Origin of the sequence: Variovorax sp. RTB1 (assembly GCF_035018765.1) — a bacterium.
Taxonomy (GTDB): domain Bacteria; phylum Pseudomonadota; class Gammaproteobacteria; order Burkholderiales; family Burkholderiaceae_C; genus Variovorax.
The window spans coordinates 57,672-110,034 of sequence record NZ_JASJXG010000014.1 but is presented as its reverse complement, the minus strand read 5'-3'; the positions used below and the strand labels follow the sequence as shown (position 1 = coordinate 110,034).

The window sequence follows — 52,363 nt, the reverse complement described above, 5'->3', positions numbered from 1 at the left end:
GCCGAGCCATGGCTGCTGCTGCTGATGCACGGCGTCGGCAGCAACGAGGCCGATCTGTTCGGACTTGCGCCGCACATGCCGCCGGCGTTCCACGTCGTCAGCCTGCGTGCGCCGAACGTGTTGTCACCCGATTCATACGCGTGGTTCTCGTTTCATGTCAGCGCGACCGGCCAGCGCACGATCGACGAAGCGCAGGAGCGCGAGAGCCGTTTCCTGGTCGGCGAGATGCTGGTTTCAGCCGCGCAGCAATTGGGCATTCCGCCGGAGCGCGTCGTCGTCGGCGGCTTCAGCCAGGGCGGCATCATGTCGCTGTCGCTGTTGCTCACGCAGCCTGAAAAAGTTCGCGCTGCGATGGTCTGGCACAGCCGTTTGCTGCCCCAGGTCGAAGGCCATTTGGCGCCGCGTGAAGCCTTCGAAGGCAAGGCGTTGTGGGTTAGCCATGGCACCGCGGACAACGTGATTCCGCTGGCTGCTGCAGAGCACACGCGCGCCTTCGTCGGCAACCTGCCGATCGCGTTGTCGGGCGCCGATTTCCCGGGCGGGCACGAGATCAGGCCGGCGGAGTTGCAGCAGGCGACTGCGTGGCTGCAGTCGCTGGCCTGAGCGACCGGCTCAGGCCAGGCAGTTCAATCCAGCCCGTCGAAATCCGCGTCGTCCGGCCCGATGTGCGCGGGCGAGCGCCAGCCGGCATCGCGCATCGACCGCGCCACCTGCTTGTCCACACCCATCAGCACTGCGAAAAGGGCCATGCGCACCGGAATCCCGTTGTCGGTCTGCCTGAAGATCGCCAGCCGCGGATCGTGGTTGAGGTCGATGCTCAAGTCGTTCGCGCCGTTTCGCCCATCGCGCGGCAACGGGTGCATGAGGATGGTGTCGGGCTTGCAGACTGCGTCGACGAGTGCCTTGCGCACCTGAAACTCGGGCGTGTAGCCCTCCATCACTTCGCCCTCTGCAAAACGTTCTTTCTGGACACGCGTCGCGTAGACCACGTCGGCGCCGCGCAGCCCTTGCTCGAGCGACGCGGTCTGCTCGATGACGTGACCGTTCTGTGCGACCAGCTCCACCAGGTAGGCCGGCATCTCCAGCGACGGCGGTGCGATCAGCGTGAACTTGAGGTTGCGATACAGCGACAGCAGCCGGATCAGCGAATGCACCGTGCGGCCGTATTTGAGGTCGCCGACCATCGCGATGTGCGTGCCGTCGACCAGCTTGCCCATGCGCGAGAACTCCCGCTGAATCGTGTAGAGATCGAGTACGGCCTGGCTCGGATGTTCGCCCGGACCATCGCCGGCATTGATGACCGGGATGTTGGTCGCGCGTGCGAACTCCGCCACCGAACCCTGCTCCGGATGTCGGACAACCAGCGCATCGACGTAGCCGCTCATCACGCGGCTGGTGTCGTAGATCGACTCGCCCTTGGCCATTGAAGAGAAGGTAAATCCGGTGGTGTCGCAGACCGTGCCGCCGAGCCGGCAAAAGGCCGCGCCGAAGCTCACCCGCGTGCGCGTACTGGCCTCGAAGAACAGGCTGCCGAGGACGGCCCCTTCCAGGATGCGCGTGACCTTCTGCCGGCGCGCGATCGGCTGCATTACATCGGCGACCTGGAACAAATCCTCCAGGCTGCCGCGGTCGAATTGCGCGACCGACAGCAATTGCGGTTTGCCTTCGGCCGCGATGCGTTGCACAAGGGGGCGCTGGTCTGTGCTTGTTGATCCGGCTGCCGCTCCGAGTGCTTCGCGTTGCAGGATTTCCGCCACGAACTTGTCGACCATCTCCGGCATGGCGCGCGACTCGCTCGACTCTGACGGCAGCAGCCAGGTGTCGAGGGCGCGGCGGCGCACGCCGAGCCGTTCGGAGAATGCGTCGCGCGTGAGGTTGAGGCGGCGCATTGCGTCGCGGAGGAGATCTTGTTGCTGGCTCATAGGCGAAATATACGCTATGAGCAATGCGAATACGCGGAAAAACTACGCAATGCGTATATCAACAGCGGGGCGAAATGTTCGCGCGACTGACCTGCGAACGGATGCCCTTTGCTACATCTCGTCGATCTGCGTACTGCGCGTTTCGCCCTGCGCTGCCAGCGAGTACCGCTCGCGCGTCTTCACGTAGAAGCTAGCGCCAAAGCGCCCCACCGGGAAGTAGTGCTGCAGCCGCACGCGCCAGGTTTCGGTGTCGATGAGTTCGTCGCGCGCATGCATCCAACGCACCTGGCCGATAAAGATCTGACGGCTTTCGGTTTCGAGCGTTTCCCACAACGTGCACTCGAAAGCGACCGGCGCTTCGGCGATGCGTGGCGGCTTGACGTAGTTGCTCGGCAGCGCAGTGAAGCCGACCACGTCGAGCTCGCTCACATGCGGCGGATGCCGCTCGCCGCAGCGGTGCATCTGTTCGGCAGTGTCTTCGTCTGCCAGGTGCACCACGAACTCGCGCTCGCGCACGATGTTGGCTGCGGTGTCCTTGAGCGCGCCGTCTTGCAGCCGGTTGACGCTGATCATCACGATCGGCGGCTCTTCGCCCATCATGTTGAACATGCTGAAGGGGGCCGCGTTGACCACGCCGTCGGCGCCGAGCGTGGTCACCAGCGCGATCGGCCGCGGCACGATCAAGCTCGCCATGAGCTTGTAACGCTGGTGCTCGGTGAGCTTGGAGAAGTCGATGTCCATCCGGAGTCCCTGGTGTTCACATGAGGTTACGGGCCGTCATGCTGGCGGGTTTTTAATGGGGCGCATGCCAGAGCGCGATCCACAAGAGTATTCCAGAGACCCAGCAGAATTCAGGCCAACGCGCGAGTCGCCGACGTTGCGCATCGTCATCGTGCTGCTCGTCCTTGCCGCCGCTGCAGCAGGAGGGTGGTGGTACTGGTCGCAACAGCGGCAAACGACACCGCCCGCACCGACTGCAATGGCGCCACAGCCGGACATTCCAGCGACACCTGCGGCACCGCCTGCTGCGCCCGCTGCCACAGGCCCGCAAAACCCGATCGACGCCCTTGCGCAGCCGGACGCGGCGCTGCCTTCGCTGGCCGATTCGAATGCGGCAGTGACCAAGGCGCTGACCGATTTGCTGAGCGCCAAGTCGGTGGCATCGTTCCTGCAGATCGATGACTTCGTGCGCCGCTTCGTCGCGACCGTCGACAACCTGCCGCGTGCGCAAGCGCCTTCGCGCATGTGGCCAACGCAACCCACGCCGCAGCGCTTCGAAGTGACGGGCACAGACGAGACGCTGACCCTCGATCCGGCCAATGCCGGGCGCTACACCGCCTTCATCGCGTTCACGGATTCGGTCGACAGCGCCAAGGCCGTCGCGGTCTATGCGCGCCTGTACCCGCTGTTTCAGCAGGCCTATGAAGAGCTGGGTTATCCGGGCAAGTACTTCAATGACCGGCTGGTCGCGGTTATCGACCATTTGCTGGCGGCCCCCGAGCCGCAGGGTCCATTGCAGCTCAAACTGACCGAGGTGAAAGGCACCGTGCCGTCGTCACGGCCGTGGACCCGCTACGAGTTCGCCGACCCGCAGCTCGAGGCGTTGTCGAGCGGGCAGAAGCTGCTGGTGCGAATGGGGCCGGACAACGAGCGGCGGATGAAGTCAAAGCTGCGGGCGTTGCGTGGTCAGGTGGGTACGGGGGAAATGGCGAAGCGTTAGCAAGAGCCGGACGTGCTGTCACTCAACGCCGCTGAATATCCGCCCCGCCGAGGTACACCCGGTTAAACACTGGCGAGATCACCAACTCGTTGATGCACACGTGCGGCGGCATCTCGGCGATGAAGCGAATGGTCTTGCCCATGTCGTCTTCTTGCAGCATGCGCGCCTTGTCTTCTTCGCTCGGCTCGACCGGGCGCTGCTTGAGGATCGGCGTTGATACCTCTCCAGGACACAGCGCGGTGGCGCGCAGACCATTCACGCATTCTTCGATGTTGAACGAATGCGTGAGCGCCATCAAGCCCGCCTTGCTCGCGATGTAGGCCGGCCCGGTGAGGTAGCTGAAGTGCCAGCCCGCGAACGACGCGACGTTGATGATGGTGCCGCGGCGGCGCGCCTGCATGCCCTTCAGCACGGCCAGCGTGCAAAACGTGGCGCCGTTGAGGTTGATCGCCATGACCTGCTCGAAGGTGGTCGCGTCGGTCTCTTTCCAGAAGCGCTTCGGAAAGTTGACACCGGCGCTGTTGACCAGGATGTCGACGCCACCGTGCTGCGCCTGGATGGCGGTTGCGACGCGCTCGACGGAGGCGCGATCGGACACGTCCAGCGGCAGGGCCGTGATGCTGCCCGATGGCGCGCCGCGGTCTGCTGCCTGCTTGACTGCCCCGGCGAGTTTGGCTGCGTCGCGCCCCGAGATGACGACGCGGCAACCCGCTTGCGCGAGCGCGACGGCGCCGGCCAGCCCAATGCCGCTGCCACCACCGGTCACCCAGGCGATCTGGCCGTCGAGCAAGCCGGAAAATGTTTCGGTGTCTTTCATGTCTTGTCCTCCACAGTTGTCTCGTACATCTCCACCGGCACGCAACTGCAAAACAGATTGCGGTCCCCATAAACGTTGTCCACCCGCCCAATCGGTGGCCAGTATTTGGCCTGCCGCAATGCGGCCAGCGGAAACGCCCCCAGCTCGCGCGAATACGGGTGCGGCCACTCGGCGCCGAGCAGGCTGGCTGCGGTGTGAGGCGCGTGCTTGAGCGGGTTGTCGTCCTGCGGCCAGACGCCTTCTTCGATGCGCCGGATCTCGCCACGGATGGCGATCATCGCGTCGACGAAGCGATCGAGTTCGGCCAGCGGCTCGCTTTCGGTCGGCTCGACCATCAGCGTGCCTGGCACCGGGAAGCTCAGCGTCGGCGCATGAAAGCCGTAGTCGATGAGCCGCTTGGCGACGTCTTCGGCGGTGACGCCGCTGGTCTCTTTCAGCGGGCGCAGATCGAGAATGCACTCGTGCGCGACATGCCCGCGACCTTCGGAGTTCTGACTGGCGTAAAGCGTGGGGTAATGGTTTTTCAGCCGTGCGCTGATGTAGTTGGCCGACAGGATGGCCGTCTCGGTTGCGGCCTGCAAGCCTTCAGCGCCCATCATGCGGCAGTACATCCAGCTGATCGGCAGCACCGCGGCGTTGCCGAGTGGCGCGGCCGATACCGCACCGACGCCATGCGATGCGACACCGGCCGTCGCATGTCCCGGTAAGAAGGGCACGAGGTCTGCGACCACGCACACCGGCCCGACACCCGGCCCGCCGCCGCCGTGCGGAATGCAGAAGGTCTTGTGCAAATTGAGGTGGCTCACATCGCCGCCGAACTCGCCCGGCGCGGCCACGCCGACCAGCGCGTTCATGTTGGCGCCGTCGACATACACGCGACCGCCGTGCGCGTGCACCAGCGCGCACAGTTCCTTCACGCCAGCTTCGAACACGCCGTGCGTGCTCGGGTAGGTGATCATCACCGCGGCCAATTCAGCGCTGTGTTTTTCGCAGGCGCGCCTCAGGTCGTCGAGGTCTACATTGCCTTGCGCATCGCAGGCCGTCACGATCACCTGCATGCCGGCCATCTGTGCGCTGGCTGGGTTGGTGCCGTGGGCCGACGACGGAATGAGGCAGATGTTGCGCCGCTCTTCGCCGTGCGATGCGTGGAACGCCTTGATCGCCAGCAAGCCGGCGTATTCGCCTTGCGAGCCCGCGTTCGGCTGCAGGCTGATGCCGGCATAGCCGGTCGCTTCGCACAGCCAGTCGCGCAGTTGCTGGTCGAGCTCGGCATAGCCCCGGAGCTGATCAGCCGGTGCGAACGGATGAATGTTCGCGAACTCGGGCCAGGTGATCGGGATCATCTCGCTCGTCGCGTTGAGCTTCATGGTGCAACTCCCGAGCGGAATCATGGTGCGGTCGAGCGCCAGATCCTTGTCGGAGAGGCTGCGGATGTAGCGCAGCATCGCCGTCTCGCTCTTGTGGGTGTTGAACACCGAGTGCGTCATGAAAGCGCTGGTGCGGCGCAGCGCTTCGGGGATGCGCGGCGTCACCTTTTCAGCCAGTACGGCGAAGCGCGGCATCGGCGTGCCGGCCGGTACGAACAGCGCCCACAGCATTTCGATGTCGGTGCGCGTCGTCGTCTCGTCGAGCGAAATGCCCAGGTGCTGTTGCAGCCGATGGCGCAGGTTGACGTTGGCCGCATGTGCGCGCTCGAGGATGTGCGTGGTGTCGTCGCCGCTCTTCACCGTGAGTGAATCGAACGCCGTCGTGTTGACCAGTTCGCGCCCCATCTGCTCGAGTCCTTGCGCCAGCACCGCGGTGAGTGCGGCGACGCGTTGCGCGATGCGCGTGAGCCCGGCCGGGCCGTGATACACCGCGTACATGCTGGCGATGACGGCCGGCAGCACTTGCGCCGTGCAGATGTTCGACGTCGCCTTCTCGCGGCGGATGTGCTGCTCGCGCGTTTGCAGAGAGAGCCGGTAGGCAGTCTGACCATGCGCATCGATGCTCACGCCGACCAGACGGCCCGGCAGCGAGCGCTTGAACGAATCCCGACATGCCAGGTAAGCAGCGTGCGGGCCGCCGTTGCACATCGGCATGCCGAAGCGCTGCGTGGTGCCGCAGACGATGTCGGCGTCCCACTCGCCGGGAGGCGCCAGCAACGTGAGCGCCAGCAGGTCGGCGGCGACGCAGAAGGCTGCGCCCTTGGCATGCGCGAGGCCGGCCAGCGGACGCAGGTCATGCACTTGCCCTGTCGTTCCTGGATATTGCGCCAGCGCCCCGAAGAAATCACCACTGGCCATCATGTGTGGCAGCGTGTCGGAAGCGGTGCTGACCTTGATCTCGATGCCGAGCGGCGCGGCGCGCGTGCGCAGCACTTCGATGGTTTGCGGATGGCAGTCGCCCGCCACCAGAAACACGTCGCTCTTGCTTTTGACGCTGCGTTTGGCCAGCGTCATCGCTTCGGCCGCGGCGGTGGCTTCGTCCAGCATCGACGCATTGGCGATCGCCATGCCGGTGAGGTCGCACACCATCGTCTGGAAGTTGAGCAAGGCCTCCATACGACCCTGCGAAATCTCGGCCTGGTAGGGCGTGTACGCCGTGTACCAGGCGGGGTTTTCGAGGATGTTGCGCAGGATCACGCCGGGTGTGTAGGTGCCGTAGTAGCCCTGCCCGATGAAGTTGCGCGCGACCTTGTTCTTCGCCGCGATCGCCTTGAGTTCGGCCAATGCGCCGGCTTCGCTGATCGGCGGCGGAAGATTCATCGGCTTGCTTCGACGGATCGATGGCGGCACGATGCCGTCGATCAGTTCCTTGCGTGTGGCCGAGCCGATGACGGGCAGCATGCGCGCTTCGTCTGCAGCTTCGATGCCGATGTGGCGCGCGATGAATTCATCGGCGTTCTCGAGTTCACGAAACGAAGGCAGGGAAGGCAACGAGGGCAGGGCAGACATCGGCATGGCGAGTGATCAGGCTTCGCTGGAAAACTTGTCGTAGGTGGGTGCGTCCATCAGCGCATCGAGCTGCAGTGCATCGGCGAGCTTCACCTTGAAGAACCAGCCGGCGCCGAGCGGGTCGCTGTTGGCCAGCGATGGGTCGGCGCGCAAGGCCTCGTTCACTTCAGTGACCTCGCCCGACAGCGGCATGAAGACGTCGGCCGCGGCCTTGACCGACTCGACCACGCCGGCGACTTCGCCCTGCGCAAAGGTCTTGCCGACTTCGGGCAGGTCGACGAAGACGACATCGCCCAGTGCGTCCTGCGCGTGGACCGTGATGCCGACGGTGACCGGAGCGCCTGCCTCGGCGGCATCGACCCACTCGTGGTCTTTGGTGTATTTGACTGTCATCTGAAAACTCCTTGGGAAAAAAATTCAGCCTCTGAAATAGTGCGTCGGAACGAAAGGCAGCGTGGTCACTTCCATCGGGACCGGCTTGCCGCGCACGATCGCCTGAATGCGCGTACCGGGCTCGGCATAAGCCAACGCGACATAAGCCATCGCGATCGGCCGTTCGGCGGTCGGGCCAGGCAGGCCGCTGGTGACCTGGCCGATGGCGAGTCCGCCTTCGAACGATTCGAGCAGCGTGCCGTCGCGCACCGGGATGCGCTCCAGCGCGACCAGGCCGACGCGCTTGCGCTTGAGCGTCGCGTGGTCGGTATGACCTGCGCCGCCGGTCGATGCAGTGAGCTGTGCCAACACTTTGTCTGCGCCCGGAAAACCGCCTTCGCGCGCGCCCCCGGCGCGTCGCACTTTCTGGATCGCCCAGTTGAGTGCGGCTTCGACGGGCGTCGTCGTGCTGTCGATGTCGCTGCCGTACAGGCACAGCCCGGCTTCGAGCCGCAGCGAGTTGCGCGCGCCCAGGCCGATGGGTTGGACTTCGGGTTGTGCCAGCAGCAGTCGCGCAAGCGCATCTGCATCGCGCGCGGCCATCGAGATTTCGAAACCGTCTTCGCCGGTATAGCCACTGCGAGTGACGAAGACCGGAATCTTTGGACCGTCGCCGTTGTCGATCGACACCGCACCGCCGGTCATGAAAACGAAGTGGTCGATGCCTGGACACAGGCGCGCCATCGTGGCCGCAGCCTGCGGCCCCTGCAACGCGAGCAAAGCATGGTCGGGCAGCGGCTGGACTTCGCATCGGTTGCCGATCTTGCGCTGGATGTGCGCCAGGTCGGCCACCTTGCAGGCGCCGTTCACGATGACGAAGATCGAGTCCTGTCCTTCGTTGAAGAACATCAGGTCGTCGAGGATGCCGCCCTCGTCGTTCAGCAGCAGGCCGTAGCGCTGCTTGCCCGGCGCGAGGCCGATGACGTCGACCGGCATCAGCGTTTCAAAAGCTGCCGCCGCATCGGGCCCGACCAGCCGCAGCTGGCCCATGTGCGAGATGTCGAACAGGCCCGCGGCGTTGCGCGTGTGCTTGTGTTCGGCGATCAGGCCAGCCGGGTATTGCACCGGCATCGAGTAGCCGGCGAACGGCACCATGCGGGCGCCGAGTTCGACGTGCAGATCATGGAGCGGAGTTTTAAGCAAGGCGTCGGTAGCGTCGGATGGGGCAGCGGCCATGGCAATTTCCAGCAAAAAAAGCGCCCGATTTCGCTAGGGACGCGGTGTCGGTTTTTTTTCTGTGCGCCGGTTCCCCGTTCGAGGCCCCTGCGCCTTCGTCGGCCTCGAACGGCGAGGCATTCTCTTGTCCTCCGTCAGTGTAGTGGGTCGCGCCGATCGTGTTGGGTCGGCCGTACCTTGGTGGCGAATTCAGACCCGCCAGGATGGGGTAACCCCTGTAAATAGCGCGCTAGCACCCGCCAGGCGTTCATTGGCCGAATACTTGTCACGTACGCACCCACGCAAGGAGACAAAGTATGAAAAGACATCGCAAGGCAACCGGCATTGTTCTGGCCGTGCTGTTGACAGGCGCCCAGGCGTCGGCCTTTGCCAATTCGGCACTGGCCAGCAAGTACGGTTGCCTCGGCTGCCATGCCGCGGCCACCAAGCTGGTGGGGCCGGCCTACCAGGACGTGGCAGCGAAATACAGCGGCGACAAGGGAGCCGTCGAGATTCTCATGAAGAGCATCCGGAACGGCGGTACCGGCAAGTGGGGCGATATGGCCATGCCGCCGCAGGCCCAGGTATCCGAGGCCGATCTGAAGCGCCTGGCCACGTGGATCCTCGGTGGTGCTCGTTGAGCACGGGCGTGATGGCAAGGGCTTTCCCTTGGATGTAGCTGGCTAAAACCTGCAGGCTGGAAGCGGGTGCAACACTGGCTCGCCACTCAAAAAAACCGGAGACAAGACATGCGTGTGATTGCTATTGAACCGTTGGCGTTGGCGTTGGCGCTGCCCGACGCAGACTCGTGCACCGAAGACAACGGCAGTGTGCCGAAGATGAATCTGCCGCTGGCACGCCGCAATTTTCTGAAGGGCTCGGGCATCCTGATGGGCACCCTTGCCACTGGGTCGGTGCTGGCGGCGCTGGCGCCGTCGCGGGCCTGGGCGCTGGAACTGCAGCAGCTCAGCAAGAGTGAAGGGCAGACGCTGATGGCCATGGGCCGGGTGCTGTATCCGCACAAGAAATTGCCCGATGCGGTCTACGCGCTCCTGGTCAAAGACCTGGATGCCAAAACCGAGGCGGTGCCGATGCTGCGCACCGGCATTGCCGCGCTCGACGAGGCTGCCGGTGGCAGCTTCGTCAAAGCCCCGGCCGCGAAGAAGCTGACGGTGGTGAAAGCGATCGAAGGCACGCCATTTTTCAACGCGGTGCGTGGTCAATGCGTGACTTCGCTGTACGACAACGACATGGCCTTCGCGGTCTTCGGCTACCCCGGCTCGGCCTGGGAGAAGGGCGGCTACATCACCCGTGGTTTCCAGGATCTCAAATGGCTGCCGGCGCCGACCCTGGCCGCCAGCCCGCCGCCGTTTCTCGGTTGAGCAGCGCCTGCCATCCCGACTATTCATACAAAGCAAGCAGGAGACAGACAACATGGCAAAGTTCGATTCCAGTGACGACTCGGTGGTCGTCATCATTGGTTCAGGTGCCGGCGGCGGCACGCTGGCCAACGAGTTGGCCCAAAAGGGCATCAAGGTGGTGGTGCTGGAGGCCGGCGCACTGCAGTCCAGCGCCACCTTCATCAACGACGAGTGGAAGTCGTTCGGCCAGATCGCCTGGCTCGATAACCGGACCACCTCGGGCAACTGGCGTGTGGCCACCGACTTCCCCAATCTGCCGGCATGGATCTGCAAGACGGTGGGCGGCACCACGACTCACTGGGCCGGTGCGTCGCTGCGACTGCAGGACCATGAATTCAGGGTGCGCACGGTGTATGGCGATATCAAGGGCGCCAACCTGATGGACTGGCCGGTCACGCTGAAGGAACTGGAGCCCTACTACGCACGCGCGGAAGACAAGATGGGCGTGACGCGCACCAACGGCATCCCGGGCCTGCCGGGCAACAACAACTTCAAGGTCCTTTACGCCGGCGCCACCAAGCTGGGCTACAAGGAAGTGCATACCGGCAACATGGCCATCAACAGCCAGCCGCGCGACGGCCGCGGCCGTTGCATGCAACTGGGCTTCTGCTTTCAGGGCTGCAAGAGCGGCGCCAAGTGGAGCACGCTGTACACCGAGCTGCCCAAAGCCGAGAAGACCGGCAACATGGACCTGCGACCCGAGAGCCATGTCACGCGCATCGAGCACGACGCGGCCGGCAAAGTGAATGGGGTCGTCTACTTCGACAAGGAGGGCAAGGAACAGCGGCAGAAGGCGCGCATCGTGTGCGTCGCCGGCAACTCGATCGAAACGCCGCGCCTGCTGTTGCTGTCGGCCTCCAATCTGTACAAGGACGGGCTGGCCAACAGCTCGGGCCAGGTCGGTCGTAACTACATGCGCCATCTGACCGGATCGGTTTACGGCATGTTCAAGGATCCTGTCCACATGTACCGCGGCACCACCATGGCCGGCATTGTTCGCGACGAAGCCCGTCACGACCCGAAGCGCGGCTTCGTCGGTGGCTACGAACTGGAAACGTTGTCTCTCGGTGTGCCCTTCATGGCAGCCTTCCTGAATCCAGGCGGCTGGGGTACCGAGTTTGCCGAGTACATGGACAACTACACGCGCCTGGCCGGCATGTGGATCGTCGGCGAGGACATGCCGCGCGAAAGCAATCGCGTTACGCTCAATGCCACCCTGAAGGACAAGTGGGGCAGCGCCATCCCCAATGTGCACTTCGACGACCACGAGAACGACATCGCGATGAGAGAGCACGCTTTTCGCCAGGGCCAGCGTGTCTACGCGGCGGCCGGCGCCATCAAGTCGTTTCGAACGCCGCCTTACCCGAGCACGCACAACATGGGCACCTGCCGCATGGGGGCATCGGCTAAGGACAGTGTCTGCAACGCCCATGGCCAGACGCACGACATCGCCAACCTGTTCATAAGCGACGGCAGCCAGTTCACCAGCGGTGGCGCCGAGAACCCGACGCTGACCATCGTCACGCTCGCGATCCGGCAGGCGGAGTACATCGCCAGCCAGATGACGGCTCGTGCGGTTTGAGTTTTATGTCATCAACCAAAGGAGGCTGCCATGTGTGAGTTCTTTGTCAACGCCGACCCCATCCTCTATGAGCAGCGCTCGCGTACCGTGCGCATTCATGGTGTGCTCACCAGCTTGCGCCTGGAGAACATGATGTGGGACACGCTGGCCGAAATGGCGGCAGAAGAGGGGCGTACCACCAATGCATTGATCTCGACGTTTCACGACGAGGTGCTGGCGCACCGTGGTGAGGTGCCCAACTTCGCATCGTTCCTGCGTGTGACGTGCATGCGCTACCTGCGGCGCCGGCTGCTGGCCAGCGAGACGCCGCCGCGCCTCGTTGGCCCGGCGCCAACGTCGGCCGTATCGGCCGCATCGGCAATGGTGCGCCCTTTGGCGGTGGCGACGTCCCGATGAGCTTCACCACCGAAATCCATCCAGGCGTCTGCGCGGAGCCGAATGCAGCGTCGCAGAGCTTCGTGTTCAACCACAGCATGCTGCGCGTGAAGGATCCGGCGGTGGCGCTCGATTTCTACAGCCGCGTGTTCGGCATGCGGGTACTGCGCAAGCTGGATTTTTCGGAGATGCAGTTCTCGCTCTATTTCCTGCACAAGCCAGTGGCCGGCCACGCACCGCCCGACGATGTAGGCGAACGCACCGCGTGGACTTTCAGCCAGACCGGCATCCTCGAACTCACGCACAACTGGGGCACCGAAAACGACGTCGACTTCAAATACCACGACGGCAATGCGCAACCGCAGGGCTTCGGGCACATCTGTTTTTCGGTGCCCGACCTGGACGCCGCGGTGCAGTGGTTCGACGACAACGGGGTGACGTACGTCAAGCGCCCCGATCAGGGCAAGATGAAAGACGTCGCCTTTATCAAGGACCCGGATGGTTACTGGATCGAGATCGTCGAGCCGGCCCGGCTCAAGAAGCTGGGTCGATCCTGACTCTTCGATTTTCGGTGGCATACCCACGCAATTCGGCGCAAATGTGGCGAAGCGCGGCGCGATGGAATCAGGGCCCGCCACCCGGGTTGGGTATGCCAGCAAGCGCACCCGTGACTGCACCGCTCCATATGGCCGGACAAAACGCATTGGCCGTACCGACCTTGTCGCCCAGTGCATCCAGGCCGCTGCCCAGCAACTGGTTCGCCCATTCGGTGCTGTTGTTGCGCACGAACGCAAACACATTGGTCATTGCGTCACCCGGTGCTTCCAGCACGTTGTTGCCCAGGTTGTTGTTCCACTGCGGATCCCATTGCAGATCGATGCTGCGATCGCTTTTCGGGCCGAAGGCATAGAAGGGATGCCAGTAGATCGGCGACTCCATGCCGACGACGCCTTCTGCCGCCAGCGGAATCTTGCCTTGGGCAAGGTAGTACGCGTCTAGCTGCGTGAGCCTGAAATCGCCCGCGGGCGCGGTGGCGCCATCGGGTGACAGCACCTTGAAGTAGGCCTCGGCGACGAACTGATATCCCTGCAACGCCTTCACGATAAGGCGGTTGGCGATCGGGATGCCCAGTCGATAGCCGTAGTGCACACGCAAGTGCAGCACGCTCGCTTCGCCCAGCGTCTCGTTCGAAATGGCGCCACGCAGTTCGCCGTCGGGCGGCGTCGGGTCGTTGATGCCGGCGCCGGTCGACAGGGCCTTCGCCTTGTAGTCGTAGGGCAAGGGCTTTCGGTAGCGCATCGTGTCGTTCGGGATCTGCACCACCCAGCGGTTCTCGCCAAAGTTCTCGACGAACGACCAGTCGATAAAGGCATGTTGCGTCGGGTTCAGGTACTCGATGCAAGCTGATTCGATCAGGTCCTTGTTGGTGTCGACCCAGCCTTTGACGAGCCCGCCGGGGCTGGCTTCGCGCACGTTGAGCGGCATCATTCCCTTGACCAGTCCTTGCCAGACGCTGCCGCGCGTCAGTACGTTGGTGGTGGTCTCCAGTGCCGCGCTGTTCACCGCGCCCCAGCCCTTCGCATTGGGCATGCGCATGATGAAGGGCAGTGGCATGCCGTTGTTGAGCGAGCCGGCCCGCGCGGCCTCGTGCGCTGCGTATTCCAGCGTCAGCCGCGTTCGGTAGATGAGGCCGAACTGCACGAGGCACATCACGAACAGGATGAGCACGGGCAGTGCGATCAGCGTCTCGGTCATCGAGATGCCGTGCTGGCGGCTTCGGCCGCTGGGCCGGTGGGCGGGTCGCGCGGTCATGCGGGTTCCTTTTCGGTTTGCCATCCGTACAAGCTCGTACCGACGAAGAGTCCGAGTGCGCGCGCCTGGCCTGCCGCCAGTTCGAGCACGCTCGCAGCCTTCCGACACATCGCCATGCGCATCGGCGAAAGGCGCTCCGCGATGCGCACGATGCGGCCGGTGCGATCGACGAAGACGACGTCGATGTCATGCCGCATGCCGATCGTGTGGACCGAACTACAGCGCGTGATGAAGAGGCCCTCGCTGCCCTGCAACTCAGGCCGGCCGAGCAAGCCTCGCGTGCGGTCCCAGCCGCTTTCGGCAATGCGCACCGGGCCGATCGGCTGCGCCGTCGACGTGGCTGAAAGGTGAACGGCACGCATGGATTCAGTTCGTCCGCGTCGACGCAAGGAACTCCATCACCAGCGGAAAAAAGATGATGATGAAAGTGACCGGAAAAATGAAGATGACCAGCGGCCCGATCATCTTCACCGGCGCTTCCATGGCCAGCTTTTCGGCATGCTGAAAACGCTCGGTGCGGCGCTGGTCAGAAATGGCCGAGAGCGTGTCGGCCAGGCTGGCGCCAAGCGATTCGGCCTGCGTCAGGTTCGACACCAGGCTCTTGATGTGCCGGTTGTCGAGCCGGTCGGCCAGTGCGTTGAGGGCGTCCATGCGGCTCGCGCCGGTGCGCATTTCGCGCATCATCCGGTCGAACTCTTCGCCCAACGCACCCTTCGGCCCTTTCTGCACAGCCTGCGCAATGGCGCCGGTGAGGCTCAGCCCGGCCTGGCAGCACAGCGTGATCATGTCGAGGTAGCCCGGGAGGGTGCGCAGGATGTCCTTGTCGCGGCGCTTGCGCCGGTCGCGCATCCACATGACCGGATAGAACCAGCCCAGCACGCAGCCCAGCAGCATGATCCACACCTTGGTGCCTGCCACCGCGTTGAGCATGCCCGCGGTCCACAGGCCGACCCCGCCGACGATCAGCATCGAGACGATCTGCACCGCGATGAACTCTTCGGCGCGCAGCACGAATTCCAGGCCGGCCAGTTGCAGCTGGCGCTTGCGCTTGACCAGCATCGACGTCGGCATGATTTCCGATACGTGGAACTGCAGGATGTTGATGGCCGGCCACACCACGCGCAGCGCGATCGGCAGCGGGTCCATGTGGGTGCGCTCCGAAGGCCGGGCCTTGCGGATGAGCGCGATGACGTACAGCAGCAGCACCACGCCCGTGGTCGCGCACAGGAAGATGATGAGAAGCAGGATGAGCTGGCGCATCGGGTGTCCTGCTGTCAGATATCGATCGCGACGATCTTGCGGATCATTGCGTAGCCTAGCGACAGCATCACTGCGACGACGCCCAGCACGGCCCAGCCGATGGTGGTGGTGAAGAGCAGCTTCATGCTCGGCTGCATCAGGTAGAGCACACCCATCAGGAACAGCGGAAACAGCGTCATCACGATGCCCTGGATGCGGCCCTGCGCGGTCAGCGCCTTGATCCGGCCTTCGAGGATGGCCTTGCGGCGCAATGTCTCGGCCAGCACCTGCAGCGGCTCCGACAGATTGCCGCCGACTTCCTTGGACACGCGCAGCGCGACCACGACCAGCACGAAGTCCTGTATGTCGAGCCGCTGCGCCATTTTCTGGATCGCATCGTCGAAGCTGACACCCAGCCTTTGCTCCTTCAACACCAGCCCGAACTCCTGCCCCAGCGGTCCTTTCTGGTCGCGCACCAGCACCTGAATGGCCACCGACAAGGCGCTGCCTGCGCGCAATGCGCTGGCGATGAAGAGCAGCGCATCGGGCAGCTCCGATTCGATCAGCTGGCGCCGCTTCTTGCGTTGCCGTGCGAACCAGCGCGCCGGCAGAAGATAGATCAGCACCGCCAGCACCAGCCCGCCGACCAGTCGACCCGACAGCAGCCAGCCGACCGCAGCGCCGGCGATGACCATCGCCATGTGACCCGACGCGAAAGCCATCGCGTGCTGTGCCTGGAACTCCGACAGGTTCAGGGTGCGGCGACCGCTGCTCTGCAGCTTCTGCATGACCCTTGCCGTGAAGACCGACGAGCGCTGCAGCACGAGGTATCCCACCAGGCAGAAAAAGCCCATGCCGCACAGCACGGCGCCCGTCAATGCGATCGTATTGGGGCTCATGCCGTTGCCTCGCCGAACATGTAGTTCATGTCGAGCTTCACGCCGTGCTCCTGCAGCCGCGTGAAGAACTCCGGCACCGGCCCCGCGGCGCCAAAATTGCCGACCGTCCTGAAGTCCGCATCGACGCCGGTCTTGCGGAACACGTAGATGTCCTGCATCTGGATCACGCCTTCCGAAAAGCCGGTGATCTCGGTGATCTGCGTCACCTTGCGGCTGCCGCACGGAAAGCGGGTGAGCTGGACGATGAGGTCGACAGCAGAAGCGATCTGTTCGCGGATGGCCGAGACCGGGATGTTCATGCCGGCCATCGTCACCAGCACTTCGAGCCGCGAGACGGCATCGCGCGGCGAGTTCGAATGCAGCGTGGTGAGCGAGCCGTCATGACCGGTGTTCATGGCTTGCAGCATGTCGAGCGCCTCACCGCCACGGCACTCGCCGACCACGATGCGGTCGGGCCGCATGCGCAGCGAGTTGCGCACCAGGTCGCGAATCGCGATGGCGCCCTTGCCTTCGATATTGGCGGGACGCGATTCGAGCGACACCAGGTTGGGCTGCCCCAGCGAAAGCTCGGCGGCGTCTTCGATCGTCACGATGCGCTCGTCGGGCGGGATGAAGTTAGACACCATGTTCAAGAGCGTCGTCTTGCCGGTGCCGGTGCCGCCGGAGACGATGATGTTGAGCTTTTCCTGCACGGCGATGCGCATGAACTGCACCATCTGCGGCGTGATCGAACCCATCTGGATCATGCCCTCGTGACCCATCCGGTTCTTGGGAAATTTGCGGATCGTGATGCTCGGGCCGCGCAGGGCCAGTGGCGGAATGATGGCGTTCACCCGCGAGCCGTCTTTCAGCCGCGCGTCGACCATTGGCGAGCTCTCGTCGATGCGCCGGCCCAGCGGCGTCACGATGCGTTCGATGGCGCCCAGCACCGCGATGTTGCTGGTGAAGGCGACGTTGGTGCGCTCCAGGCGACCGGCACGCTCGATCCAGATTTCGTCGAAGCGGTTGACCATCACCTCGGTGATGGTGTCGTCCTTCAGCAGCACTTCGAGCGGGCCGAGGCCGATGGCTTCGTCGAGCAGTTGCTGGCTCAGCAGGTTGCGGTCGAGTTCGGGTGGCAGGTCGCGCGTATCGCGAATGATCTCGGCGATGAGCGCGCGGATATTCGAGCGCAGCTCTTCGTCCTTCATCTGCGCCGTGTCGATGCGGCGGTTTTCCAACTGCTGCAGCAAGGTGCGATGCAGCGATCGGCGCCAGCGCAGCAACGGATCTTCGAGCAGCGGCACGGCGGTGCGCACTGGCGCGTCCGAGTCGTTGGGCAGCTCCGCGCCGGCGGGCTGAAGAGAGGCGTCGAGCAAGACCACCAGCGTGTGGCCGCCGATGATGATTTCTTCACCGCCCGCCATCGGCCCGTAGCGCGTTACGCGGTTGCCGTCGACCCAGGTTCCGAACAGGCTTCCCAGGTCCTGCAGGAACACTTCTTCATCGTTCACGACGAACTGCGCGTGCTGGCGCGCCACGTTCCAGCCGGGCAGCACGATGGCACTTGCGCTGTCCTTGCCGATCTGCAGTTCGGGCACGTCCAGCGCGATCTCGCGCACGGGCTGTTGGGGCGAATTGACCAGGACCTTGTGCATCGCGGCGGGCCTCAGGGCGCCTCTTGCTGGCCGGGCGCCAGGGGCGGTGCGCCGTCCGGTGTTGCACGGCGCGCGGCACCGTCGCCGGTGGCTGGCTTCGACTGGTCTTCCACCAGGTTGCCGAAGCCGCGGTTGACCTGGTCCTGGATGCGGTTCGCGCGCTCGATGCGCGGCGCGCTGTAGTTGGGGTCGACCACGCGCGGCGTGATGAAAACGACCACTTCCTGCTCTGTGTCGGTGTCGGTGTCGGCACGAAAAGCCCGCCCGATGATCGGTGCGCGGCGCAGGCCCGGCAGGCCGTCGCTGGCGCGCGACGACTCGCGCTTGATCAGGCCGGACAGCACGATGGTCTCCCCGTCGCGCACGTTGAACTCGGTGTCGGTGCGGCGGATCAGCAGGCCCGGAATGCCCTGCACCGCGACGCTGCGGTCGATGCTGCTCACCTCCGTCAGGATGCTGCCCGACACGTTGCCGGCGCCGTCGGCAATGGGCTTGATGTTGAGTCGCACGCCATAGGGCTTGAACTCGACCGAGCCCGCACCCTGCGTGCTCAGGGCGGGTAGCGGAAACTCGCCACCGGCCAGGAACTTGGCCTCGCCGCCACTGCGGGTCGACAGGTTGGGCGTGGCCAGCAGGAACGCGTTGCCGCGCTGCACCAGCAGGTTGATTTGCGAGCCCAAGGTCGCGGCCACGCCGAAGTAGCTTTGCGGCGTGCGCTGGTTGCGGCTGAGCAGCGCAGCGCCGGCGGGCGTTGCATCGGTGAAGGTGGTGTCGGCCGGCAACACGCGATAGGAGCCGCTCGACGCGATGTCCGAGAACAAGCCCAGGCTGAAGCCGCCGTTGGTCATGCCCTGCCAGCGCACGCCCAGATCGTCGAGCGCCGTCTTGTTGAACTCGACGATGCGCACCTGGATGTCGACCATGCGGTCGAGGCGAATGCGGTCGGCCGTCGCGAGCGACACCACGGCCGGGCTGTAGAGCTGCGCCACGGTGCCCAGCCGCTCGACGGCGCCGGGGTCGAGGTTGCTGCCATCCATGACGATGCGCTCGCCGATGCGGCGGATGTTCACGCCCGTCATTCCCTTGGTGATCTCGCGCAGCTCGGCCTCGATGCGCTCGAGGTCGATGATGTTGACGCGCACCTTGACCTTGCGTACGCGGCCCGCCTTGTCCCACACATGCAGCGTGCTGTCGCCCGCGTCCTGCGCGGTGATGAGCATGTTGTTGCCATCGAGCACACGCGCTTCGAGCACCTTGCCGCTGCCGATGGCGACGCGTGCCACGTTCGGCATGCGCACCAGCGCCATCTGGCCGACATACAGGGTGAGATTGGCCGGCAGGTCCTGCATGACCGTCGCGCGGCTGGCGAGTTGATCGAGCTCGGCGGCGCTGATGGTCGGGCCCGTGGTCGGGCTCGTGGTCGGGCTGTTGGTCGTGCCGGTGGAGGGGGCGGCAGCGCCCGCTGCAGGTGCAACGACAGGCGCAAGAGGCCGGATACCAGGCGAGCGTTCGATCGGCGCGGACATCGACGGCGATGCTGGCGACCACGTGGACCCGGACGACATCGCAGCCGGCGCGACCGTCCCCGGTGGCAAGGTAGCGGGGCGTTGCTGGGCCAGCGCGGGACCCTGCGCCAGCAGGCACCAGGTCGCGGTTGCAGCGGCAGTCGCAGCCAGGCTGCTTCGGCGGACGATCGAACGTTTGCAGTAGGTCAAAGGCAGGGCGCTCTCGGGCGTCGTGGATAAGAAATCGGAAGCACCGGGGTCGATGTTCGACAGCACGGCGGAAAGGAGTCGGGGTCGATGCGGCTTCACCGTGGCGGCGCGGCTGCAGGCTCTGACGGCGCGGGTGCCGCGTTGGCTGCTGCAGCCGCTGCGATCGCTTGTTGCAGCCCCTGGCCCAGCCCCGATCCACCGGCGCCGCTGCGCCCGTTCGAGCCGCCGACGATGTATTCCACGCCCGGCGGCGCTGCTGCGTGAACGGCGGCGGAGGGACGCATGCGGTACGGTCTAAAGCCGTCGACGATGGCATCGAGGTCCATCGCATCGACGCCGGTTCGCATGGTCTGGCGGTCTTCGGGATTGCGCAGCGCGGCCACGATCTTGCCCATGCGCTGCGCCAGGATGAGCTTCTGCGCATCGGCGGGCGCGATGGCCACGGTGACCGTGGAATAGCGCTGCTGCGCATACGGATCGGCCTCGGCCGACACCTCGGAGCGTTTGCGCATCGAAGCGAATTGTTCCGACGTGATCTGGCCGGTGGCGCGCACCTCGACGTCCTGCAGCAGCGGCACCACCACGGCCTGCGTGCCTTCCTTCTGCTTTTCGACCACGTACATGAAATCGATGCGGTCGCCGGCGCGCAGCATGCCGGAGATCGAGCTGATCTCGTCCACCGGAATGGTGATCGCGCGCACGCCGCGCTCGATCTCTTCGGCGAACACCTTGCGCGGCGCCGCGAAGAACGAGGCGAGCAATGGTTTGCCGGCAGCCACCGGCACTGTCAACTGGCGTCCGGCGAACTGCACGAAGGTCTCGGGCGTGAGCGCGTCGTTGTGCACGTACTCGGTCGGCACCGATCGCTTGGCGACCATGGTCGGCAGCACCACCATGCCGTCGCCGAGCGCCTGGCGCGCCACCACCACGTCGCGTCGCTGGCTGTTGGCGTCCTGTTCGAGGCTGGCGGCAATCTCGCGCTCGCTGGCGCGCAGGTAGTACCAGCCGAGGCCGGCTGCCAGGAGCCCGAGGATCAGTGCGCCGATGAGCGGAGACAACCGCCGCAGGTTCTGCTTGACTTTGAGGAGGCCGGGAGAAGGTTTCATCGATGGCTGTGTAGAGGCGGTAGGGGAGGTCTGCAGGCGGCTAGAGCGGATAGGAAAGGGTGTACGAATACGTCGACCAGGCATCCTGGAAAGCCTTGATCAGCAGACCGACGACCGAGCGGTCGTAGCCCGGTACGGTGGCGAAGAGCGCCACGGCCAGGATGCCGGCGACGATGACGTACTCGGTCATCACCTGGCCGCGTTGGTGTCGCCTCATTCGGATCGCTTCATTCGGGCGTGGTCTGGCTGGCGACGACGAAGCAGCTGCCTTCTTGTCGCGCGATGGTCACGACCATTTCCTCGGTGCCGCGACGGAACACCAGCGCCGAGCGCGTGCCGGCCTCCACGGTGCGGTCTTGCAGCAGCGCCCAACCCAGCAGCACCATGCGCTCGCGGAGATACAGCGCATTGGTCTCGACGCTCATCCCGTTGGTCAGCATGATGGTGCGGTTGCGTTGTCCGGGATCGAACGAGAGCGTGTCCGACACCACCTGGGAGCCGGGCGGCCGCGGGAAGCCCTTGCCGATGCGCTCGGTGCGCTCCTGCTCGCTCGGGCCGCCTTCTTCGTACAACGCGGCGCTCGCCAGCCGGCCGAGTGTCTTGCCCGGCATACCGCGCAACTGAACCGTGACCTGATAGATGCCCATGCGCGCCCCGAGCACGCGCACCTCGCCGACCTGGCTCGCGGCGTAGCCGACCTTGTCCTTGAACCACGTCTCGTACCAGCGCAGGACCTCGGCCACCGAAGCATCGGTTTCGAAGCCGCGAATCTGCATCGGCACCGTGTTCTGCTCGATGTACTGCGCGATCCAGTAGCTCCTGGCATCGGGTGGTGGCGGCACCAGCGGCCAGTCGCGTTGCGGTGCAGCGGCCCAGCTCGCAGTCGCTGCGAGCCACAGCGCCACGGCGCCGATGAAGGCGGCGACGCGAATGCGTTGCGAAGCGTGCTGCAGAGCGAACGGCGGTGCGGCGTTCACGGCAGCGTGTTGACCACGGGTGTCGGCGGAAACGCGCGGTAGTAGCGGAACTTGTCCTTGGGGCTGCCGCCATCGGCATCGGCACCGCCGCCCGTCTCGGTGGTCGCCTGCGGCGTGATGCGCTCGAAGCGGTCGAGGGGCGTCTTCTCGATCGCATCGCCCGGCGTCAGGCCGAAAGTGAGGTTCGCATTCTTGAAGCCGGGATAGACCTGGCTGATCGCGTATGCGGACTGATGCAGTCCGCTGCGCAGTTGTTGATAGAACACGCTGTCGGTCAGCTTGAGCGGCACCAGGCCCTGGATCTTCTTTTCTTCGCGGTTGGTGCCGCCGGCGTTCCACGCTTCGGTCAGCATCGTGACCTGCTCGGTCATCTCGATCTGCGGCATGAGCGTGAAAGACGCATTGGTCTGCGTCACGTCGACCTGATTGCGCAGGTAGCCGCCGCTCACAAAAGTAAATTTGCCGAGCGACTGCGTGATGATGTTGTTGCCCAGCGCGTTCTGCGCCACCCGGATGGTGTCCCACAGCTTGTCGCTGGCGTTGAGCAGCGAGGGCAGCGTGGCCGCACTCGTGGTGGCCACCACGCGCGTGGTGCGCGCATCGATGGCCGGCAGCGTCGGCTCGAACTCCGCGATGTCCGCCGCATGAATGGTGGCGCCCGCGGTCGCGCGATCTCTGAAGATATGACGGCGCAGGTCGCGGGTCACCTCGTCGTCGGATTTCTTGATGGCACCCGACGCACCCTTGGCCTCGGCCGCGTCGATCGCGTTGGTGCCCGGCATCCACACCGTGCGTTGCCATGCCAGCAGCTTGGCGGCGGCCACGGTCTGCTGGCGCTTGGTGCCGTATTCGGCAATGGCCGGGATCGCTGCGAGCGCGATGGCGGCAAAGCTGATCACGAGCAGGGTTTCGGTCATCGCATGCCCCTGCATGCGTGCGGCGCGGTGTGGGGGCACGGGTGCGGTCTTCATCAGTCGCCGCTGTCTGGTTCGGCCGCGGCACCGATCGCCGCGCCACCCATGGCGATGGCCCGTGCCCACAACGATGGCTCGACGTTGTGCACGTGCCAGTACGGGCTGAAGAGGCTCCGGTGCTCGATGTAGCCGCCGGCAAAACCCACGTTGAATTTTCCGATTTGCGGTGGATCGTCGGCAGAAAAGTCGCGCCGGGCCCACCGGTCTTGCGGCCGCCTGAAGTACACCTGCGAGGTCGACACCGCCTTGATGTAGTCGCCACCGAAGTTGTCCTTGAGCCCCGCACGAGAACCCTCGGTCGCATCGCCGAAGCCGGCCACCTCCCCGGTACGGATGCGCTCGGCGCCCTTTTGCACGACCAGCGTGAGGGCCGGGCCCTTGTCGGTGTTCTTGCCCCACTTCAAAGGGTTCTTGCCCTTGAAGCCGTTCTCGCCCAACCAGTTGTCCGACTCGTGGGCGACCATCGGCTCGTGCGCCTTGACGTCGATGAAGCGTGGCATCGACCAGTCCTGCGTGAGGTTGGTGCCGATGCTGGTGCGTGGGCCGTAGTGCAGCTTGGCATCGAACTGGAGCACTGGCCAGGCGCCGGGCAGGATGCCGCCGTTGCGGTTGCCCGCAGCGCGCTCGAACGAGCCGCGGACCATGTAGGCGCTGTCGCCGATGGTGTCGTTCAGCCCGCCGTAGTCGCGCGCTTCGGTCGCAAAGGTGTCGAGGGTCAGGCGTTGGCCTTCCCAACTCTTCATCACGTTGGGACCACCCGCCGCGGCGGCGCCGGCGCCGAGTCCGAAGCGACCGCGTGCGATGTCGCTCGCGCCGCCGATGAGGTCGGTGTAGAGCAAGCCGATCGGCAGGCGTATCTCGATGGCGTCGGCCGACTGCCACCGGATGCGGCCCGGTCGTCCACCGAGAATGCCCCGGTCGGCCACCAGTTCGGTCCCGCCGTTCCAGTCGACCAGACCGCTGATGACGCTGCCCGCCAGATTGGCGAACCCGGGCGGCGTCACCGGGAAATTGCTGACGATGCCTTTGAGCGAACCCGCGACGCCGGAGCCGATCCACGTCGCCCAGTCGGGCAGAAAGCGGCGCTTTTTGGTCCAGTCGTCGCGCGTGGCTTGCGCGGCATGGGCGAAGCGCAGCACCTCGTTGTAGTCGTCCTCGTCGAACGGCCCGCGCGCCGACTGGTGATAGCTCTTCAGGTACAGGCCGAGGTCGGCGACGAACTTGGTCGCGAGGATGGCAGTCTCGCCCGGCGGCACGGTGGCGTCCGGGTCGTTGGCGCGAAGCACGTCGACGATGACCTGCGGCAGTTGCGCGGCCGTGCTGGCGAGCATCGCGACCTGGCTTGCGGAGATGCCCTGGTTCAGGATGCGCAGCACGTCGACGCCGATCTGCAGCGGCTTGGACGCTGGCTCCACGAAGCCTGCGATGCGATCGGCGGTGCGTTGCAGCCGCTGTGCCTGACCCCAGTTGACGACCCACTTGGCTATGAAGATCAGGTCAAAGGGTGGCGGCGTGCGGGCAGCAGTTTGAAGATTTTTCAGCCCCTCGAAGCCCTTGGCTATCACCCGACCTTCCTGGATGTTGGCCGCGCTCGTAATGAAAGCGCCCATCGCGGTCTGCACGCTGGCCAGGGTCGCGATGCTGGCCTCGTTGGCCGCCATTGCGCGGTTGGTGTACGCAAGGTAGTTGAGGCTGCGCGCGGTGAGCACGCTGGCGCTGTAGGTGGTCGCGTCGGCCGTGTTCTGCAGCTTCATTTTTTCGCGCGTCGCAGTGGCCGTGTTGTAGACCACCAGGATGCTCAAGAAAACGATCGGCAACATCGCCACGATGAAGACGATGGCCTGGCCGGCCTGCTGACCCGGATGTCGATGCCGACCCGTCTGATGCTTCGGCATGTTCGGGCGGGTCATCGGCGCGATCGCGGGATGTTTAGCGCCTGGTTACTTGGCGCCGTCCGCCGCGCCCTTGGTGTAGGTGCTCATGTTGTAGTTCACATCGGCGTTGGTGGAGCCCTTGCCGGCGGCGGTCTGCGCCTTGGTCACCTCGGCCGAGCCGGTCTTGCCGCCGACCTCCTGCGACATGCCTGCCACCTGGTTGCGCAGCGTCTGCCCGAAGAAGCTGAACACCGCGATCGCAGAGATGGCGATCAGCCCGAGGATTACGAGGTACTCGGTCATGCCCTGGCCCTTGACCTTGATCTTCGAGACGATGCGGCGGCGAACCTGGCTCAGACGTTGGGTATTCATGGAAGCTCCTGTGAAAGACATGATGAAGACACCTTGCAAGGCGGTTCCGATGGCGTTCAGGCCACGGTTTGCAGGGCACGCGAATCGAGTCTATGAAGGGGCTTTAGGGACGTTCTGTAGGTTTCTCGCCAACCCCGATACAAAACCGTGGTCAGGTGTAAGTCAGTGTTAACGAATTGTTGCCTGAAGCGCCGCGCTCGGGTTTACAAGCCGTCTTCGGCCAGCGCGCCCGAGAACCGGAGATGACTCTGCCGACGGAATTCACTCGGTGTCACGCCTTTGAGGGCAAGAAACTGGCGGTTGAAGTTCGCGACGTTGTTGAAGCCCGCGGCATAGCAGATCGACGTCACGTATCGATTGGTCTGCATCAACAGTTGGCAGGCGTGCGTGACGCGCATCTGGTTCACATAGCCAGGAAAACTGGTGCCGGTGGAGCGCTTGAAGAGCCTGCCGAAGCGGCCCGTGTTCATGCCGAGTTCGGCTGCCACGATGGCGACGGTCAGCGGTGCCGCAGGATCGGTGGCGATGCGGGCAACCAGTCCCTGGATCGCTTGCAGATCGCAGTCGGTGGCGTCGTCGGAGTTGGCGCTCGACAGCAGGCGGTAGTCGGTGCACCCCGACAGATCGATGAGAAGGTCGCAAAAGAGTCGAAATCGCTTGAGGCCATGCGTCGCCTTGATGGCGAGCCAGCTTTGCTCCGCAGCTTCAGCCATGCCGAAGAACTCGATGCCGTGGCAGGCACGCTTGAGCATGCGTGCCGTCTCGTGCAGTTCTGGAAAAGTCTCGGCCCCCATCAAGATCGTGTCGGGTGAAAACTGGATCGCCAGATCGCGTCGTGCCACGCCGGCAGCAGGTGCGTCGAGCGAAATCCAGTTGTGCGGCAAGCCGGAGCCGCATAGCACCAGATGACCCGGCTCGAAGGTGCCGATCCAGTCGCCAACGAATGCTTTGCCGGATGTCGCGACGATCAGGTGCAGCTCGAAGACGTCGTGTGAATGCCATCGCGCCAAAGGCGTCGGAAAGCCGTGTTCGATGCATCGAACCAGGCCCGCTGCGCTCGGTACTTCGTAGCCCAGCTCAGGCAGCCTGGAGGATTCCAGTTCGATTTCAGGAAGGCGCTTTCGGGCGGGTCGCCGATGAGAAAATGGCATGTGTGCGTAGCCGCCCTGTTCAATGCAGTGATCACACCTTAAGCGTGTCGCGTGCAGCGCACCATGCGCTATGCCGCAGTTGGCGTGCCATATGTGCGAACGGGTCAGGTTGCCTAGACAGGTGCAGCCTAGACCTCTCACATGACAGGAAGGTACACGACCGCGCTGGGCGCAGGCCGGGAGCCGCCGTTTGCGCAAAAGGCGCAATGCGTGTTAGTCCGCGCGCGTCGCGCGCGCCTCTCTGGTCAGTGCCCGCCCGGCATCACCATGCGATGGCGGAGCTGATCGGCCACCACCGCCACGATCAGCAATGCGCCGAGCACCACCATCTGCAGATACGAGCCGACGCTGGCCAGGTTCATGCCGTTCTGCACCAGGCCGATGAAGATCGCGCCCATCACCACGTTGGGCACACGGCCGATGCCGCCACGCAGGCTGACGCCGGCGATCACGCAGGCCGCTATCGACTCGAGCGCCACCGTGCCGCCCAGATTGGCTTCACCGGTTTCGACGCGGGCCGTGAGCAGCAGTCCGCTGACCGCAGCGAGGCCGGCGCACAGCAGATAGGCGACCAGCAAGACACGACGCGTGTCGATGCCCGAGAGCGCAGCCGCCTTGGCATTGCCACCGACCGCCAGCAAGTGCGTGCCCGTTGGAGTGCGGCCCATGAGGATGCCGATGCCGGCAACGCACACGGCCGTCACAAGAATCGGTATCGGGATGCCGAGCAGCGTGCCGAAGCCGAACAGGTCGCTGAACTCGCTCGGCAAGCCCGACACCGGCACGCCGCCCGTCAGGAACAGCGCGATGCCGAAGCCGATCGACTGCACGCCGAGCGTCACGATAAAAGGCGATACGCCGATGAATGCAATGCCGATGCCGTTGACCAATCCGACCGTGAGGCCGGCGAGCATGCCGCACAGGCAGCCGACGATGACGACGACCCAGGTTGCGTCGGGCAACGCCACGCCCAGGCTTTGCATCGCCATCGCCGACACCACGGAGGTGATCGCCATGACGGTGCCGACCGACAGATCGAAACCACCGGTGACGAGCGCCAGCATCTGGCCGAGCGACACGAGGATGAGATAGACCGACTGGCGCAGCAGATTGACCAGGTTCTGGACGGTGAGGAACTGGTCGGACAGCGTACTGAACACGACGAAGGCGATCGCCAGCATGAAGGGCAACACACCCAGCCGCAGGAACATGCTGCGCAACATTCCAAGAACGCGGTGCGCAACGCCGGAGGCACGCGGGGTTGCCGCCGCGACGGCAGGACTCGGATTCATGACTTGCTTTCGTTGGAGCCGAAAAACAGATTGAGCACACGCGACTGGTTGATCGCTTCGCCCTGCAGCTCGCCGGCGATCTCGCCGCGGCACATCACATAGACGCGGTGGCTCAGGTGCAGCACCTCGGGCAAGTCCGACGAGATCACGACCACGGCCGCACCGCCCTCGCACAAGCTCTGGATCACCTTGTAGAGCGCGCTGCGCGTGCCGACATCGACACCGACCGTCGGCTCGTCGAAAACGTACAGGGCCGCCTCTCGCGTCATGCCCTTGCCGAAGAGCACCTTCTGCTGGTTGCCGCCCGAGAGCAGCGCGACCGGCCGGTCGAGGTTGCGCGGCGCCAGCTCGACCCGCGCTGCGGCATCGGACGAGAGCTTGCGAGCGAGCCGCTTGCGCAGCCAGCCGCCGTGGCCGCGCAGCGGGCCGCTCACCAGCGGCAGCGTGATGTTGGCGTGCGAGGTAAAGCCGAGCACCAGGCCTTCGGCCTTGCGGTCGGGCGGCAGATAGAAGAGGCCTTCGTCGAGCAGCTTGCGCACGGTGGCGCCGGTACGCTCCTGGCCTTTGAAAGTGACCTTGCCTTCGCTCACCGCATCGAGCCCGTAGATGGCGCGGAACAGTTCCGACTTGCCACAGCCCACGAGGCCGGCCAGCCCGACCACTTCGCCGCGGCGCACCACGAGGCTCGCATTGCGCACGCCGTTGGGCGAGCTCAGGCCTGCGACTTGCAGCACCACATCGCCTGGCCGGTTGGCGATGTGTGGATAGATCTGTTCGATGGCGCGGCCGCTCATCAGCTCGATGAGCTGGTCGGCGTTGGTCGCGGCGGCATCGACGGTCGTGATCTTCCGGCCGTCGCGCAGCACCGTGATGCGGTCGGCGATCTGCGCGATCTCCTGAATGCGATGCGAGATATAGACGATGCCCACGCCGCGGGCCTTGAGCCGCGCGACGAGCTCGAAGAGGCGCTGCGTTTCCTTGTCGGTGAGAGACGCGGTCGGCTCGTCGAGGATGAGTACGGAGACATCGCCGCGCAGGCCCTTGGCGATCTCGACCATCTGCTGCTGTGCGCGCGTGAGGCCTGACACCGGCGCGGTGGGGTCGATCTCGAAACCGAGGTCGGCCAGCATGGTTTTCGCACGCTCGCGCACGGCGTTGCGGTCGAGCAGGCCGCCTTTGCGCGGCTCGTCGCCCAGGCTCAGGTTCTGTGCAACCGAGAGAGTCGGGATGAGCGAGAACTCCTGGAACACCGCACTGATGCCGAGCCGCCGCGCGTCGTGCACGCTCGAGAATTTGACGGGCTCGCCGTTTAGGCGAATCTCTCCACTCGTCGGCGTGTTGGCGCCGGCGAGTAATGAGATCAGCGTCGACTTGCCGGCACCGTTCTCGCCGAAGAGCACATGCACTTCGCCAGCGCGCAGCTCGAAGTCGACATCGTCGAGCGCGAGCACGCCGGGGTAGCGCTTGCTGAGCGCCACCGTCTGCAGCAGCGGGACGGCGGCACTCATCGCGCGGGTCACGAAGCCAGCAGAGCCGGGCTCACTTGACTTCGAACACCGGCTTGAAGCTGGCAGGCGGCAGGATGTCGTCGAGCTTCACCGTCTTGATGTTCGCGCTGTCCACCACGAAGATCTTCGGGCCGACATGCTTGGTCACTTCCTTGCCCTCGAGCAGGCGCACCGCCTGGTCGACCGCGATACGGCCCTGGATGACCATCGAGTCGGCCGGCGAGGCCACGATGCGGCCCTTCTGGATGCCTTCGTAGACGCCTGGCGTCATGTAGAACGAGAGCACCTTCACCTTCTTGTCGAGGTTGCGCGAACGCAGCACGCCGGTGGCGGCTTCGGCGGTGACCGCAGTGCCGGCCACGTAAGCGAGGTCGGGGTTGGCTTGCAGCACGTCTTCGACCAGCTTCGACTGGACTTCCTTGCCGGTGTCGCCGTACTTGGGGTCGAGCACCACCACGGCGCTGCCCTTGACAGCGTCCATGAAACCCTTGTTCGCGGCTTCGACCCAGCTGGCGCCGGCAGGGCCGGGGAACCAGCCGACCTTGACCGGGGGCGAGCCGGCCGGGTGCTTCTTGGCGAGGTATTCGCCGGTGCTCTGGCCCATCGTGTAGAACGAAACGAGCGACTTGGCCGAGATGTCCGGCGAGTTGATGCCGTTGACCAAGTCGATCACCGGCACCTTCTTGGCGGCCGTCGCCTTGATGACGTTGTTCAGGCCATCGCCCGAGATCGCGCCGATGATCACTGCGTTGGCGCCGCGTGAAACGCAGTCTTCGATCTGCGAGACCTGCTTGCTCAGGTTAGTGTAGCCGCCGGCGTCTGCCACCTGCAGCTTCACGCCCTGGCGCTTGGCTTCTTCGATGACGCCGTAGTCGACACCCAGCCAGTACGCATCTTTCATGTGCGGGAACGACACGCAGATATCCCACTTCTTCGAGGCCTTGGCCAGCGGCTTGTAGTCGATCGGCGACTTCTTGCCGTCGGCCGCGAAGGCCGGCTCGGTGGACTCGGCCTTGTAGGGAAACCAGTCTGCCGCCGAAGCGGTGCCGTGCCACATGGTGGCGGTGGCCATCAGGGAGCTGACGAGCAGCGAGACGCGCAGGGATGAACGGTTCATGGTGAATACCTTGGGTGGATGAAAAGAAACGCTGGGAAAAAAGTGATTCAAGCGGCGAGCGCGGCACGCAAGCGGGCGAGTCTTTGCCGCTTTTCGGCACGGGCAGCCAGTGCGCCGGCCATGTCGACTTCGACGAAGCGGGCCTTGTGGTTGGGCTGCATCTGCGCGATCAGGTCCATGTCGGCGCTGATGACCGTGCCGACCATCGCGTAGCCGCCACCGGAGACGGCATCGCGGTGCAGGATGATCGGCTCGCGGCCGCCCGGCACCTGGATCGAGCCGTAGGGGTAGCCGGCGTCGACGATGTTCGAAGGGTCGGCACCGGCACCGAACGGCGGCGTGCGTTCGACGAACTTCAGCGGCGTGCCGTTCTTGTAGCGGTAGCCGATGCGGTCGGCTTCCGAGCCCACGGTCCAGGTGTCGGCGAAGAAGCTCTGCATCGACACCTCCTGCAGCCGATGAAAATACAAGCCCGGCAGCACGCGCAGTTCGATCTCTTTGCCGAGCACCGGCACGAGTTCGGCTGGCGCACTCCTGCCGGCTCGCGCGGCGGATGCAGTGGACGCGGTGTAAGCGGTAGAAGAGGGCGCGCCGACCGGCAGCTTGTCGCCCGCCATGAGCTTGCGGCCATTGAAACCGCCGAAGGCGCCGAGGCCGTAGGTCGATCGGCTGCCGAGCACCATCGGCACATCGATGCCGCCGGCCACCGCGATGCACATGCGCGCGCCCAGCTTCATGAAGTCGAAGCTCAGCTTGTCGCCGGCCTGCACAGAGAAGCTTTCATTCCGCGGCACTTCGATGCCGTTGACCTTCACCTTGGCTTCTGCGCCGGTCACGGCCACCGTCGCCGGCGCATCGAACTGCAACTCGGGGCCGAGCAGCGTGCATTCGATGACGGCAGCACCCGCGTCGTTGCCGACCAGCAGGTTGGCGAGCAGCAGGCTCTGCTGGTCGAGCGCACCCGACAGCGGAATGCCGAGGTTGTAGTAGCCGGGGCGGCCGGCGTCTTGCACGCTGGTCGCGAGACCCGGCTTGAGCACGTCAATCGCCATGGAGCACCTTCAGCAGTTGTGTGTTGTAGCCGTTCGGGTCGGCGAGAAATTCCTTCAGCGAGAAGGACACCGGCACGATGCGCAGCGCATAGGTGCCGGCTTCGACCTCGGCGATCTGTCGGTCGTATTCGACGCGGTCGATCGGCTTCCACTTGACAATGTCGCCCGGCTGAAAGAACACCATCAGGTCCTTGAAGTACGACAGCCGCTGGGCCGGGTCGAAGATCGGCGCCGGCGTCACGCCGAACATCTGGTAGCCGCCCGCGCCTCGCACCGAGTAGATGCAGCTGAAGCAGCCGCCGTGGCCCAGTGTGAGCTTGGGCGTGTCGGTGCGCGGGCTCAGGTACTTGGGCACCTCGATCTGCTTTTCGCGCTCGACCATCTGGAACAGAAAAGGCAGGCCTGCGACGAAGCCGACCATCGACACGAACCAGGGTGCGCCGGAATGGGCCGCGATGAATTCGTCGACCGAGGCGTGGCCGTTGATGCGGGCCGCGTACTCGATGTCGGTGCTGGTTGGGTCCTGGTGACGCTCGCGAAAGCGCATCAAGGTTTCGTGTGTCCACGGGTCGTTGTAGAGCACCGGGATTTCGATGATGCGGGTCTGAAGTTGCAGGGCGCCATCGCCCAGGTCGGCCTCGATGGATTGCAGGGTTGCCAGCAACGCATCGGGCGCGATCACGTCGGGGTCGAAGCGCACCAGCAGCGCCGCATTGGCGGGGCAAATCTCGGTCACGCCGGGCAGGGCGCGGCGCTGCAATTCGGTGCAGATCGCCATGCCCTTGAAGAACGCGGCCAGCGACATCTCCTCGCTGATCTCGACGAAGAGGTGTTCGTCGCCACCGAAGGTGTAGCGGGCTTTGGCCGGGACAGCAGTGAAGTCCTTCATGTCGCTCATGCGTTTTCCTTCGTGGGCAGGGTGACGGTCAGGGTGACGGGCGGGGTGGCAGGTGGCACGGCGGGTTCCAACGGGTTCGCCGTCAGCCATGTTTCAAGAAAGCCGGTGTGGAACGCGGCCTCGGCCACGGCCGCGTCGTCGCACAGCGCGCGGTGCAGCGGAATGGTCGTGTGGATGCCTTCGACCTTGAGTTCACCGAGCGCGCGCCGCATGCGGGCCAACGCGCTGGCGCGGTCGGTGTCGTGCACGATCAGCTTGCCCAGTAGCGAGTCGTAGTAGGCCGGCACCTTGTAACCTTCGTACAGCATGCTGTCGAAGCGCACGCCGGGGCCGCCCGGCACGACCAGCTTCGACACCACGCCAGGGCTCGGCATGAAGTTCTTGGCCGCGTTCTCCGCATTGATGCGCACCTCGATGGCGGCACCCGTGAGGCGTATGTCCTCCTGCTTCAACCGCAACGGCTGGCCGAGCGCGATGCGCAGCATCTCTTTCACCAGATCGATGCCCGTGATCATCTCGGTGACCGGGTGTTCGACCTGGATGCGCGTGTTCATCTCGATGAAGAAGAACTCGCGGGTGTCGTCGTCGTACAGATATTCGAGCGTGCCGGCGCCGCGGTAAGACACCGCATTGGCAAGCCGCAAGGCCGACTCGCACAGCGCGGTGCGCGTGGCTTCGCCGATGGCCGCCGAGGGCGCTTCTTCCCAGACCTTTTGACGGCGCCGCTGCAGCGAGCATTCGCGCTCGAAGCAGTGCACCACGCGCTGGCCATCGCCGAGGATCTGCACCTCGATGTGGCGCGCCTGGCGAACGAAACGCTCCAGGTACACCTCGCCGTTGCCGAAAGCGGCCTGTGCTTCGGCTGTGGCGGTGGTGAACTGTTGCCGCAGTTCTTCTGCGTCTTTTGCGACTCGGATGCCGCGACCACCGCCGCCAGCCGACGCCTTGATCATGATCGGGTAGCCGATGTCTTCGGCCAGCGCGATGGCGGCGTCGGCATCGGTCACCACGCCGACGCTACCGGGGACGGTCGGCACGCCGGCCTTCATCGCAGCGGCGCGTGCTGCGGCCTTGTTGCCCATGGTGCGGATGGCGTGCGGCGTGGGGCCGACGAACACCAGGCCGGCGGTTTCCACGCGCTCGGCGAAGTCGGCGTTCTCGGATAGAAAACCATAGCCCGGATGCACCGCGCCGGCACCGCTGTCGGCCGCCGCCTGCATCACGGCATCGACGTCGAGGTAGCTCTTGATGGCGTGGGCCGGGCCAATGCGAACCGCCTCGTCGGCCATCTGCACATGGAGGCTGGTCGCGTCGGCATCGCTATAAACGGCGACTGTCTTGAGGCCCAGCTCCTTCGCGGCGCGAATGATGCGAACCGCGATCTCGCCACGGTTGGCGATCAGCAGTTTGTCGAAGGCGGGTTCGATGGACACGGCTTTCATGTGGGTGCTGCTGGGTCCGTCAATCTGCCTCGATGAGGGCCACCACCTGGCCGGGATCGACCGGGTCGCCGTTTTCGATGGCGTAGCGCTTCAGCGTACCGGCCACTTCGGCCGTGACTTCACTGAACTGCTTCATCACCTCGACCAGGCCGAGCACGTCACCGATCGCGACCACGTCGCCCGCCGCTTTGTAGGGCGGCGCATCGGGTGCGGACTGGCGATAGAAGGTGCCTGGCAACGGGCTCAGGACTTCGTGGGAAACGGACATCGGTAACTCCTGGGGGAAACTGAAATTCGGCTGGGAACTGCGCTCGATGCTCAGGTCAAACCCAGCTCGGCAATGCCTGCAACGCGGATATTTTTTTCGGCCAGCAAGCTTCGCGTGGCGCGCACCAGCGCGAGCGCGCCGGGCGTGTCGCTGTGAATGCAGACCGAATCGAAGTCGATTGCAAGATCCTGACCATCGACCGTGCGCACCATGCCTTCCTCGCAGGCGCGGACCACCTTGCGGGCCACCGTGTCGGGGTCGAGCGCGCCGACGTGCCGGGTGAACACGATGGAGCCACTCATGTCGTAGTCGCGGTCGGCATAGAACTCGCGCACCACCGGCTGACCGAGTTCGCGTGCCACCCGATAGGTCACCGATGCCTCCATGCAAAAGAGATACAGCTTGGGTTCGATGATCTGCAGGGCCGTGACCAGTGCGACCGACAGCGCCTCGTCGCGCGCCGCATGCATGTAGAGCGCGCCGTGCGGCTTGATGTGCTGCAAGTTCATGCCCGCGAGCCGTGCGAACTCGCGCAGTGCACCAAGCTGGTAGACCATGTCGTTGACCAGCTCGTCGGCCGGTGCATTGATGTGGCGCCGCCCGAACCCGACCAGATCGCGAAAGCCCGGATGGGCACCGATACCAACGCCGTTGTCCCGGGCCAGCAGCACCATCTTGCGCATGATGTTCGGGTCGCCCGCATGGAAGCCGGTGGCAATGTTGGCCGAGCTCACCAGCGGCATCAGCTGCTCGTCGACGCCGTCACCGATGGTCCATGGGCCGAAACCTTCACCCATGTCGGAGTTCAGATCGATGAGCTTTTTCACTTGCGTTCGCCTTCGGTTCGGTGAGCACTCTGCCGGATGGGCTTTAGTGCGAAACGGAGATTAGCCAGCGCACCGAGAGACCGAAAGCATTGTTTTCAGACGGTGCGATATCTAAAAAACAGATGCGGGTGCGGCAGGTATTCGAGGCTACGCTCGGATGCGAGCGGTTGCGGGCTATCTGAATTTCGCGCTCGAAGCGGCCGTTGCCGCTTGTTCGCTGCCCAGGCTCCCCCTTGCAAGGTCACGCATGTCTCTCACTCTTCGCCAGCTCAGGTATTTTTCGGCCGTTGCCGAGGTCGGCCGCATCTCCCATGCGGCGCTTCAACTCAACATCTCGCAGTCGGCCGTGACCACTGCGATCCGCGAGCTGGAAGAACTGGTCGGCCAGCAGCTCTTCGAGCGCCATCCGCATGGCGTCGAACTCACGAAAGCAGGCCGGCGTTTTCTGGGTCACGCCTATGCTGTGCTGGCTGCGGCAGATGAAGCCGAGCGCATGCCGCACGACGGCGCACAGGTGGAGGGCTCGCTCACGGTCGCGGCCAGCTACACGGTGTTGGGCTATTTCCTGCCGCACCACCTGCAGCGCTTTGCGCAGCTGCATCCACAGGTCAACGTCAAGGTGCACGAGGTCGCGCGCGAAGCCATCGAAGAAGGCCTCATCACACAGCGCTACGACATGGGCGTGCTGCTCACGTCGAACGTCGTGCTGAGCGAGCTGTCGCTGGAAACCTTCTTCGGATCGCAACGCCGGCTATGGGTGCCGGCCAAGCACCCGCTGCTCGACAAGGCCGAGGTCACACTCGCCGACCTGGTGGCCGAGCCCTACATCATGCTCACCGTCGACGAGGCGGCCGCCACCACCCTCAAGTACTGGAGCAAGACGCCGCACCAGCCGGCCGTGCGCATGCGCACGAGCTCGGTCGAAGCGGTGCGCAGCACCGTCGCCAACGGCCTGGGCGTGACCATTCTGTCGGACATGGTCTACCGGCCCTGGTCACTGGAAGGCAAGCGCATCGAGACGATCAACCTGCGCGACGCTGTGCCGACAATGAATATCGGCCTGGGGTGGAAGCAGGGGACCGAGTCCACGCCGGCAATGACGGCGTTTCGGGATTACTTCAGGCAGCTGTTCCAGGATCCGACCTCGGTGCGGGCGGGGCGCGGGCGGCTGTGAAGGATTGGGTGATCGGCCAAGTGGGCGCCAGGAAAACACCCGTTGCTTGCTGGCTTTCTCGATTCATGGCAAAAACTCGGTTTTGACGTGATTCAAATAAGGTGACCAACCGTGTGTGATCTGAACGACCAGGAAGAGCTTAAGAAATACACTCGCCGCGACTTCGGTACGTGGGCCGCATCCGCCGGCCTGCTGACCGCGCTGCCCGCCGTGGCCAACGCTGCGGCGGTGGCCGAGCGCGAGGTGACCATCACTACTGCAGACGGCAGCTGCGACGCTTACTTCGTCGCGCCCACGTCCGGCCCTGCACCCGGCGTGCTGGTATGGCCCGACGTGTTCGGTCTTCGCCCCGCCTTCAGGCAGATGGGCCGACGGTTGGCCGAATCGGGCTATAGCGTACTGGTGGTGAACCCCTTCTACCGGCAGATGAAAGCGCCGACCGCAGCGCAGGGCGGCCAGACGCCAATCGCCCAGGTGATGCCGCTGATGCAGGCCCTGACGCCGGCCATGCATCTGAGCGACGGCAAGACCTTCGTGGCCTGGCTCGATGCCCAAGCCGAGGTAGACAAGGCTCGCAAATTGGGCACGACCGGTTATTGCATGGGCGGCCCGATCGCGGTGCGCACTGCCTCCGTGGCGCCCGGCCGCGTGGGCGCCGTCGGAACCTTCCACGGCGCTGCGATGGTGACGGCAGGACCCGACAGCCCGCATCGCCTGGTCGCCCAGACGCAGGCCCAATACCTGATTGCAGTGGCCCAGAACGACGACGCCAAAGATCCCGAAGCCAAGGCCAGCTTGCGCGCCGCTTTCGACATCGCCAAGCTGCAGGCCGAGGTGGAGGTGTATCCGGCGGCCCACGGCTGGTGCCCGCCCGATACACAGGTGTACGACGCCGCCCAATCCGAGCGCGCCTGGGCGCGCCTGCTGGCGACATTCGGCAAGGCGCTGGCCTGATTGCGGTAGCCGGGCGACGAGCTCAGGAGGGCTCGCTGTTCCAAAGCCAAAGCCGAACGACCACTTGAGGCGTTCGAAGTCGTCCCGCGGAACAATCAGCGGGGCACCGGAACTTGCCCTGACTGGGTCTTCACGACGTGCGTTCGCCGAGTCGGAAGTGTTGCGGGAATGCTGACTCGCCCGGGCCAAATGGCACAGCTTCAGGCTGCACCACGCCAGACGACACCTTGTCCGACAAGGAGGTCAGCGGTTGTCACCTTCCACCTGCAGGAGGGGCGGGCTAGCGTCGACACATTCGTGTGATGTGACTGGTAGCGCTGCCATGGTTACCTCACACAACGTCTCGCGCCGCTCCGCGCGACAACTGCGCCTGGCGGCTTCACCCCCGACAAGGAGAAGACATGAAAATTCTGATGGTATTGAGCTCGCACGACAAGCTGGGTGACACCGGCCTCAAGACCGGTTTCTGGCTCGAGGAGTTCGCTGCGCCGTACTACGTTTTCACCGACGCCGGCGCACAGGTCACGCTCGTCTCGCCCAAGGGTGGGCAGCCGCCGCTGGACCCGAAGAGCGACGAGCCCGACGCGCAGACCGATGCGACGCGGCGCTTCAAGGCCGACGTTGCGGCTCAGTCTGCGCTGGCGCACACCGGCAGGCTCGCTGATGTCTCGGGGGACGGCTTCGATGCCGTCTTCTACCCGGGTGGTCATGGCCCCTTGTGGGACCTGGCAGAGGACAAGAACTCGATCCGCCTGATCGAGGCGACGATCGCCGCGGGCAAGCCGGTGGCCGCCGTCTGCCACGCGCCTGCGGTGCTGCGTCATGTCCGTGGGGCGGACGGCTCGCCTCTGGTCAAGGGCCGCAAGGTCACCGGCTTCACCAACAGCGAAGAGGCGGCAGTGCAGTTGAGCGCCATCGTGCCTTTTCTCGTCGAGGACATGCTGATCGAGAAGGGCGGCCACTACAGCAAGGCGGCCGACTGGCAGCCGCATGTGGTGCGCGATGGGCTGCTGATCACCGGGCAGAACCCGGCTTCGTCCGAAGCCGCAGCCGTCGCGCTGCTGGACCAGCTCAAGCAGGGCTGACGACAAAAGGGCGCGCGGCCAACGCCGCGGCCTCCCGCCATTCACACCACAGAAAGCATCGCATGGCTTACCAGACCACGAATCCCTACAACGGAGAGGTTGGCAAGATCTTCGACGAGATCAGTGACGCACAACTCGAGGCCAGCATCAAGGCCGCCGACGAGTGCTTCCGCAACCACTGGCGCAAGACGAGCTTCGAGGAGCGCAAGGCAATCCTCAAGCGCGCGGCAAGCATCATGCGTGAACGCTCGCAGGGCTTCGCAGAGTTGATCAGCCTGGAGATGGGCAAGCTGATCGCGCAAAGCCAGGGCGAGGTCGCGCTGTGCGCGGCCATCCTCGATTACTACGCCGATCACGCCGAGGCATTCCTGGCGCCCGAGCGGCTGGCGTCGAGCCGGGGCGAGGCGATGGTCGAGAGCAGCCCGCTGGGCGTCCTCTTCGGTGTCGAGCCCTGGAATTTCCCGTACTACCAACTGGTGCGCTTCGCGGCGCCCAACCTGATGGCCGGCAACGTCGTGCTGGTCAAGCATGCGTCCAACGTGCCGCAGTGCGCACTGGCCTTCGAAGGGCTGCTGTCGGACGCCGGCGCACCACCCGGCGCCTACACCAACCTGTTCGTCTCCAAGGATCAGATCGGCCGCATCATCGATGACGACCGTGTGCGCGGTATCGCGCTGACCGGCAGCGAAGGCGCGGGGGCGGTGGTCGCGGCCCGAGCAGGCAAGAATCTGAAGAAGACCACGCTGGAACTCGGTGGCAGCGACGCCTTCATCGTGCTGGACGATGCAGACCTCGAAAAGGCCGTCAAACACGCCGTCAGCGGCCGCATGGGCAATGCGGGGCAGGCCTGCACAGCGTCCAAGCGCATCATCGTCGTCGAGTCGCTGGCCGATCGATTCCTGGAAGTATTCCAGGCCGCGATGGCCGGCTTCAAGCCGGGTGACCCGATGGACAAGGAGACCACGCTGGCACCGCTGTCGTCGTCGCAGGCGCTGAAGACGCTGCTCGGCCAGGTCGAAGAAGCGGTCGGCCGGGGCGCACGCCTGCTGATGGGCGGCAGGCGCATCGACGGCGAGCGCGGCGAGTTCATGCAGCCAACGATCCTGACCGATATCGCACCCGACAACCCTGCGTATCACCAGGAGTTCTTCGGTCCGGTGGCGCTGTTCTTCCGTGTCCCCGACGAAGATGCCGCAGTCAAGCTGGCCAACGACTCGCCCTTCGGGCTGGGCGGCTCGGTCTTCACGAGCGACATCGAGCGCGGTCGAAACGTCGCCCGGCGCATCGACACCGGCATGGTCTTCATCAACTCCAGCGCCGTCTCATCGCCGGAACTGCCGTTCGGCGGCGTGAAGAACTCCGGTTACGGCCGAGAACTGTCGAGTGCCGGCATCCAGGAATTCGTCAACAAGAAGCTGATCCGCGTCGCCTGAGTCTCATCGCCGCATGACGGCCGCATCGCTTTTGCACTGCGCGGGCGCATGGCAAGACGCGCAGCAAGCGGCAGAATTTCCTTGTTTCACGCTTGTCACGGAACCGCGACAGGAACCGCGACAGGAGACGCCCGGGACTGCCTCGCGTCAGACCCAACCTTGGCGCCACAGGGTGGCGTCGGTCAGTTCGCGCCATTGCAGCAAATACACCTGCTTGGAATGCACGGCCTCCAGTTCGACCTGCTCGACGCGTATCGACGGCGGCTCGGGCTCGATAACCCGCAGCACCACGAAATGCTTCTCGCGATTGCGCGGCGTCATCGCCGTCCACTTTGTCAGCAAAAGCTTTTTCGGGCTGAGCGGGTTCCTTCGCATGCAGTGTTTGGGCGCTGGCGCTACCGCCCCGGGGTCAGGAATCGGCCTCATAGCGGGTGATGATGCGCCACGGTCAGTCCTGCGGCAGCGCCAGTTCGATCTATTCACAAGCAGCCATTCGATCGGCCTGCAGTTCCGGACCCTTCGCCGCCAGCAAAGACTGCATTCACCTCAATTCAATCGGCATATCCTGGGTTGACCCGGTCCAGGACCCGCATCATCGCCGCGAAGTAAAGCTGCTCGCGCTCCGAGCGTGAGTGGCTGTCCTTCGGGTTTGGCGTGTCGACCCGTTTCACCAACTCCTCGGACAGCAGTGCCAGGGGTCGGCCGGTCGACAGGGCCAACACCTGCGCCTTGCAGACCTTCTCGAGCTTGTAGAGCCGTCGATAGGCTTGGGCGACCGTCTCTCCAATGACCAGCACGCCGTGATTTTTCATGAAGAGGATCTGCTTGTCGCCCAGGATCGCGCTTAGGCGCTCGCCCTCACTCAACTCCGCCGCCAAGCCCGTGTAGCCGTCGTCGTAGGCCACGTTGCGGGCGAAGAACGCCGCGGTCTGGCTACCCGGCAACAACCGGTTGTCCTCAAGCATGTTCAACGCCAAGGCCCAGGTCTGGTGCGTGTGCAAGACGACCTTGGCGCCGGTGATTCGGTGCAAGGGTGCGTGGATACAGAACGCGCTCAACTCCAGGTCGCCCTCGCCGTCGAGCACGTTGCCGGTCTCGTCGAACACGATCAGGTCGCTCGCCCGGGCCTCGGACCAGTGCCTGCCGAAGGGCAGCACCATGAACCGATCGTCCCGTCCGGGTACGGTCATCGTGAAATGGTTGTCGATCCCCTCTTCCAGCTCGTCGTAGACCGCCAGGCGGTTTGCCGCGGCCAGGTGCACGCGCGCGCGCCAGGTTTCGTCCGAAGCGTCCAGGTGGGGTGAATCGAGCGGGCGAATCGATACGAGTCGGGACATTGCAAATCTCTCCGGTGAATGGGCTGGATACCCACTGTAGCGACTGGAGAGGAGTCGCGTAGCAAGTGAATCGATGCGGGCGCTGTGCATTTTTCAGATGGGACCGATCGGGTCGTTGAACTTGATGAACTCTTTCAAGCACCCGATCAACACGCGAAGCGCGGGTTCGATGTCGGCTTCTTCGACACACGCATAGCCGAGCAACAGGCCACGCCGTCCGCCGCCGCGCAGGTAGTAGCGCGACAACGGTCGGGTCAACACGCCGCGTGCCTGCGCTGCTTCGGCGATGGCCACATCGTCGCAATCGTCGGGCAGACGCAGCACCAGATGCAGACCGGCATTGCTCGATTGCGCATCGAGAAAATCGGTGCCAAGGTGCTGCACGATCAGCGCTACGAGCAACGCACGCCGCCGTGCGTAGAGCACGCGCATTCGACGAATGTGTGCGGCGTAGTGGCCTTGCTCGATCAGCTCGGCGAGGGCCGCCTGCGTGATGGCATGGCCTTCTCGGTACAGGTCGGCGTGCGCGGTGCGAAAGGGCGCAGCCAGCGCGCGCGGCAGCACCATGTAGCCAACGCGCAAACCAGGGAACAGCGTCTTGCTGAAGGTGCCGATGTAGATCACCGGCGCATCGGCTTCCAGGCCTTGCATCGACGGAATCGGTTTGCCGGCAAAGCGGAACTCACTGTCGTAGTCGTCTTCGACGACCCAGCCTTCGGAGGCGCGTGCGATGTCGAGCAACTCGCGTCGCCGCGCCAGGCTCATGACCGAGCCGAGCGGGTACTGATGCGACGGCGTGGTGAAGATCAGCCGTGGCGGCGTGCGTCCGCGCGGCAAGCCGCCATCGACGGAATCAACGGCCTCGACGCGCATGGGCCGCACCACCGTCGAGCCCATCTGCAGCACCTTGTGAAAGCCCCAGTAACCAGGCTCTTCGACCCACACGGTATCGCGCGGATCGACCAGCATGCGCAGCGTGAGGTCGACCGCCTGGTGCACGCCTTCGGTCACCAGGATCTGGTCGGGCGCGCAGCGCACCGAACGCGCCACACGCAGATGCTCTGCGATAGCGGCGTGCAGGGCAGGGTGGCCGCCGCCATGCGAATAGGTCAGCAGCTCGGGCGCGGGATTGCGCCACAGCCGCGTGAGGATGCGGCTGAACTGGCGATGCGGAAACTGCGTGACGTCCGGCACGCCGGGCATGAAGGCGCCCCATTGCAGCGGTGCGGCCGAGGCATTGGCGAGCAGCGCCTGTGCGCGGCGCGACAGGCGCACGTCCCCGTTTGCGACATCGACTTCGGCGGCAGTGCGGTCGACCGAGAGAAAACTTTCCGGCGTGGTCGCAGCGACGAAGGTGCCGCTGCCGACGCGCGAGTGCACATAGCCTTCGGCGCGCAATTGCTCGTAGGCGTGCAGCACCGTGTTGCGCGACACGCCGATCTCACGGGCCAGGTCGCGCGAGGCGGGCAGAGGCGACGAGGGCGGCAGGCTGGCGTCGAGGATGGCGCCGCGCAGGCAGTCGTAGAGCTGGCGGTTGAGTGCGGTGCCTGCTTCCCGTGGAGTACCGTTCTCAGGCGACATCCGCTGCAAAACGAGGTCCGCGCAAATGGATTTCATGGTCGATTGTGATTGGCTCCATTGAATCGCGCAAAGCGGATCTTTTGTCTGGGGCCAATCCGGCGTCCAATCGGCGCAGGACTTCTGACTTCCTTTTGCCTTCGATCGACTTCACAGGAATTGCCATGACCAACAGCGAACTGCAAACCCGCCGCCTTGCCGCCACCCCACGCGGCGTCGGCGTGATGTGCGACTTCTATGCCCAGCGCGCCGAGAACGCGAGCCTGTGGGATGTCGAAGGCCGCGAGTACATCGACTTCGCGGCAGGCATCGCTGTGGTCAACACCGGGCACCGCCATCCGCGCGTGGTGGCAGCCATCGCCGCGCAGCTGGAGTGCTTCACGCACACGGCCTACCAGATCGTTCCGTACGAGAGCGTGGTCACGCTGGCCGAGCGCATCAACGCGCTGGTGCCGATCAGCGGGCCGACCAAGACGGCCTTCTTCACCACCGGCGCCGAGGCAGTCGAGAACGCCATCAAGATCGCACGTGCGCACACCAGGCGCTCGGGCGTCATCGCTTTCGGCGGCGGCTTTCATGGCCGCACGATGATGACGCTCGCGCTCACCGGCAAGGTCGCGCCGTACAAGGTCGGCTTCGGTCCGTTCCCGGCCGAGGTGTTCCATGTGCCATACCCCGAGGCACTGCAGGGCGTGACGGCGGCCGATTCGCTGGCCGCGATCGCACGCCTCTTCAAGACCGACATCGAGCCGCAACGCATCGCCGCGATCATCCTGGAGCCGGTGCAGGGCGAAGGCGGCTTCAACGTCGCGCCGACCGAGCTGATGCAGGGCCTGCGCGCGCTGTGCGACCAGCACGGCATCGTGCTCATCGCCGACGAAGTGCAAAGCGGTTTCGGCCGCACCGGCAAGCTCTTTGCCATGGAACACCACGGCGTCGAGCCCGATCTCATCACGATGGCCAAGAGCCTGGCGGGCGGCATGCCGCTGTCGGCCGTGTCGGGGCGCGCGGACATCATGGACGCGCCGTTGCCGGGCGGCCTGGGCGGCACCTACGCGGGCAACCCGCTGGCGGTTGCTGCGGCGCTCGCGGTGCTCGACGTGATCGAAGAAGAGAAACTTTGCGCACGCTCGGTGCGGCTTGGCGAAAGGCTAACGATGCGCTTGCTGGCCGCCAAGGAATCGAATGCCGGCATCGCCGAAGTTCGCGCGCAGGGCTCGATGGTCGCGATCGAATTGCGCGACGCGGCCGGTGCGCCCGACGCCGAGGCGGTCCGCCGCGTGCAACAACGCGCCATGGCGCAGGGCCTGTTGCTGCTCAGCTGCGGCATGTACGGCAACGTGATCCGCTTTCTCTATCCGCTGACCATCCCCGATGCGCTGTTCGACCGCGCACTCGACATCATCGACGACGCGCTCAAGGCCTGAAAGGCATAGCGAACCAGACCGGGGATCACATCCCCACGTAGTTCGGTCCGCCGCCGCCTTCGGGCGTGACCCACACGATGTTTTGCGTCGGGTCCTTGATATCGCAGGTCTTGCAGTGCACGCAGTTCTGCGCGTTGATCTGCAACCGCTCCTTGCCGGCATTCGCCTCGTCGGCCACGTACTCGTAGACGCCGGCCGGGCAATAGCGCTGCTCCGGGCCCGCGTACTCGGGCAGGTTGATCCGGGTGGGCACCGTCGGGTCTTTCAGCGTCAGGTGCGCCGGCTGATTTTCCTCATGGTTCGTGTTGCTCACGAACACCGACGAGAGCCGGTCGAAGGTCAGCTTGCCGTCCGGCCGCGGATAAACGATCTTCTTCGCGGTGTTGGCCTTCTTCAGCCGCACGTGGTCGGCCTCTTTGCGGTGGATGGTCCATGGGATCTTGCCGCGCAGCACCAGCTGCTCGATGCCGGTCATCACCGTGCCGACAGCCAGACCCTTCTTGAACCACTGCTTGAAGTTGCGTGCCTTGTTGAGTTCGGTGTGCAGCCAGCTCCGCTCGAAAGCTGCCGGGTAGGCGACGAGCTCGTCGTGCTGCCGCCCGGCCTGCACCGCCTCGAATGCCGCTTCGGCCGCCAGCATGCCGGTCTTGAGCGCGGCGTGGCTTCCCTTGATGCGGCTCGCGTTCAGGTAGCCGGCTTCGCAGCCGACCAGCACGCCACCGGGAAACACCGTCTTGGGCAGCGAGAGCAGGCCGCCGGCGGTGATGGCACGGGCGCCGTAGCTCAGGCGCTTGGGCGCCTTCAAGCCTTTGTCTTGTCCTTCGAAGTACCAGCGGATGTTCGGGTGCGTCTTAAAGCGCTGGAACTCCTCGAACGGGCTCATGTACGGGTTCTGGTAGTCGAGCCCGACCACGTAGCCGACGATCAGCTGGTTGTTCTCCGCGTGGTAGACGAAAGAGCCGCCATACGTGTCAGTCGGCAGCGGCCAGCCGGCCGTGTGGATGGCCAGGCCGGGCTGGTGGCGTGCCGGGTCGATCTCCCACAGCTCCTTGATGCCGATGCCGTAGCTCTGCGGATCCTTGCCGTCGTCCAGCTTGTATTTGGCGATGAGCTGGCGGCCCAAGTGTCCGCGCGAGCCTTCGGCGAACACGGTGTATTTGCCGTGCAGTTCCATGCCGAGCTGGAAGCTGTCGGTTGGCTCGCCGTCCTTGCCTAGCCCCAAATTGCCGGTGGCCACGCCGCGCACCTTGCCGTCGTCGGTGTAGAGCACTTCGGCGGCCGGGAAGCCGGGGAAGATTTCGACGCCCAGGTTTTCGGCCTGTTGCGCCAGCCACTTGGTGAAGTTGCCCAGGCTGATGATGTAGTTGCCGTGGTTCTGGAAGTTGCCCGGCAGCATGAAATTGGGGGTACGCACGCCGCCTTTTTCGCTGAGCAGCAGGAAGGCGTCTTCGGTCACCGGCTGGTTCAGCGGCGCACCCATCTCGCGCCAGGTCGGAAAGAGCTCGTCCAGGCCGCGCGGGTCCATGATGGCGCCCGACAAGATGTGCGCGCCAGGCTCGGAGCCTTTTTCGAGCACGACGACCGAGATCTCTTTCTCCTGTTCGGCCGCGAGCTGCTTCAGCCGGACTGCGGTGGCCAGGCCCGCCGGACCGCCACCGACGATCACCACGTCGTATTCCATGGCTTCACGGGGGCCGAACTGGGCGAGGATTTCGTCGTGGGTCATTGGTTGTAAGGTCTCGTCGATAATGATTTTTTGAGGCACAAGCACCGCGGGGAAACCCATTTTATGCGGCGCGTCCGGCCACCGATGTCATCCATCGGCGACTCCGCCTCGCTACCCCTGGACAGGATTTACCTTTATGGCATACAGCATCGATCTTTCTGGCCGTGTGGCCTTCGTGACCGGCGCCTCGAGTGGTCTTGGTGCGCAGTTCGCGCAAACGCTGGCACGTGCCGGCGCGGCGGTGGTGCTCGCGAGCCGGCGCGTCGACCGGTTGAAAGACCTGCGCGCCCGCATCGAGGGCGAGGGCGGTGACGCCCACGTGGTCGAGCTGGACGTGACCGACATCGGAAGTATCCAGTCGGCAGTGGCGCATGCCGAGACCGAAGTCGGTGCCATCGACATCCTGGTCAACAACTCGGGCGTGAGCATCACGCAGCGCCTGCAGGACGTGACCGAAGAAGACTACGACTTCGTCTTCGACACCAACACCAAGGGCGCATTTTTCGTTGCGCAAGAGGTCGCTAAACGCATGATCGCGCGCGCTCGCGGCGCGGCGCCGGGCACCTACATGGGCGGCCGCATCATCAATATCGCATCGATGGCGGGACTCAAGGTGTTGCCGCAGATCGGGGTGTACGCGATGAGCAAGGCGGCAGTGATCCAGATGACCAAGGCGATGGCACTGGAGTGGGGCCGCTTCGACATCAACGTCAACGCGCTGTGCCCCGGCTATATCGCGACCGAGATCAATCGCGACCATTGGGAGACCGAAAACGGCAAGAAGCTGGTGGGCATGCTGCCGCGCAAGCGGGTCGGCAAGCCGGAATACCTCGACGGGCTGATCGTGTTGCTGGCGAGCGGGCAGAGCCACTTCGTGAACGGTGCGGTGATCGCGGCCGACGACGGCTTCGGGGTTTAAGGCATGCGGATCGAGCTCCCCGCCAAGAAAAAGCTGGTCTACGAGATGTCGATCCCCATTCGCTGGGGCGACATGGACGCAATGGGTCACCTGAACAACGGCACCTACTTTCGATACCTTGAAACAGCGCGCATCGACTGGATGAGCTCACTCGGCGTACCGACGAATGCGCCCGAAGGCGAGGGCATGGTGATCGTCAATGCCTTTTGCAACTTCTACCGTCAGCTCGAATACCCCGGCAACGTGTTGCTCAAGATGTATGTGAGCGACCCGGCACGCACCACCTTCGAGACTTGGGGGACGATGGCGCGGGCCGACGCACCCGATGTCGTGTGTGCGGAGGGTGGCGCGACCACGATCTGGATCGACTACGGCAAGCAGAAGGCCACGACTCTGCCGGACTGGCTGCGCGCGCTCGTCAGCGACTGAGCTGGCTTTCCGGCGCTCGTGTCGTCGACATGCGCTTCGGCGCGGGCTTCAACACGATGCGCGCTTCGAAGCCCTGCAGCGCACCGAGCGGTGGCGACGCCAGTTCGAGCTGCCCCTCGTGTTTTTGCACGATGGTCGCGACGATCGACAGGCCCAGACCATAGCCCGCCCGGTCGGCGCTGTGTCGAACATGCCGCTCCTGCAGCGACTGCAGCTGCGACGGCGTAACGCCGGGGCCGCCATCGCGCACCACGAGCTTGCAGTCGCGCGTGACTTCGATCGTCACGCGGGAGCCGCCGGCGTACTGCAATGCGTTCTCGACCAGATTGCGCAATGCGATGGCGAGCGCATCGAAGTCGCCGAGTGTGGCGGGCGCTTCTGCCTCTGTCTCCGCCTCGGCCTCTGTGTCGTCGCCGGGCAGCTTGAGGTCGATGCGGTGCATGGCCTGAAGCCAACCTTCCGGGCCATCGTTGCGGTCGTCCCGCCAGAACTCCTCTGCGACCGTGCCGGCCAGCTTGACCAGATCGACACGATCGAGCGACCAGGCCGCGCCCGATTCGGCCCGCGAGAGCTGAAGCAGTTTTTCAGTGCGATGGCTGAGCGTTTTCAGGGCGGCCAGCGCGGCGGCCACATCTTCGCGCCGCAGGTCATGGTCGAGGGCGGTTTGCAGACGCAGCCGCGCGGCCGCGAGCGGCGTGCGCAACTCATGTGCTGCGTTGGCGGCAAGCGCACGTTCGACGTCGAGCGACTGCGCCAGCCGCTCCAGCAAGCGATTCACATGATCGCCAACTGACAACAGCTCCTTCGGGAGTCCAGGCAGGCTGATCGGTCGCAAGTCGGCACCGCTGCGCTGTTCGATTTCACCGGTCATTTGTTGCAGCACCTTCAGCTCGGTGCGGGCAATGCGTCCCAGCAACACGGCCAGCAGTGGCACCAGCGCGACCAGCGGAAGCAGCATGCCAAAGAGCGTGCGGTTGAGTGCATCGCGTCGCTCGCTCTGCGGATCGGCCACTTGCAGAAACAGCGGGCGCGTCGGGTGCTTCACCGTGTAGATGCGCCACGTGTCGAGATTGACGAAGCCCGGCGACGCCGGTACGTCGAAGGTGTCCGGCGGCGTCTCCGCCGAGCGCAGCAACACCTGCTCGCTGGCATCGACCACCTGGTAGATCACCGCCGCATCCTTGAAGAGCGGCGTCGGCGCGACCAATGGCTGGCCAGGCACTTTGTCGGCGATGCGCCGGTCGACCTCTGCGACCGCGATGTCGAACATACGATGCGACACCTCGACCAGTTCGTTGTCGAAGTTGAAGTTGATCTCGCGGTCGACATACCAGACCACCGCCAGCACGCTCAGGAGCCAGATGCCGCCGACCCAGAAGATCAGCGTGCGGGCGAGGCGGCCGGCCAGTGTGTCGATTTGGATGCGGCGCACTTCACTGGTCCTCGTCCGCCGCCGATGCCAATCGGTAACCGAGACCGCGCAGGGTCTGGATGTGGCCGTGCCCGAGCTTGCGGCGCAGCCGGCTGATGAAGACCTCCAGCGTGTTGCTGTCGGTGTCGTCGTCGAAGCCGTAGAGCGCGTCTTGCAGCAGCTCGCGCGTGTGGATGCGCTCGGGGCGTGTGGCCATTACCCGCAGCAGCGCCCACTCCTTTTGCGTCAAGGTCACCGGCTCGCCGTTCTTGCGAACGCTGTCATGTGCCAGATCGATTTCGAGCGTGCCCAACTGCAGCACCGGCGCGCCGACCGAGCTGCGCCGGCGCTCGACGGCACGCAGGCGAGCCAGCAACTCTGCCGGGTCGTAGGGCTTGACGAGGTAGTCATCGGCGCCGGCATCCAGCCCACGGATGCGGTCGGTGACCTGGTCGCGCGCCGTGAGCACGATGACGATGGGACGGTCGCGCAGGGCGCGTATTTGCGGGAAGAGCGAGAGGCCGTCGCCGTCGCCCAGATGCAGGTCGAGCAATACGGCGGCGTACTGCGCCTGAAGCAGTGCGGCACGCGCCTCGGCCAGGCCGGGTGCCGCGTCGACTACGAACGACTTGGCCTGCAGGTAGCCCCGCAACGCATCGCTCAAAGCCATGTCGTCTTCGACCAGCAAAACGCGCACTTGGTATCCTTTTCTTGGGCTCTCTTCAAGACGCTCGATGGGTAACGGTCGAGTCTAGTGCGCTCTTCAGGCTTCGTTCAGGCTAAAGCCCTATGCTCTGTCCTCGGTTTTCGCGACCGACCGTGATCGTCCCGCGTTCGCTGCGCTGTTCAAACGCTGCATGAATCGACCGTCTCCCATTTCCTCTTTTCCTTCATCTCCGCTCGGCACGTCCCGTCTTGTCGGCATCACGCTCGTCTTGCTCCTGTGCGTCCTGGCCTGGGATGTGTCCGGACTCGACCTGGCGGCGGCGCAGGTCTTCGGCACGCCGGCGGGATTTCCGTGGCGCTGGAGCAAACAGCTCTCTTTCTGGCTGCACGACGTGCCCCGCATTGGCAGCTGGTTCGTGCTGGCCGCCTGCTTCGCGTCGATTCGCTGGCCGGTCAGCGTGCTGCGGCAGCTCGACCGCGTCGAACGAACCCAGCTGGCCTTGTCTGCGTTGGCCGCAGTGCTCGCCGTGTCGTTGATGAAGTCGCACAGCAAGACCAGTTGCCCATGGGATCTGCAGGTTTTCGGCGGCATTGCGCACTATGTTTCGCACTGGGCGATCGGGGTGGCGGACGGTGGGCCGGGTGGGTGCTTTCCGGCCGGTCATGCCTCAGCGGCCTTCGCCTGGTTCGGCGGGTACTTCGTCTTCAGGCACGCCTCGCCGGCCGTGGCGCGCCGCTGGTTGGTCGTGGTGCTGGTGATGGGCAGCGTGTTCGGCATCGTTCAGCAAATGCGGGGCGCGCACTACATGAGCCACACGTTGTGGACCGCATGGATTTGCTGGACGGTCACGTTCGCGATCGATGCGGCGGTGCGTTTCGCGCGGAGGCCCGCAGTGCGCATTGCCGCTAAAGAGGCGGCTTGAAGCGCCATGAAGATATCAAGGGATTAAAAGAATGACGACGACTTCCAGCCCGCTCGCAACTTTCGATGCATGGGTTCGCCAACCGCGGTCGGCACGCACGTTCATTTTCTGCCTGAGCCTGTATCTGGCAGTGGCCGCCAACTGGGCGCTGTGGATCGATCTGGCCCGCATCGGCGGTGCGCCCAGCGTGTACCTGCGCACCATCGGCGCGATGGCGCTGCTGATGATCGCGGGCACCACCGCGCTGCTGTCGTTCACCGCGTGGTCGCGCTTCATGAAGCCATTGTGGTTCGCGGTCGTGGTGCTGGCGGCGGTGGTGCAGCACTACATGTTGGCCTATCACATCGTGATGGACCCGAGCATGATGGCCAATGCGACGCAGACCGATCCGCACGAGGTGCGCGACCTGCTGAGCTGGCGCATGGCGCTCAACGTACTGCTGGTCGTCGCGCTGCCGGCCTTCTGGATCTGGCGCATGCGCATCAAGCGGATGCCACTGTGGTCGCAGGGGTGGCGCAACCTGGCGCTCGCCGCGGCGGCGCTGGCCATCGGCCTCGGCGGCGCCTTTGTCATGAACCGCGACCTCGCCCCGTTGATGCGCAACGAGGTGCATCTGCGCTACATGATCAATCCGTTGGCGCCGCTCTATTCGGCGATGCGCGTGGCGGTCAAACCGCTCTTTCAGCGCAGCGGAAAATTGATTCCGATCACGGCTGGCGCCAAGCTCGGTGCCAGCTATGCCGCCCAGGCCAGGCCGCCTCTCTTCGTGGTGGTCGTCGGCGAAACGGCGCGTGCCGATCACTTCGCGCTGAACGGCTATGCGCGCAACACCAACCCGGAGCTGGCGAAGCGCGACGTCTACAGCTTTCACAACGTTCACTCGTGCGGTACCAACACGCTGGCATCGGTGCCGTGCATGTTCTCTTCACTCGGCAAGACGGATTTCGAGGCGCGCAAGGACGAGCATGAGAACCTGCTCGACGTGCTGCAGGCGTCTGGCCTCGCGGTGTTCTGGATCGAGAACCAGTCGGGCTGCAAGGACGTGTGCAATCGCGTGCCCAATGCGTCGGCCGTGACAAGTCTTTCTGCAGCCGACAAGGCTGCGCTCTGCGACGGCGACGAGTGCCTCGACGATGCGTTGCTCAAGGGACTCGACGAGCGGCTGGCCGCCTTGCCGCCGGAACGCCGCGGCAAAGGCGTGGTGCTCGTCATGCACCAAATGGGCAGCCACGGCCCGGCTTACTACAAGCGCTCGACCGCCGACGTGAAGCAGTTCCTGCCCGAATGCCGGACCAATGCGCTGGCTGAATGCGGCCATACCGAACTGGTCAACGGCTACGACAACTCGATCTTGTACACCGATCGTTTTCTCGGTCGCACCATCGACTGGCTCAAGACGCAATCCAAGGACTACGACACCGCGCTGCTGTACCAGAGCGACCATGGCGAATCGCTCGGCGAGTTCGGCCTGTTCCTGCATGGCTTGCCCTACAGCATCGCACCCGAAGTGCAAAAGCACATCCCGCTGGTGGCGTGGTTCGGCGATGGCATGGTCAAGCGCCAGAAGCTGTCGAGTGCTTGCCTTAAAGGCGAGCTCGACAAGCCCTATACGCACGACAACCTGTTCCACACCGCGCTCGGTGTGATGGACGTGCAGTCGCCGACCTACAAGCCGGCGCTCGACATGTTCGCTGCGTGTCGCGCCCCTGCGGCCTGAGGCCTTATTTCTTCTCGCGTGGCACGCGGCCCATCATGAAGAACTCGTTGTTCGGCTGCATGCCGCTGAAGCTGGCCATGCGGTTGCTCAGGCCGAAGAACGAGGTGATCGCGGCGATGTCCCAGATGTCTTCATCGTCGAAGCCGTGTGCATGCAATGCGGTGAAGTCGGCATCGTCGATCTCGTGCGAGCGGTCGCAGACCTTCATCGCGAAGTCGAGCATCGCGCGTTGGCGCGGCGAGATGTCGGCCTTGCGGTAGTTGACCGCCACCTGGTCCGCGACCAGCGGCTTCTTCTCGTAGATGCGCAGCAATGCGCCGTGCGCCACGACGCAATAGAGGCACTGGTTGGCCGCGCTGGTGGTCGTGACGATCATCTCGCGGTCGCCTTTGGTGAGCGAGCCTTCTTCCTTCAGCATCAACGCGTCGTGGTACGCGAAGAAGGCGCGCCACTCCGCGGGCCGGCGTGCCAACGCAAGGAAGACGTTGGGTACGAAGCCCGCCTTTTCCTGCACTTCGAGCACGGCGGTGCGGATGTCTTCAGGCAAGTCCTTGAGTTCGGCGAGCGGGTAGCGATCTGTCATGCATGTCTCCGTTGTTGGATGGGCCGATGATTTTTATTAGTCGACCGGAATGATAGGCATGGACGGTGGCCCGCAGCGCGATGCGGCGGATAGGGACATGATGACTCCGCAAAACAAAGGGGGCGGCCTTGTTCCGCCCTGCACATGATGAGTGATCTGTCACACCCCGGCCGGCGCGGCTTCCTGCGCCGCTCCATCGCAATCGTTCCTGCAGCGACCGCGCTCACCGCCACCGGCTTCGTCACCGCGCAGAACGTCACGGCGCCTGCATCTCCCGCTTCCGGTACCGCTTCCTCTGCAGCGAGTACGGCGAACTATGTTCCGGTCTACTTTCATGCCGACGAGTGGGCCTTCATCAAGGCCGCTGTCGCACGGTTAATACCTTCGGACGACATCGGCCCCGGCGCCATCGAAGCGGGCGTGCCCGAGTTCATCGACAGGCAAATGGAAGGTTCGTTCGGCCAGGCCGCGACCTGGTACA

General features: G+C 64.7%; 51 protein-coding genes (1 of these 51 running past the window's edge). 17 read left to right on the top strand and 34 right to left on the bottom strand.

The features are described 5' to 3' along the window. A partial coding sequence (locus QN397_RS11680) for an alpha/beta hydrolase (RefSeq protein ID WP_323500946.1) occupies positions 1-603 on the top strand: 603 nt, incomplete at its 5' end. 23 nt (positions 604-626) lie between these two features. On the opposite strand, the gene QN397_RS11675 is transcribed toward QN397_RS11680, so the two are convergent. Together QN397_RS11675 and QN397_RS11670 are read right to left on the bottom strand one after the other, a co-directional pair. After that, positions 627-1,922: an aspartate carbamoyltransferase gene (locus QN397_RS11675; RefSeq protein ID WP_323500945.1), complete on the bottom strand. Its 1,296-nt coding sequence runs from the start codon at positions 1,920-1,922 to the stop codon at positions 627-629. Between the two features lie 111 nt (positions 1,923-2,033). Continuing rightward, positions 2,034-2,663, bottom strand: a complete 630-nt coding sequence (locus tag QN397_RS11670) for a flavin reductase family protein (protein ID WP_323497475.1) — start codon at positions 2,661-2,663, stop codon at positions 2,034-2,036. A gap of 64 nt (positions 2,664-2,727) precedes the next feature. Here QN397_RS11670 and QN397_RS11665 point away from each other — a divergent pair, with 64 nt between their 5' ends. Beyond that, a complete protein-coding gene (locus QN397_RS11665) occupies positions 2,728-3,642 on the top strand; it encodes a DUF3014 domain-containing protein (RefSeq protein WP_323500952.1) in 915 nt (304 codons plus the stop codon). A gap of 22 nt (positions 3,643-3,664) precedes the next feature. Here QN397_RS11665 and QN397_RS11660 read toward each other — a convergent pair whose 3' ends face one another. From QN397_RS11660 to gcvT, 4 genes are read right to left on the bottom strand one after another with little or no spacing between them, the layout of a single operon-like run. Next, entirely contained in the window at positions 3,665-4,459 is a 795-nt protein-coding gene (locus tag QN397_RS11660; RefSeq protein ID WP_323500944.1) for an SDR family oxidoreductase, read from the bottom strand. After that, the gene (gcvP, locus tag QN397_RS11655; protein WP_323500943.1) at positions 4,456-7,395 is read right to left on the bottom strand and encodes an aminomethyl-transferring glycine dehydrogenase; all 2,940 of its coding nucleotides are present in this window, start codon (positions 7,393-7,395) and stop codon (positions 4,456-4,458) included. The genes QN397_RS11660 and gcvP overlap by 4 nt, the downstream gene beginning before the upstream one ends. 15 nt (positions 7,396-7,410) lie before the next feature. Continuing rightward, positions 7,411-7,788, bottom strand: a complete 378-nt coding sequence (gene gcvH / locus QN397_RS11650; protein ID WP_187051524.1) for a glycine cleavage system protein GcvH — start codon at positions 7,786-7,788, stop codon at positions 7,411-7,413. Between the two features lie 24 nt (positions 7,789-7,812). Further along, positions 7,813-9,003 (bottom strand): glycine cleavage system aminomethyltransferase GcvT, encoded by a 1,191-nt coding sequence (gene gcvT / locus QN397_RS11645; RefSeq protein ID WP_323500942.1) that lies wholly within the window; start codon positions 9,001-9,003, stop codon positions 7,813-7,815. A gap of 296 nt (positions 9,004-9,299) precedes the next feature. Between gcvT and QN397_RS11640 the strand changes: the two genes are divergently transcribed. From QN397_RS11640 to gloA, 5 genes are all read left to right on the top strand, one after another. Continuing rightward, positions 9,300-9,623 carry a c-type cytochrome gene (locus QN397_RS11640; protein ID WP_187051526.1) on the top strand — a complete coding sequence of 108 codons (324 nt, stop codon included), beginning with the start codon at positions 9,300-9,302 and terminating at the stop codon, positions 9,621-9,623. A gap of 108 nt (positions 9,624-9,731) precedes the next feature. After that, positions 9,732-10,364: a twin-arginine translocation signal domain-containing protein gene (locus QN397_RS11635; RefSeq protein ID WP_416352325.1), complete on the top strand. Its 633-nt coding sequence runs from the start codon at positions 9,732-9,734 to the stop codon at positions 10,362-10,364. Positions 10,365-10,416: 52 nt separating this feature from the next. Then, positions 10,417-11,985 carry a GMC family oxidoreductase gene (locus tag QN397_RS11630; RefSeq protein WP_323500941.1) on the top strand — a complete coding sequence of 523 codons (1,569 nt, stop codon included), beginning with the start codon at positions 10,417-10,419 and terminating at the stop codon, positions 11,983-11,985. A 30-nt stretch (positions 11,986-12,015) separates the two neighbouring features. Continuing rightward, positions 12,016-12,381: a ribbon-helix-helix domain-containing protein gene (locus QN397_RS11625; RefSeq protein ID WP_323500940.1), complete on the top strand. Its 366-nt coding sequence runs from the start codon at positions 12,016-12,018 to the stop codon at positions 12,379-12,381. Beyond that, on the top strand, positions 12,378-12,917 hold the full coding sequence (gene gloA, locus QN397_RS11620) for a lactoylglutathione lyase (RefSeq protein WP_323500939.1): 540 nt from the start codon (positions 12,378-12,380) through the stop codon (positions 12,915-12,917). Before QN397_RS11625 ends, gloA begins: the two co-directional genes overlap by 4 nt. Positions 12,918-12,984: 67 nt before the next feature. On the opposite strand, the gene QN397_RS11615 is transcribed toward gloA, so the two are convergent. The 21 genes from QN397_RS11615 to QN397_RS11515 form a co-directional block, all read right to left on the bottom strand. After that, the gene (locus QN397_RS11615; protein WP_323500938.1) at positions 12,985-14,172 is read right to left on the bottom strand and encodes a TadE family protein; all 1,188 of its coding nucleotides are present in this window, start codon (positions 14,170-14,172) and stop codon (positions 12,985-12,987) included. Further along, positions 14,169-14,534 (bottom strand): DUF192 domain-containing protein, encoded by a 366-nt coding sequence (locus QN397_RS11610; RefSeq protein ID WP_323500937.1) that lies wholly within the window; start codon positions 14,532-14,534, stop codon positions 14,169-14,171. The genes QN397_RS11615 and QN397_RS11610 overlap by 4 nt, the downstream gene beginning before the upstream one ends. A gap of 4 nt (positions 14,535-14,538) precedes the next feature. Continuing rightward, entirely contained in the window at positions 14,539-15,432 is an 894-nt protein-coding gene (locus QN397_RS11605) for a type II secretion system F family protein (RefSeq protein WP_323500936.1), read from the bottom strand. 14 nt (positions 15,433-15,446) lie between these two features. Continuing rightward, positions 15,447-16,310: a type II secretion system F family protein gene (locus QN397_RS11600; RefSeq protein WP_323500935.1), complete on the bottom strand. Its 864-nt coding sequence runs from the start codon at positions 16,308-16,310 to the stop codon at positions 15,447-15,449. Further along, positions 16,307-17,947, bottom strand: coding sequence for an ATPase, T2SS/T4P/T4SS family (locus QN397_RS11595; protein WP_323497487.1), 1,641 nt, complete (start codon positions 17,945-17,947; stop codon positions 16,307-16,309). The genes QN397_RS11600 and QN397_RS11595 overlap by 4 nt, the downstream gene beginning before the upstream one ends. Before the next feature lie 11 nt (positions 17,948-17,958). After that, positions 17,959-19,473 (bottom strand): type II and III secretion system protein family protein, encoded by a 1,515-nt coding sequence (locus QN397_RS11590; RefSeq protein WP_323500934.1) that lies wholly within the window; start codon positions 19,471-19,473, stop codon positions 17,959-17,961. Positions 19,474-19,757: 284 nt separating this feature from the next. Then, positions 19,758-20,768, bottom strand: a complete 1,011-nt coding sequence (gene cpaB / locus QN397_RS11585) for a Flp pilus assembly protein CpaB (protein ID WP_187051536.1) — start codon at positions 20,766-20,768, stop codon at positions 19,758-19,760. 40 nt (positions 20,769-20,808) lie between these two features. Then, positions 20,809-20,985, bottom strand: coding sequence for a hypothetical protein (locus QN397_RS11580; RefSeq protein WP_187051537.1), 177 nt, complete (start codon positions 20,983-20,985; stop codon positions 20,809-20,811). A 10-nt stretch (positions 20,986-20,995) separates the two neighbouring features. Beyond that, positions 20,996-21,745 carry a hypothetical protein gene (locus QN397_RS11575; RefSeq protein ID WP_323500933.1) on the bottom strand — a complete coding sequence of 250 codons (750 nt, stop codon included), beginning with the start codon at positions 21,743-21,745 and terminating at the stop codon, positions 20,996-20,998. Beyond that, positions 21,742-22,716, bottom strand: coding sequence for a hypothetical protein (locus QN397_RS11570; protein ID WP_323500932.1), 975 nt, complete (start codon positions 22,714-22,716; stop codon positions 21,742-21,744). Before QN397_RS11570 ends, QN397_RS11575 begins: the two co-directional genes overlap by 4 nt. Beyond that, complete coding sequence (locus QN397_RS11565; RefSeq protein WP_323500931.1) at positions 22,716-24,629, bottom strand: Tad domain-containing protein; 1,914 nt, start codon at positions 24,627-24,629, stop codon at positions 22,716-22,718. The genes QN397_RS11570 and QN397_RS11565 overlap by 1 nt, the downstream gene beginning before the upstream one ends. Before the next feature lie 30 nt (positions 24,630-24,659). Then, positions 24,660-24,965 (bottom strand): pilus assembly protein, encoded by a 306-nt coding sequence (locus tag QN397_RS11560; RefSeq protein WP_323500930.1) that lies wholly within the window; start codon positions 24,963-24,965, stop codon positions 24,660-24,662. A gap of 203 nt (positions 24,966-25,168) precedes the next feature. Next, positions 25,169-26,116: an AraC family transcriptional regulator gene (locus tag QN397_RS11555; protein WP_323500929.1), complete on the bottom strand. Its 948-nt coding sequence runs from the start codon at positions 26,114-26,116 to the stop codon at positions 25,169-25,171. A 245-nt stretch (positions 26,117-26,361) separates the two neighbouring features. Further along, a complete protein-coding gene (locus QN397_RS11550; RefSeq protein WP_323497496.1) occupies positions 26,362-27,408 on the bottom strand; it encodes an ABC transporter permease in 1,047 nt (348 codons plus the stop codon). Next, positions 27,405-28,916 (bottom strand): sugar ABC transporter ATP-binding protein, encoded by a 1,512-nt coding sequence (locus QN397_RS11545; RefSeq protein ID WP_323500928.1) that lies wholly within the window; start codon positions 28,914-28,916, stop codon positions 27,405-27,407. The genes QN397_RS11550 and QN397_RS11545 overlap by 4 nt, the downstream gene beginning before the upstream one ends. Positions 28,917-28,947: 31 nt before the next feature. Next, the gene (gene torT / locus QN397_RS11540) at positions 28,948-30,033 is read right to left on the bottom strand and encodes a TMAO reductase system periplasmic protein TorT (RefSeq protein ID WP_323500927.1); all 1,086 of its coding nucleotides are present in this window, start codon (positions 30,031-30,033) and stop codon (positions 28,948-28,950) included. Between the two features lie 47 nt (positions 30,034-30,080). Then, positions 30,081-31,085 carry a biotin-dependent carboxyltransferase family protein gene (locus QN397_RS11535; protein WP_323500926.1) on the bottom strand — a complete coding sequence of 335 codons (1,005 nt, stop codon included), beginning with the start codon at positions 31,083-31,085 and terminating at the stop codon, positions 30,081-30,083. Further along, entirely contained in the window at positions 31,075-31,974 is a 900-nt protein-coding gene (locus tag QN397_RS11530) for an allophanate hydrolase subunit 1 (RefSeq protein WP_323500950.1), read from the bottom strand. Before QN397_RS11530 ends, QN397_RS11535 begins: the two co-directional genes overlap by 11 nt. Before the next feature lie 5 nt (positions 31,975-31,979). Next, the gene (locus tag QN397_RS11525) at positions 31,980-33,425 is read right to left on the bottom strand and encodes an acetyl-CoA carboxylase biotin carboxylase subunit (protein WP_323500925.1); all 1,446 of its coding nucleotides are present in this window, start codon (positions 33,423-33,425) and stop codon (positions 31,980-31,982) included. 19 nt (positions 33,426-33,444) lie between these two features. Further along, on the bottom strand, positions 33,445-33,693 hold the full coding sequence (locus tag QN397_RS11520; protein WP_323500924.1) for an acetyl-CoA carboxylase: 249 nt from the start codon (positions 33,691-33,693) through the stop codon (positions 33,445-33,447). Between the two features lie 50 nt (positions 33,694-33,743). Next, on the bottom strand, positions 33,744-34,520 hold the full coding sequence (locus tag QN397_RS11515; RefSeq protein WP_323497504.1) for a 5-oxoprolinase subunit PxpA: 777 nt from the start codon (positions 34,518-34,520) through the stop codon (positions 33,744-33,746). A gap of 247 nt (positions 34,521-34,767) precedes the next feature. Here QN397_RS11515 and QN397_RS11510 point away from each other — a divergent pair, with 247 nt between their 5' ends. From QN397_RS11510 to QN397_RS11495, 4 genes are all read left to right on the top strand, one after another. Continuing rightward, a complete protein-coding gene (locus QN397_RS11510; protein ID WP_323500923.1) occupies positions 34,768-35,694 on the top strand; it encodes a LysR family transcriptional regulator in 927 nt (308 codons plus the stop codon). Positions 35,695-35,805: 111 nt separating this feature from the next. Further along, positions 35,806-36,648, top strand: a complete 843-nt coding sequence (locus QN397_RS11505; RefSeq protein WP_323500922.1) for a dienelactone hydrolase family protein — start codon at positions 35,806-35,808, stop codon at positions 36,646-36,648. 401 nt (positions 36,649-37,049) lie between these two features. Beyond that, positions 37,050-37,733, top strand: coding sequence for a type 1 glutamine amidotransferase domain-containing protein (locus QN397_RS11500; RefSeq protein ID WP_323500921.1), 684 nt, complete (start codon positions 37,050-37,052; stop codon positions 37,731-37,733). A 62-nt stretch (positions 37,734-37,795) separates the two neighbouring features. After that, positions 37,796-39,166, top strand: a complete 1,371-nt coding sequence (locus QN397_RS11495) for an NAD-dependent succinate-semialdehyde dehydrogenase (RefSeq protein ID WP_323500920.1) — start codon at positions 37,796-37,798, stop codon at positions 39,164-39,166. 147 nt (positions 39,167-39,313) lie between these two features. Here QN397_RS11495 and QN397_RS11490 read toward each other — a convergent pair whose 3' ends face one another. The 3 genes from QN397_RS11490 to QN397_RS11480 form a co-directional block, all read right to left on the bottom strand. Continuing rightward, positions 39,314-39,541, bottom strand: coding sequence for a TIGR02450 family Trp-rich protein (locus QN397_RS11490; protein WP_323500949.1), 228 nt, complete (start codon positions 39,539-39,541; stop codon positions 39,314-39,316). Positions 39,542-39,717: 176 nt separating this feature from the next. After that, positions 39,718-40,503: a class II aldolase/adducin family protein gene (locus QN397_RS11485; RefSeq protein ID WP_323500919.1), complete on the bottom strand. Its 786-nt coding sequence runs from the start codon at positions 40,501-40,503 to the stop codon at positions 39,718-39,720. A gap of 93 nt (positions 40,504-40,596) precedes the next feature. Continuing rightward, entirely contained in the window at positions 40,597-42,120 is a 1,524-nt protein-coding gene (locus QN397_RS11480; protein WP_323500918.1) for a PLP-dependent aminotransferase family protein, read from the bottom strand. Between the two features lie 125 nt (positions 42,121-42,245). Between QN397_RS11480 and QN397_RS11475 the strand changes: the two genes are divergently transcribed. Further along, entirely contained in the window at positions 42,246-43,508 is a 1,263-nt protein-coding gene (locus tag QN397_RS11475; protein ID WP_323500917.1) for a 4-aminobutyrate--2-oxoglutarate transaminase, read from the top strand. Between the two features lie 25 nt (positions 43,509-43,533). Here QN397_RS11475 and QN397_RS11470 read toward each other — a convergent pair whose 3' ends face one another. After that, entirely contained in the window at positions 43,534-45,234 is a 1,701-nt protein-coding gene (locus QN397_RS11470) for an electron transfer flavoprotein-ubiquinone oxidoreductase (protein ID WP_323500916.1), read from the bottom strand. A 136-nt stretch (positions 45,235-45,370) separates the two neighbouring features. On the opposite strand from QN397_RS11470, the gene QN397_RS11465 reads away from it, so the two are divergent. Both QN397_RS11465 and QN397_RS11460 read left to right on the top strand, forming a co-directional pair. Next, positions 45,371-46,153: an SDR family oxidoreductase gene (locus QN397_RS11465; RefSeq protein ID WP_323500915.1), complete on the top strand. Its 783-nt coding sequence runs from the start codon at positions 45,371-45,373 to the stop codon at positions 46,151-46,153. A gap of 3 nt (positions 46,154-46,156) precedes the next feature. After that, the gene (locus QN397_RS11460; protein ID WP_323497516.1) at positions 46,157-46,582 is read left to right on the top strand and encodes an acyl-CoA thioesterase; all 426 of its coding nucleotides are present in this window, start codon (positions 46,157-46,159) and stop codon (positions 46,580-46,582) included. Here the strand turns inward: QN397_RS11460 and QN397_RS11455 are convergent. Continuing rightward, positions 46,572-48,014, bottom strand: coding sequence for a HAMP domain-containing sensor histidine kinase (locus tag QN397_RS11455; RefSeq protein ID WP_323500914.1), 1,443 nt, complete (start codon positions 48,012-48,014; stop codon positions 46,572-46,574). The genes QN397_RS11460 and QN397_RS11455 overlap by 11 nt on opposite strands. A gap of 1 nt (position 48,015) precedes the next feature. Further along, positions 48,016-48,690 (bottom strand): response regulator transcription factor, encoded by a 675-nt coding sequence (locus QN397_RS11450; RefSeq protein ID WP_323500913.1) that lies wholly within the window; start codon positions 48,688-48,690, stop codon positions 48,016-48,018. A gap of 160 nt (positions 48,691-48,850) precedes the next feature. On the opposite strand from QN397_RS11450, the gene QN397_RS11445 reads away from it, so the two are divergent. Both QN397_RS11445 and QN397_RS11440 read left to right on the top strand, forming a co-directional pair. Further along, entirely contained in the window at positions 48,851-49,582 is a 732-nt protein-coding gene (locus tag QN397_RS11445) for a phosphatase PAP2 family protein (RefSeq protein ID WP_323500912.1), read from the top strand. Positions 49,583-49,613: 31 nt separating this feature from the next. Next, complete coding sequence (locus QN397_RS11440) at positions 49,614-51,299, top strand: phosphoethanolamine--lipid A transferase (RefSeq protein ID WP_323500911.1); 1,686 nt, start codon at positions 49,614-49,616, stop codon at positions 51,297-51,299. 4 nt (positions 51,300-51,303) lie between these two features. On the opposite strand, the gene QN397_RS11435 is transcribed toward QN397_RS11440, so the two are convergent. Beyond that, positions 51,304-51,882, bottom strand: a complete 579-nt coding sequence (locus QN397_RS11435; protein WP_323500910.1) for a peroxidase-related enzyme — start codon at positions 51,880-51,882, stop codon at positions 51,304-51,306. A gap of 147 nt (positions 51,883-52,029) precedes the next feature. Here QN397_RS11435 and QN397_RS11430 point away from each other — a divergent pair, with 147 nt between their 5' ends. Next, on the top strand, positions 52,030-52,363 hold the 5' portion of the coding sequence (locus QN397_RS11430; protein ID WP_323500909.1) for a gluconate 2-dehydrogenase subunit 3 family protein. It continues 410 nt past the right edge of the window; only the first 334 of its 744 coding nucleotides appear in the window; its start codon is at positions 52,030-52,032; its stop codon lies off the right edge, out of view.

What these genes read in the sequence shown, in the direction of transcription:
- QN397_RS11535 (WP_323500926.1), bottom strand. Translation starts at nt 31,085, where the DNA reads ATGGCGATTGACGTGCTCAAGCCGGGTCTCGCGACCAGCGTGCAAGAC.
- QN397_RS11625 (WP_323500940.1), top strand. Translation starts at nt 12,016, where the DNA reads ATGTGTGAGTTCTTTGTCAACGCCGACCCCATCCTCTATGAGCAGCGC.
- QN397_RS11465 (WP_323500915.1), top strand. Translation starts at nt 45,371, where the DNA reads ATGGCATACAGCATCGATCTTTCTGGCCGTGTGGCCTTCGTGACCGGC.
- QN397_RS11615 (WP_323500938.1), bottom strand. Translation starts at nt 14,172, where the DNA reads ATGACCGCGCGACCCGCCCACCGGCCCAGCGGCCGAAGCCGCCAGCAC.
- cpaB (WP_187051536.1), bottom strand. Translation starts at nt 20,768, where the DNA reads ATGAAACCTTCTCCCGGCCTCCTCAAAGTCAAGCAGAACCTGCGGCGG.
- gcvH (WP_187051524.1), bottom strand. Translation starts at nt 7,788, where the DNA reads ATGACAGTCAAATACACCAAAGACCACGAGTGGGTCGATGCCGCCGAG.
- QN397_RS11665 (WP_323500952.1), top strand. Translation starts at nt 2,728, where the DNA reads ATGCCAGAGCGCGATCCACAAGAGTATTCCAGAGACCCAGCAGAATTC.
- gcvT (WP_323500942.1), bottom strand. Translation starts at nt 9,003, where the DNA reads ATGGCCGCTGCCCCATCCGACGCTACCGACGCCTTGCTTAAAACTCCG.
- QN397_RS11635 (WP_416352325.1), top strand. Translation starts at nt 9,732, where the DNA reads ATGCGTGTGATTGCTATTGAACCGTTGGCGTTGGCGTTGGCGCTGCCC.
- QN397_RS11500 (WP_323500921.1), top strand. Translation starts at nt 37,050, where the DNA reads ATGAAAATTCTGATGGTATTGAGCTCGCACGACAAGCTGGGTGACACC.
- gcvP (WP_323500943.1), bottom strand. Translation starts at nt 7,395, where the DNA reads ATGTCTGCCCTGCCCTCGTTGCCTTCCCTGCCTTCGTTTCGTGAACTC.
- QN397_RS11435 (WP_323500910.1), bottom strand. Translation starts at nt 51,882, where the DNA reads ATGACAGATCGCTACCCGCTCGCCGAACTCAAGGACTTGCCTGAAGAC.
- QN397_RS11485 (WP_323500919.1), bottom strand. Translation starts at nt 40,503, where the DNA reads ATGTCCCGACTCGTATCGATTCGCCCGCTCGATTCACCCCACCTGGAC.
- QN397_RS11480 (WP_323500918.1), bottom strand. Translation starts at nt 42,120, where the DNA reads ATGAAATCCATTTGCGCGGACCTCGTTTTGCAGCGGATGTCGCCTGAG.
- QN397_RS11605 (WP_323500936.1), bottom strand. Translation starts at nt 15,432, where the DNA reads ATGCGCCAGCTCATCCTGCTTCTCATCATCTTCCTGTGCGCGACCACG.
- QN397_RS11570 (WP_323500932.1), bottom strand. Translation starts at nt 22,716, where the DNA reads ATGAAGACCGCACCCGTGCCCCCACACCGCGCCGCACGCATGCAGGGG.
- gloA (WP_323500939.1), top strand. Translation starts at nt 12,378, where the DNA reads ATGAGCTTCACCACCGAAATCCATCCAGGCGTCTGCGCGGAGCCGAAT.
- QN397_RS11490 (WP_323500949.1), bottom strand. Translation starts at nt 39,541, where the DNA reads ATGCGAAGGAACCCGCTCAGCCCGAAAAAGCTTTTGCTGACAAAGTGG.
- QN397_RS11640 (WP_187051526.1), top strand. Translation starts at nt 9,300, where the DNA reads ATGAAAAGACATCGCAAGGCAACCGGCATTGTTCTGGCCGTGCTGTTG.
- QN397_RS11670 (WP_323497475.1), bottom strand. Translation starts at nt 2,663, where the DNA reads ATGGACATCGACTTCTCCAAGCTCACCGAGCACCAGCGTTACAAGCTC.
- QN397_RS11495 (WP_323500920.1), top strand. Translation starts at nt 37,796, where the DNA reads ATGGCTTACCAGACCACGAATCCCTACAACGGAGAGGTTGGCAAGATC.
- QN397_RS11510 (WP_323500923.1), top strand. Translation starts at nt 34,768, where the DNA reads ATGTCTCTCACTCTTCGCCAGCTCAGGTATTTTTCGGCCGTTGCCGAG.
- QN397_RS11555 (WP_323500929.1), bottom strand. Translation starts at nt 26,116, where the DNA reads ATGCCATTTTCTCATCGGCGACCCGCCCGAAAGCGCCTTCCTGAAATC.
- QN397_RS11660 (WP_323500944.1), bottom strand. Translation starts at nt 4,459, where the DNA reads ATGAAAGACACCGAAACATTTTCCGGCTTGCTCGACGGCCAGATCGCC.
- QN397_RS11565 (WP_323500931.1), bottom strand. Translation starts at nt 24,629, where the DNA reads ATGACCCGCCCGAACATGCCGAAGCATCAGACGGGTCGGCATCGACAT.
- QN397_RS11600 (WP_323500935.1), bottom strand. Translation starts at nt 16,310, where the DNA reads ATGAGCCCCAATACGATCGCATTGACGGGCGCCGTGCTGTGCGGCATG.
- QN397_RS11525 (WP_323500925.1), bottom strand. Translation starts at nt 33,425, where the DNA reads ATGAAAGCCGTGTCCATCGAACCCGCCTTCGACAAACTGCTGATCGCC.
- QN397_RS11675 (WP_323500945.1), bottom strand. Translation starts at nt 1,922, where the DNA reads ATGAGCCAGCAACAAGATCTCCTCCGCGACGCAATGCGCCGCCTCAAC.
- QN397_RS11475 (WP_323500917.1), top strand. Translation starts at nt 42,246, where the DNA reads ATGACCAACAGCGAACTGCAAACCCGCCGCCTTGCCGCCACCCCACGC.
- QN397_RS11610 (WP_323500937.1), bottom strand. Translation starts at nt 14,534, where the DNA reads ATGCGTGCCGTTCACCTTTCAGCCACGTCGACGGCGCAGCCGATCGGC.
- QN397_RS11530 (WP_323500950.1), bottom strand. Translation starts at nt 31,974, where the DNA reads ATGAAGGACTTCACTGCTGTCCCGGCCAAAGCCCGCTACACCTTCGGT.
- QN397_RS11445 (WP_323500912.1), top strand. Translation starts at nt 48,851, where the DNA reads ATGAATCGACCGTCTCCCATTTCCTCTTTTCCTTCATCTCCGCTCGGC.
- QN397_RS11545 (WP_323500928.1), bottom strand. Translation starts at nt 28,916, where the DNA reads ATGAGTGCCGCCGTCCCGCTGCTGCAGACGGTGGCGCTCAGCAAGCGC.
- QN397_RS11460 (WP_323497516.1), top strand. Translation starts at nt 46,157, where the DNA reads ATGCGGATCGAGCTCCCCGCCAAGAAAAAGCTGGTCTACGAGATGTCG.
- QN397_RS11595 (WP_323497487.1), bottom strand. Translation starts at nt 17,947, where the DNA reads ATGCACAAGGTCCTGGTCAATTCGCCCCAACAGCCCGTGCGCGAGATC.
- torT (WP_323500927.1), bottom strand. Translation starts at nt 30,033, where the DNA reads ATGAACCGTTCATCCCTGCGCGTCTCGCTGCTCGTCAGCTCCCTGATG.
- QN397_RS11630 (WP_323500941.1), top strand. Translation starts at nt 10,417, where the DNA reads ATGGCAAAGTTCGATTCCAGTGACGACTCGGTGGTCGTCATCATTGGT.
- QN397_RS11580 (WP_187051537.1), bottom strand. Translation starts at nt 20,985, where the DNA reads ATGAGGCGACACCAACGCGGCCAGGTGATGACCGAGTACGTCATCGTC.
- QN397_RS11520 (WP_323500924.1), bottom strand. Translation starts at nt 33,693, where the DNA reads ATGTCCGTTTCCCACGAAGTCCTGAGCCCGTTGCCAGGCACCTTCTAT.
- QN397_RS11550 (WP_323497496.1), bottom strand. Translation starts at nt 27,408, where the DNA reads ATGAATCCGAGTCCTGCCGTCGCGGCGGCAACCCCGCGTGCCTCCGGC.
- QN397_RS11560 (WP_323500930.1), bottom strand. Translation starts at nt 24,965, where the DNA reads ATGAATACCCAACGTCTGAGCCAGGTTCGCCGCCGCATCGTCTCGAAG.
- QN397_RS11470 (WP_323500916.1), bottom strand. Translation starts at nt 45,234, where the DNA reads ATGACCCACGACGAAATCCTCGCCCAGTTCGGCCCCCGTGAAGCCATG.
- QN397_RS11440 (WP_323500911.1), top strand. Translation starts at nt 49,614, where the DNA reads ATGACGACGACTTCCAGCCCGCTCGCAACTTTCGATGCATGGGTTCGC.
- QN397_RS11590 (WP_323500934.1), bottom strand. Translation starts at nt 19,473, where the DNA reads ATGTCCGCGCCGATCGAACGCTCGCCTGGTATCCGGCCTCTTGCGCCT.